Source organism: Pontibacter sp. E15-1, from assembly GCF_022601975.1.
GTDB lineage: Bacteria > Bacteroidota > Bacteroidia > Cytophagales > Hymenobacteraceae > Pontibacter.
In genome coordinates this window covers 1-42942 of record NZ_JAKVIR010000024.1, presented here as the reverse complement: position 1 = coordinate 42942, position 42942 = coordinate 1, and the positions used below count along the sequence as shown (strand labels likewise).

General features: G+C 51.6%; 43 protein-coding genes, 1 tRNA gene and 1 pseudogene. 30 read left to right on the top strand and 15 right to left on the bottom strand.

Annotation, left to right across the window (positions count from 1 at the left end):
- Both MKJ04_RS16730 and MKJ04_RS16725 read left to right on the top strand, forming a co-directional pair.
- Window positions 1-297: pseudogene (locus MKJ04_RS16730) on the top strand (hypothetical protein); the annotation flags it as partial.
- 446 nt (window positions 298-743) lie between these two features.
- On the top strand, window positions 744-2309 hold the full coding sequence (locus tag MKJ04_RS16725) for a PQQ-dependent sugar dehydrogenase (RefSeq protein ID WP_241642807.1): 1566 nt from the start codon (window positions 744-746) through the stop codon (window positions 2307-2309).
- A 123-nt stretch (window positions 2310-2432) separates the two neighbouring features.
- On the opposite strand, the gene atpC is transcribed toward MKJ04_RS16725, so the two are convergent.
- From atpC to MKJ04_RS16710, 3 genes are all read right to left on the bottom strand, one after another.
- Window positions 2433-2678 carry an ATP synthase F1 subunit epsilon gene (gene atpC, locus MKJ04_RS16720; protein ID WP_241642806.1) on the bottom strand — a complete coding sequence of 82 codons (246 nt, stop codon included), beginning with the start codon at window positions 2676-2678 and terminating at the stop codon, window positions 2433-2435.
- A gap of 96 nt (window positions 2679-2774) precedes the next feature.
- A complete protein-coding gene (gene atpD, locus MKJ04_RS16715; RefSeq protein WP_241642805.1) occupies window positions 2775-4286 on the bottom strand; it encodes a F0F1 ATP synthase subunit beta in 1512 nt (503 codons plus the stop codon).
- A gap of 451 nt (window positions 4287-4737) precedes the next feature.
- Window positions 4738-4962, bottom strand: a complete 225-nt coding sequence (locus tag MKJ04_RS16710; RefSeq protein ID WP_241642804.1) for a hypothetical protein — start codon at window positions 4960-4962, stop codon at window positions 4738-4740.
- A gap of 245 nt (window positions 4963-5207) precedes the next feature.
- Between MKJ04_RS16710 and purL the strand changes: the two genes are divergently transcribed.
- The 8 genes from purL (at window position 5208) to MKJ04_RS16670 (ending at window position 13193) form a co-directional block, all read left to right on the top strand.
- Window positions 5208-7424, top strand: coding sequence for a phosphoribosylformylglycinamidine synthase subunit PurL (purL, locus tag MKJ04_RS16705; protein ID WP_241642803.1), 2217 nt, complete (start codon window positions 5208-5210; stop codon window positions 7422-7424).
- A 108-nt stretch (window positions 7425-7532) separates the two neighbouring features.
- Window positions 7533-7605, top strand: a tRNA-Gln gene (locus MKJ04_RS16700).
- A gap of 157 nt (window positions 7606-7762) precedes the next feature.
- Entirely contained in the window at window positions 7763-8692 is a 930-nt protein-coding gene (locus MKJ04_RS16695) for a ribose-phosphate pyrophosphokinase (protein WP_241642802.1), read from the top strand.
- A 122-nt stretch (window positions 8693-8814) separates the two neighbouring features.
- The gene (locus tag MKJ04_RS16690) at window positions 8815-9402 is read left to right on the top strand and encodes a 50S ribosomal protein L25/general stress protein Ctc (protein WP_241642801.1); all 588 of its coding nucleotides are present in this window, start codon (window positions 8815-8817) and stop codon (window positions 9400-9402) included.
- A gap of 263 nt (window positions 9403-9665) precedes the next feature.
- On the top strand, window positions 9666-10229 hold the full coding sequence (gene pth / locus MKJ04_RS16685; RefSeq protein WP_241642854.1) for an aminoacyl-tRNA hydrolase: 564 nt from the start codon (window positions 9666-9668) through the stop codon (window positions 10227-10229).
- Between the two features lie 169 nt (window positions 10230-10398).
- Window positions 10399-10890, top strand: a complete 492-nt coding sequence (locus tag MKJ04_RS16680) for a transposase (RefSeq protein WP_241642800.1) — start codon at window positions 10399-10401, stop codon at window positions 10888-10890.
- A 106-nt stretch (window positions 10891-10996) separates the two neighbouring features.
- The gene (locus MKJ04_RS16675; RefSeq protein WP_241642799.1) at window positions 10997-12262 is read left to right on the top strand and encodes an MFS transporter; all 1266 of its coding nucleotides are present in this window, start codon (window positions 10997-10999) and stop codon (window positions 12260-12262) included.
- 268 nt (window positions 12263-12530) lie between these two features.
- The gene (locus tag MKJ04_RS16670; protein ID WP_241642798.1) at window positions 12531-13193 is read left to right on the top strand and encodes a GAF domain-containing protein; all 663 of its coding nucleotides are present in this window, start codon (window positions 12531-12533) and stop codon (window positions 13191-13193) included.
- An 86-nt stretch (window positions 13194-13279) separates the two neighbouring features.
- Here the strand turns inward: MKJ04_RS16670 and metG are convergent, their stop codons facing one another.
- Window positions 13280-15319, bottom strand: a complete 2040-nt coding sequence (gene metG, locus MKJ04_RS16665) for a methionine--tRNA ligase (RefSeq protein ID WP_241642797.1) — start codon at window positions 15317-15319, stop codon at window positions 13280-13282.
- 138 nt (window positions 15320-15457) lie between these two features.
- On the opposite strand from metG, the gene MKJ04_RS16660 reads away from it, so the two are divergent.
- Entirely contained in the window at window positions 15458-15685 is a 228-nt protein-coding gene (locus tag MKJ04_RS16660; RefSeq protein WP_241642796.1) for a hypothetical protein, read from the top strand.
- Window positions 15686-15753: 68 nt separating this feature from the next.
- Here the strand turns inward: MKJ04_RS16660 and MKJ04_RS16655 are convergent, their stop codons facing one another.
- The 4 genes from MKJ04_RS16655 to msrB form a co-directional block, all read right to left on the bottom strand.
- Window positions 15754-16095 carry a hypothetical protein gene (locus tag MKJ04_RS16655; RefSeq protein ID WP_241642795.1) on the bottom strand — a complete coding sequence of 114 codons (342 nt, stop codon included), beginning with the start codon at window positions 16093-16095 and terminating at the stop codon, window positions 15754-15756.
- Window positions 16096-16579: 484 nt separating this feature from the next.
- Window positions 16580-16840 (bottom strand): hypothetical protein, encoded by a 261-nt coding sequence (locus MKJ04_RS16650; protein WP_241642794.1) that lies wholly within the window; start codon window positions 16838-16840, stop codon window positions 16580-16582.
- Window positions 16841-17049: 209 nt separating this feature from the next.
- Window positions 17050-17829, bottom strand: a complete 780-nt coding sequence (locus MKJ04_RS16645) for a DUF3050 domain-containing protein (RefSeq protein WP_241642793.1) — start codon at window positions 17827-17829, stop codon at window positions 17050-17052.
- A gap of 149 nt (window positions 17830-17978) precedes the next feature.
- Window positions 17979-18527 carry a peptide-methionine (R)-S-oxide reductase MsrB gene (gene msrB / locus MKJ04_RS16640; protein ID WP_241642792.1) on the bottom strand — a complete coding sequence of 183 codons (549 nt, stop codon included), beginning with the start codon at window positions 18525-18527 and terminating at the stop codon, window positions 17979-17981.
- 213 nt (window positions 18528-18740) lie between these two features.
- On the opposite strand from msrB, the gene typA reads away from it, so the two are divergent.
- The 10 genes from typA (at window position 18741) to MKJ04_RS16590 (ending at window position 28733) form a co-directional block, all read left to right on the top strand.
- The gene (typA, locus tag MKJ04_RS16635) at window positions 18741-20543 is read left to right on the top strand and encodes a translational GTPase TypA (RefSeq protein ID WP_241642791.1); all 1803 of its coding nucleotides are present in this window, start codon (window positions 18741-18743) and stop codon (window positions 20541-20543) included.
- 243 nt (window positions 20544-20786) lie between these two features.
- A complete protein-coding gene (locus tag MKJ04_RS16630; RefSeq protein WP_241642790.1) occupies window positions 20787-21758 on the top strand; it encodes a hypothetical protein in 972 nt (323 codons plus the stop codon).
- A gap of 39 nt (window positions 21759-21797) precedes the next feature.
- Entirely contained in the window at window positions 21798-22484 is a 687-nt protein-coding gene (locus MKJ04_RS16625) for a hypothetical protein (RefSeq protein ID WP_241642789.1), read from the top strand.
- Window positions 22485-22635: 151 nt separating this feature from the next.
- The gene (locus tag MKJ04_RS16620; RefSeq protein ID WP_241642788.1) at window positions 22636-22938 is read left to right on the top strand and encodes a nucleotidyltransferase family protein; all 303 of its coding nucleotides are present in this window, start codon (window positions 22636-22638) and stop codon (window positions 22936-22938) included.
- The gene (locus MKJ04_RS16615; RefSeq protein ID WP_241642787.1) at window positions 22928-23260 is read left to right on the top strand and encodes a DUF86 domain-containing protein; all 333 of its coding nucleotides are present in this window, start codon (window positions 22928-22930) and stop codon (window positions 23258-23260) included. Before MKJ04_RS16620 ends, MKJ04_RS16615 begins: the two co-directional genes overlap by 11 nt.
- 135 nt (window positions 23261-23395) lie before the next feature.
- Window positions 23396-23641, top strand: coding sequence for an AbrB/MazE/SpoVT family DNA-binding domain-containing protein (locus tag MKJ04_RS16610; RefSeq protein WP_241642786.1), 246 nt, complete (start codon window positions 23396-23398; stop codon window positions 23639-23641).
- Window positions 23632-23955: a type II toxin-antitoxin system PemK/MazF family toxin gene (locus MKJ04_RS16605; RefSeq protein ID WP_241642785.1), complete on the top strand. Its 324-nt coding sequence runs from the start codon at window positions 23632-23634 to the stop codon at window positions 23953-23955. The genes MKJ04_RS16610 and MKJ04_RS16605 overlap by 10 nt, the downstream gene beginning before the upstream one ends.
- Window positions 23956-24155: 200 nt before the next feature.
- Window positions 24156-24998 (top strand): 1,4-dihydroxy-2-naphthoyl-CoA synthase, encoded by an 843-nt coding sequence (locus tag MKJ04_RS16600; RefSeq protein ID WP_241642784.1) that lies wholly within the window; start codon window positions 24156-24158, stop codon window positions 24996-24998.
- A 449-nt stretch (window positions 24999-25447) separates the two neighbouring features.
- Entirely contained in the window at window positions 25448-27010 is a 1563-nt protein-coding gene (locus MKJ04_RS16595) for a hypothetical protein (protein ID WP_241642783.1), read from the top strand.
- Between the two features lie 88 nt (window positions 27011-27098).
- The gene (locus tag MKJ04_RS16590; protein ID WP_241642782.1) at window positions 27099-28733 is read left to right on the top strand and encodes a hypothetical protein; all 1635 of its coding nucleotides are present in this window, start codon (window positions 27099-27101) and stop codon (window positions 28731-28733) included.
- Window positions 28734-29580: 847 nt separating this feature from the next.
- Here the strand turns inward: MKJ04_RS16590 and MKJ04_RS16585 are convergent.
- The 4 genes from MKJ04_RS16585 to MKJ04_RS16570 form a co-directional block, all read right to left on the bottom strand.
- The gene (locus tag MKJ04_RS16585; RefSeq protein WP_241642781.1) at window positions 29581-30333 is read right to left on the bottom strand and encodes an SDR family NAD(P)-dependent oxidoreductase; all 753 of its coding nucleotides are present in this window, start codon (window positions 30331-30333) and stop codon (window positions 29581-29583) included.
- Window positions 30334-30338: 5 nt separating this feature from the next.
- Window positions 30339-31121: a porin family protein gene (locus MKJ04_RS16580; RefSeq protein ID WP_241642780.1), complete on the bottom strand. Its 783-nt coding sequence runs from the start codon at window positions 31119-31121 to the stop codon at window positions 30339-30341.
- A complete protein-coding gene (gene ubiE, locus MKJ04_RS16575; RefSeq protein WP_241642779.1) occupies window positions 31070-31792 on the bottom strand; it encodes a bifunctional demethylmenaquinone methyltransferase/2-methoxy-6-polyprenyl-1,4-benzoquinol methylase UbiE in 723 nt (240 codons plus the stop codon). Before ubiE ends, MKJ04_RS16580 begins: the two co-directional genes overlap by 52 nt.
- A gap of 162 nt (window positions 31793-31954) precedes the next feature.
- Complete coding sequence (locus tag MKJ04_RS16570; RefSeq protein ID WP_241642778.1) at window positions 31955-33910, bottom strand: OmpA family protein; 1956 nt, start codon at window positions 33908-33910, stop codon at window positions 31955-31957.
- Between the two features lie 691 nt (window positions 33911-34601).
- Between MKJ04_RS16570 and yihA the strand changes: the two genes are divergently transcribed.
- The 9 genes from yihA (at window position 34602) to MKJ04_RS16525 (ending at window position 40748) form a co-directional block, all read left to right on the top strand.
- Entirely contained in the window at window positions 34602-35207 is a 606-nt protein-coding gene (gene yihA / locus MKJ04_RS16565) for a ribosome biogenesis GTP-binding protein YihA/YsxC (protein WP_241642777.1), read from the top strand.
- 79 nt (window positions 35208-35286) lie between these two features.
- Window positions 35287-35664 carry an energy transducer TonB gene (locus MKJ04_RS16560; RefSeq protein WP_241642776.1) on the top strand — a complete coding sequence of 126 codons (378 nt, stop codon included), beginning with the start codon at window positions 35287-35289 and terminating at the stop codon, window positions 35662-35664.
- 21 nt (window positions 35665-35685) lie between these two features.
- A complete protein-coding gene (locus MKJ04_RS16555) occupies window positions 35686-36132 on the top strand; it encodes a DUF5606 domain-containing protein (RefSeq protein ID WP_241642775.1) in 447 nt (148 codons plus the stop codon).
- 62 nt (window positions 36133-36194) lie between these two features.
- Entirely contained in the window at window positions 36195-36497 is a 303-nt protein-coding gene (locus MKJ04_RS16550) for a hypothetical protein (protein ID WP_241642774.1), read from the top strand.
- Between the two features lie 143 nt (window positions 36498-36640).
- Window positions 36641-37915 carry an aspartate kinase gene (locus MKJ04_RS16545; RefSeq protein WP_241642773.1) on the top strand — a complete coding sequence of 425 codons (1275 nt, stop codon included), beginning with the start codon at window positions 36641-36643 and terminating at the stop codon, window positions 37913-37915.
- 147 nt (window positions 37916-38062) lie between these two features.
- Entirely contained in the window at window positions 38063-38287 is a 225-nt protein-coding gene (locus MKJ04_RS16540) for a hypothetical protein (protein ID WP_241642772.1), read from the top strand.
- A 107-nt stretch (window positions 38288-38394) separates the two neighbouring features.
- Window positions 38395-39168, top strand: coding sequence for an enoyl-CoA hydratase-related protein (locus MKJ04_RS16535; protein ID WP_241642771.1), 774 nt, complete (start codon window positions 38395-38397; stop codon window positions 39166-39168).
- A gap of 477 nt (window positions 39169-39645) precedes the next feature.
- Window positions 39646-40086 (top strand): Fur family transcriptional regulator, encoded by a 441-nt coding sequence (locus MKJ04_RS16530; protein WP_241642770.1) that lies wholly within the window; start codon window positions 39646-39648, stop codon window positions 40084-40086.
- Between the two features lie 23 nt (window positions 40087-40109).
- Window positions 40110-40748, top strand: a complete 639-nt coding sequence (locus tag MKJ04_RS16525; protein WP_241642769.1) for a peroxiredoxin — start codon at window positions 40110-40112, stop codon at window positions 40746-40748.
- Between the two features lie 126 nt (window positions 40749-40874).
- On the opposite strand, the gene MKJ04_RS16520 is transcribed toward MKJ04_RS16525, so the two are convergent.
- From MKJ04_RS16520 to MKJ04_RS16510, 3 genes are all read right to left on the bottom strand, one after another.
- On the bottom strand, window positions 40875-41402 hold the full coding sequence (locus MKJ04_RS16520) for a GNAT family N-acetyltransferase (RefSeq protein ID WP_241642768.1): 528 nt from the start codon (window positions 41400-41402) through the stop codon (window positions 40875-40877).
- A 98-nt stretch (window positions 41403-41500) separates the two neighbouring features.
- Window positions 41501-42121, bottom strand: coding sequence for a hypothetical protein (locus MKJ04_RS16515; protein WP_241642767.1), 621 nt, complete (start codon window positions 42119-42121; stop codon window positions 41501-41503).
- 85 nt (window positions 42122-42206) lie between these two features.
- Window positions 42207-42857 (bottom strand): hypothetical protein, encoded by a 651-nt coding sequence (locus MKJ04_RS16510; RefSeq protein ID WP_241642766.1) that lies wholly within the window; start codon window positions 42855-42857, stop codon window positions 42207-42209.
- Window positions 42858-42942: the final 85 nt, after the last annotated feature.

The following is a 42942-nucleotide window of genomic DNA, read 5'->3' as shown; positions in this document are numbered from 1 at the left end:
GGTGATCACGTGCTGCTTCCTCCCGTTTACCTTCTTGTCGCCGTCCACGCCCGTCTCCTGGCTTATTTTGACCAACAAGTTGTTGGTCAAAAGACGCAACAACGGCAGGATGCAGACTGCTTTCGCTCTGTGTTTCGATTAGATGCGAAAGTCTTGTATAGGTTATACTTGATCAACAATGGTATTATTACCAACGGCAAGGGAACGCTGGCAAACAAAAACTGGCCTCATAAAATACCACAAAGAAAAGTTTTTCATGAGTTTAAGCCGGAGAATCTCCTGGCACCAAACGCCTAGTTTAAGCCGCACGAATTGCAATATTTGCATAGGCGCTAATTCGCCATGTGCCCTCTATTTACCGCGAGCAGAGCACCCCTAGCGCTTAGTATACAGCACATCCTAATTATCACACCGTCATAACAGGCTGCTTGCAAGCCCATGTGCTGCTTGCTTTGGAAAAAAACTTGTGAAACAGTGCCGCCCATCCCATTCATCAAACAACATAAATGTCTAATTAACACCGGTTCTTATAACCTGAAATGCCTCACGTCGTTAAAGCTAATCAGTACGGCTCTGCTTGGGCTTTTAACTGCTCCACTCAGCGCTTCGCAACTACCTATTCCATCGCCGTTCAGGCGCTTTCGCCCTTCTTTTATTTGCCCTCCCTGCCGGTTCTCTGCGGTGTCCTTAGTGCTCAGGGGGTGATTTTACAAATTTCTTTAATTCATAACTCATTAAAATGTATGAAAACTAACAGTACAAAACAGAATGATGCGAAAGTACTGCCACATGGCAGAAACCTATTTGGCAGGTGGATGTACCTTCCGCTACTTTTTATGCTCTATGCCGTGACCCTGTCGGGGTGCAGAGACAAAGATGACGGGGAAGTGGAGTTCTCGACCTTGCAAGTGCCCGATGGGTATAAAGTGGAGAAAGTAGCCAGAGGGCTGAACCTTCCGACCAGCGTTACCTGGGATGATGCGGGAAACATGTATGTGGTAGAGGCAGGAGGAGGGCTTGAGCCAGAGAAAAGAGCCTCGATGCGTATTTTGCAGGTAAAACACGGCAAGACGACAGAAGTAGTGGATTTGGCAGGCAAGGGCATCCAGAACTCAGTGGTGGGCCTTACCTGGTATGATGGCGCATTCTACATCACGCACCGGGCCGATGACCTGACGGGTGCCGTGTCGCGCGTGACCAAGGACGGGCAGGTGCAGACACTCTTCAAAGGCATCATCGACAGTCAGGCTGAACATCAGATCAACGACATTCGGATGGGCCCCGACGGGCGCATGTACGTGGCCGTTGGGCCTGCCGGAAACGCGGGTGTGATCGACATGTCCGTCGCCCCCTGGGTCATGAAAAGCCCGGACGTGCACGCCGTTCCCTGCCAGGACATTGTGCTGGTGGGCAGCAACTTCAAAACACCTGACTTCAGAACAGAAGATCCGGGCGACACAGTACTGACCGGTGCGTTCCTGCCCTTCGGCACCCCCTCCACTCCGGGTCAGGTGATCAAGGGGATGACACTTTGCGGAGGTTCCATACTCTCCTTTGATCCGCACAACCCAATGGGCACCTTAGAGACGCATGCCTGGGGCTTCCGGAACCTGATCGGCCTGGCCTGGGATAAGAAGACCGGGGCCATGTATGCCGCCGAGAATGGCTACGACGTGCGGGGCTCCCGCCCCGTGAACGACGATGTGGATGCCAGCCTGCGCATAGAGAAAGGGAAATGGTATGGCATTCCGGATTTCTCGGCTGGGCGCGAGCCGCTGACAAACGCTAAGTTTGAGGTGCCCGACAGCCTGCAAGCCATGGTAGTGGTAAACGGACAGCCGCAGGGGAAAAACCTGGGCTTCGTGATTGACCATCAAGCCAGTGGGCTCACCCCGCCAGACCCTTCCGTAGTACTCGGAAAACATGAAGTAAACTCATCGCCGAGTATGATGGATGTGGCCCCGGACTCGTGGGGCAGCATGGCCGGGCATGTGTTTGTGGCTGAGTGGGGAGACCTTGCGCCGCCCACCAACCCCCTCAGAGGCAAAGCCGCTGCCGGAAGTCAGGTGGTGATGATAGATCCTGCCACTGGCCAGTTGCATCCGTTTATCCGCAACATGCAGCCGGGCCCAGCCTCGATGCAGGGACCAGAGGGCTCAGGTATTGAGCGTCCGTTTGGCCTGCGTTTCGGTCCGGACGGTGCCATGTACATCGTGGATTATGGTGTAGTAAAGATCGACATGAGCAGACGGCCACCCTACGCCTACCAGCCTGGCACCGGGGTGATCTGGAAAGTAACCAGAAAGTAGCCGAATTCCCTCCGCGATGCCAGATACACGTTGACGAGGAAAGGTATATATTTGGTCTTTAAAAACAACAAGGCCTCCTGCTCACGAAAAGCAGGAGGCCTTGTTGTTTTATCGAATGGGCTGCTAAGCTATTACAGACTCCGCCAGCACAATAATCTTGTTGTTCAGTACTTCCACCACGCCACCGTCAACGGTGTAGAACTCCTGTCCTGCTGACGTTGTGATGCGAATCCGGCCGCTCTCCATGGTGCTGATGAGCGGGGCGTGCAGGTCCAGCACTTCGAAAGAACCGTTGGTTCCGGGGAACTGGGCCGATACAACCTCACCGGCAAAAACCTTTTTATCAGGCGTGATTATCTCTAAATACATCTTTATTAGTTATGAGTTTTGAGTTCCGAGTTCCGAGTTATAAGTGGCAAAAGCCAACTCGTAACTCAGAATTCGTAACTCGTAACTAATTCGAAATTATTTTGCTTCGGCCATCATGCGCTCGCCTTTGGCAACCGCATCTTCGATGGTACCCACCAGGTTAAAGGCAGACTCCGGAAGGTGGTCATACTTACCGTCCATGATCTCGTTGAAGCCTTTGATGGTGTCCTTGATGTCAACCAGTACCCCTTTCAGGCCTGTGAACTGCTCTGCCACGTGGAAAGGCTGCGACAGGAAACGCTGCACGCGGCGCGCTCTGTGCACGGCCAGCTTGTCCTCGTCAGAAAGCTCGTCCATACCCAGGATGGCAATGATATCCTGAAGTTCTTTGTAACGCTGAAGGATCTCTTTTACACGCTGCGCGGTGTTGTAGTGCTCCTCGCCTACCACGTCCGGAGAAAGGATACGGGACGTAGAGTCCAGCGGGTCTACGGCAGGGTAGATACCAAGCTCAGAGATTTTACGGGAAAGTACTGTAGTTGCGTCCAGGTGGGCAAACGTTGTTGCCGGGGCCGGGTCAGTCAAGTCATCCGCAGGCACGTATACCGCCTGCACCGATGTAATGGAACCACGCTTTGTAGACGTGATACGCTCCTGCATGGCACCCATCTCGGTGGCCAGCGTTGGCTGATAGCCTACCGCTGATGGCATACGACCCAAAAGGGCCGACACCTCAGAACCCGCCTGCGTGAAACGGAAAATGTTATCCACGAAGAAAAGGATGTCGCGGCCAGCGTCGCTTGAGCCTGGCTCACCATCGCGGTAGTACTCCGCCATCGTCAGTCCAGAGAGGGCCACACGGGCACGTGCCCCAGGAGGCTCGTTCATCTGTCCGAACACGAAGGTCGCCTTCGACTCTTTCAGTTCTTCCAGGTCTACTTTAGAAATATCCCAGCCGCCGTGCTCCAGCGACTCCAGGAACGCCTCGCCGTAGCGCACGATACCTGCCTCGATCATCTCACGAAGCAAGTCGTTACCCTCACGCGTACGCTCACCCACACCGGCAAACACAGAAAGACCGCCGTGCGCTTTCGCGATGTTGTTGATCAACTCCTGAATCAATACCGTTTTACCTACACCGGCACCACCGAACAGACCGATTTTACCGCCTTTTGCGTATGGCTCGATCAGGTCGATTACTTTGATACCCGTGAAAAGCACTTCGGAGGAAGTGGCAAGATCCTCGAAACGAGGGGCAGCTCTGTGGATGGGCAGACCACCTGTGCTCACAGGCTGCGGTATACCGTCAATGGCTTCGCCGATCACGTTGAAAAGACGACCTTTGATACCCTCGCCTGTCGGCATTTTGATAGGGCCACCCAGGTCAAGCACTTCAATACCGCGGGAAAGACCTTCTGTGGAGTCCATCGCGATGGTACGTACACGGTCTTCGCCGAGGTGATTCTGAACTTCCAGCACGATTACCTGGCCATTTTCTTTCGTCACTTGAAGGGCATCCAAAATATTTGGTAGCTTAATGTTGTCACCCACAAAGCTAACGTCCACCACCGGACCGATAACCTGGGTAATTCTGCCAATATTCGCCATTTGACTTTGTTAATTATTAACTATTGTTACGGAGTTATTTCAGGGTGCAAAACTAATGTATAAAACGCATATATCCATGCGAGGCTTTAAAAACTTTTGGCTCACGCGTTTATCCGTTTTGCCGTGGAGGGCACGCGCTATACCCCTAACCGGTAGAGGCCAGCTACTGGCGGGCACACGAACACACGCCAAACGCCACAGCAAAGGCTGTTTGGCTAGCGCATTCACGCTCAAAACTATACCGGGTTATACCCAACCGCACGATAGCGCACTTCGTCTGTAGCCTGATCTTGTCCTATTGGCATTAAGCCGGAACAGGGTATGCCGCGAACGCGCGCGCAAGCAACAGAGGCAACGGGAAAGCGGCGTTCCTGCATTGGGGCGGCACGCTGTCATACATACCCAGGTATGAATTCTGGAAAGAAAAGGCGTTGTGGCTTCTCCTTTTAAATTAAAGGTTTTTCAGCAGCTCGATCTGCTCGTCGTTCAGCAGGATGTAGCGGTTGTTGAAGGGATTGGCGTAGAATTTCTCGGCAATGATGTATTCGCCAGAGTGCAGTTTGTGGATGTTGTAGCTGAAAAGGCTGTTAGACCGCTCGATCACCAACTCCGTGTTACTTAAGTCTAAGGTGCGGCCGCAGGTAGTCGTAACGATGTCAGGGTTAATGGTCATCATAAGCAGAGAGGGAATAAAAGGGTTATAGCGAGTTTCTATACGGCGATACCTGCCACTAGTGTCACGCGGAACGAAGAAAACATAGTATTTTTTAAATAAATGCCCCAATTGCGCGCTTTCTTTGGCCATACATTGCTGTTCGCTGGGGCGGCAGGCACAGGCTTTCCGCAAAAAGCAGTAAGTTCTGCTGTACTCTTAATGCAGAACTTGCTACTTTTGTCAATCGTTATCAAAGCCATACACTCGTGGAAGAACAACTGACAACCCTAGAAACCGCTCAGAAGCTTGGCCTTCTGGAAGAGGAATTCGAAAAAATAAAGCAGATTTTGGGGCGCACGCCCAATTTCACAGAGCTGAGCATCTTCTCGGTGATGTGGTCGGAGCACTGCTCCTACAAGAACTCCATCGTGTGGCTCAAAACGCTGCCCAAAGACTCTCCGCGCATGCTGGCCAAGGCGGGCGAGGAGAACGCGGGCCTCGTGGACATCGGCGACGGCTATGCCTGCAGCTTCAAGATAGAATCGCACAACCACCCTTCCGCCATCGAGCCCTACCAGGGCGCCGCCACGGGTGTGGGGGGTATAAACCGCGACATCTTCACGATGGGCGCCCGCCCGATTGCGCAGCTCAACTCGCTCCGCTTCGGCAACCCAAAATCAGAGAAAACGCAGCGCCTGTTAAGAGGGGTAGTGAAAGGCATCGGCGATTATGGCAATGCCTTTGGTATACCCACCGTGGGCGGCGAGCTGTTTTTTGACGAGTGCTACAACATCAACCCGCTGGTAAACGCCTTCTCGGCGGGCATCGTGAAAGTGGGCGAAACAGCCTCCGCTACTTCTTATGGCGTGGGCAACCCGGTGTTCATCGTGGGTTCTGCCACGGGCAAGGATGGTATACATGGTGCCGCCTTCGCATCCAAGGACATCACTGAGGACTCGGCCAAAGACCTGCCATCGGTGCAGGTGGGCGACCCATTCCAGGAAAAATTATTATTGGAGGCTACGCTGGAGATCATCCAGACCGGCCACGTGATTGGGATGCAGGACATGGGCGCTGCCGGCATTACCTGCTCCACTTCTGAGATGAGCGCCAAAGGCGAGCACGGTATGGACATCTGGCTGGACAAAGTGCCGATGCGCCAGAAGAACATGGTGCCGTTTGAGATCCTGCTCTCCGAGAGCCAGGAGCGCATGCTGATCGTGATGAAGAAAGGCTTTGAGCAGAGCATCAAGGATGTTTGCGACAAGTGGGACCTCTACTGCGAGCAGATTGGCGTGGTAACCGAGGGTGGCCAGTTGCGCTACTACCAGGACGGCGAGTTGGTGGCCGAAGTGCCTGCCGATGACCTGGTGCTGGGCGGCGGCGCGCCGGTATACCACCGCGAGTACCGTGAGCCAGCGTACTTCGCAGAATCCAAGAAATTCAGCATCGACCAGGTGCAGGAGCCCGAGGATTACCAGGCCGTGGCCGAATTCCTGACCACGCACCCCAACATCGCCTCCAAGCGCTGGGTATACCGCCAGTACGACTCGATGGTAGGCACCGCCACCATAACGACCAACGCCCCATCAGATGCAGCCATCGTGAAGGTAAAAGGCACAGACAAGTCGATTGCCGTAACCGTGGACTGCAACAGCCGCTACGTATACTCCGACCCTGAGAAAGGCACCGCCATTGCGGTGGCTGAGGCAGCGCGCAATATCGTGTGCTCGGGCGCCGAGCCCGTGGCCATCACCAACTGCCTGAATTTCGGCAACCCTTACGTGCCGGAGGTATACTGGCACTTTGTGGGTGCCATCAAGGGTATGAGCAAGGCCTGTGAGGCCTTCGGCACCCCGGTAACCGGCGGAAACGTGAGCTTCTACAACCAGTCGTCCGACGAGGGCCCGGTGTTCCCGACCCCGACCATCGGCATGCTGGGCATCATGGAGAACAAGGACAACAAAATGACGCTGGCCTTCCAGAATGCCGGTGATACCATTTATATGATGGGCGACGCGAAGAATGACATCGCCTCTTCGGAGTATGTGTACTCCTACCACAAGGTAAAGCTCTCCCCTGCCCCTTACTTTAACCTGGAGGAGGAACTGAAACTGCATGCGGCCGTGAAGGAAGTGATCGAACAGAAGCTGATCAACTCGGCCCACGACGTGGCAGACGGTGGTTTATACATCGCTTTGCTCGAGTCTGCCATGCCGAAAGAGTTGGGCTTCGACATCGAGACAGATAAGAATTTCCGGAAAGACGCCTTTTTGTTCGGCGAGAGCCAGGGCCGCGTGGTGGTCTCTGTGGCTTCAGCCAAGCAGGCCGACTTCGAGAAATCGCTTCAAAATAAGGGCGTGAATTTCACAAAGTTAGGCACCGTAACCAGCCACGACTGCCACATCGACGGAGAGCTTTTCGGGGGGATTTCGGTAGCCAAAAAGCACTATGACACGGCGCTGGAGCAGATTTTAGACTAAAATAATTAAATTATTTTTCAGACAATTGTTTGCAGTTTAAAATCGTCTCTCTATCTTTGCATCACCAAACGAAAACAGAACGACGCTTCTGAATTCAAGTAGGGAGATTGTCCGATGGTGTAACTGGCAACACGTCTGATTTTGGTTCAGAAGAGTCCAGGTTCGAGCCCTGGTCGGACAACTTTAAAAAGAACAACACCCACACCGGGTGTTGTTCTTTTTGTTTACGGAGAAGCCGTAAGTAATTAAAAATCAGAAATATTTGGTGTGAGGCGTTCGGAATTTTGGTAGCTTTGCAGGCTTAATAGGTTATACTAAACTTTAGCTTTTGCCCCGTTATGCCACAGGTTAAAATCTTTTCAGGATCTGCATCCCAATATTTAGCCGAGAAAATAGCTGCCGCTTACGGCACGAAGCTTGGCGATCTGACTATCTCACGTTTCAGCGACGGGGAGATAGGTGTTCACTTCAACGAATCAGTGCGTGGGGCCGAGGTATTCATTGTACAGTCCACCTTCCCGCCTACTGACAACCTGATGGAACTGATGCTGCTGGTGGATGCCGCCAAGCGCGCCTCTGCCCACAAGGTGATCGTGGTGATGCCCTATTACGGCTATGCCCGCCAGGACAGGAAAGACAAGCCGCGCGTGTCTATCGGCTCTAAAGTGGTGGCCAACGCCATCCAGTCGGTGGGTGCAGACCGCCTGATGACCTGCGACCTGCACGCCGGGCAGATACAGGGATTTTTTGACATCCCGGTAGACCACCTGGACGGGTCGGCCATATTTGTGCCATACCTGCGCAGCCTGGAACTGGGCAGCGACCTGATCTTCGCATCGCCGGACGTGGGGGGTGTGGTGAGAACCAGATCCTTTGCCAAGAACTTCGGGGCAGAGATGGTTGTCTGCGACAAGCACCGCAAACGCGCCAACGAGATTGCCTCGATGCAGGTGATCGGCGACGTGGAGGGTATGGATGTGGTGTTAGTGGATGACATGGTGGATACAGCAGGTACCATCACAAAGGCAGCCGAGCTGCTCAGAGATAAAGGGGCGAAATCGGTACGCGCCATCGCCACCCACCCCATTCTTTCGGGGCCGGCCTACGAGCGTATCCAGAACTCTGTGCTGGAAGAGCTGGTGGTGTCTGACACGATCCCACTGAAACAACAGCTGGAAAAGATCAAAGTGCTTTCTTTCTCCGATCTCTTTGCCAGGGCCATCAACAACGTGGTTACCCACGAGTCGATCAGCTCGCTGTTTATTTAACTTCGTTTTTCGTTATCCGTTGCTCGTTTTTCGCTCACAGCGCACGAACAACGAAATACGATAAACGATCAACAAAATTCGGCTATACTTTTGTAGCATATATATTTAACAAATTCATTTTTATGAAAACTTTAGAGATTATAGGGTTTAAAAGAGCAAATCTCGGTAAGCAGCAGTCTAAAGAGCTGCGCAATGAGTCTTTTGTACCAGGCGTGCTGTACGGTAACGGTGAGCAAGTTCACTTCTACTCTCCAGCTATCCTGTTCAGAGACTTGATCTATTCTCCAGAAGTATACGAAGTAGACCTGAACGTTGAAGGCACGCATTACAGAGCCGTACTGCAGGATGCTCAGTTTCACCCAGTGAACGAGATGCTGTTGCACGTGGACTTCCTTCAGTTGCAGGACGACAAGCCAGTGAAGCTGGATATCCCTGTGAAGTTTGTTGGAACGTCTCCGGGTGTGATTGCAGGTGGTAAGCTGTCTGTGAAACTCCGCGCCCTGAAAGTGAAGGCGATTCCTGCTAACCTACCGGATTACGTAGAAGTTAACATTTCTGACCTTGAGCTTGGTAAGTCGATCAAAGTGTCAAAGGTTACGCCTGAGAACTACGAGATCCTGACAAACCCGAATTCTCCGATCGCTACGGTAACTGTTCCACGTGCCCTGAAGAGTGCGCAAATGGAAGAAGCCCGCGGCGGCAAGAAGTAACACGCGCACAGCGCTGTTTAGTATCAAATCCTGTCCTGCCTCCAAGCCGGGCAGGATTTTTTGTTTCTGCTTCAGTGCTGAGTTGATTAATAGTGAAATGGCTGCATGGTTAATTTGGTGGTTGCTGGGTTGGACATCGCTATACCTCCGCTTTTCTCTGAAACACCAATTCAGCAATTTAACCTTCAACACGTAAATTTTTGCTGCAAACGATAAAACAGTGGCTGGGCATACACCCGGCCGCCCCACACGAAGACACGAGTATGAAATACCTGATTGTGGGCCTTGGCAACATAGGCCCGGAATATGCTAACACGCGCCACAACATCGGCTTTATGGTGCTCGACTACCTGGCCAGGAAATTTGACGCCACCTTTGACGTAAGCCGCCACTCCTTTGTCACGGAGATCAAGTCCAAGGGCCGCACCTACGTGCTGGTGAAGCCTACCACCTACATGAACCTAAGCGGGAAGGCTGTAGGCCACTACCTTAATAGCCTGAAACTGCCTCCAGAGCAGATGCTGGTGATCACGGACGACCTGGCACTGCCTTTCGGCAAGATCCGGATACGCGCCAAGGGCAGCCCCGGCGGCCACAACGGCCTTAAGCACATCGAACAGACGCTCGGGCACAACAACTACCCGCGCCTCCGGTTCGGCGTAGGCGACACCTTCTCTAAGGGCAAACAGGTGGATTATGTGCTGAGCAAGTTCAGCGAGGATGAGCAGATCGAGCTGCAGACCCTGATAGAGAAAGCGGCAGAGGCGGCGCTAGCCTTCGGCACAATCGGCCTGGAACGCACCATGAACCAGTTCAACACGAAGTAGAGACGCAAAGTAATAAGTGACGCAAAATATTGCGTCTCTACAGGACCAATCTCCGTAGTGCCTCCATGGACAAATTCAAAAACAGATACCGGATTCCGTCTGCGAGGCTGGCCAATTGGGATTATGGTCACATGGCCTATACTTCGTGACCATATGCACGAAGGAGAAGATGCATTACTTTGGGAGCATACCTGAACAAGTAGAGACGCAAAATCTTGCGTCTCTACCATCAGCAGAATATTTCCATGGAGCAGATAAGACGCAAATTTTTGCGTTTCTACGGTACACGGCTTTTGGGGAAATAGCGAACCAGTATTGGCAGGAAATACCAAAACATTTTCCGTTTGTGGAGCTAGATGAATTCATTGTGATGCCGCACCACATACACGGTATAATTTTCATCAACAAAGCCGAACAAAATGTATGGCAGCCTAATAAATTTGGGCCACAGTCGCAGAACCTTGCTTCCATTATCAGGGGGTATAAAGCTGCTGTGAAAAAACACGCGACACTGCAGCAGCTTGACTTTGCCTGGCAGCCAAGATACTATGACAGGGTTATACGCTCAGAAAAGGAATTGCAGAACATCAGGCAGTACATCTTTAATAACCCTGCTAAATGGGAAACTGAAAAGCATAATCCAGAGAATCTGCTGATGTAGAGACGCAAAATATTGCGTCTAAAGGTATTTCATATTATAAACCGCTCCATTGAATAAGACGCTATATTTTGCGTCTCTACAAATCTGCCATATATCAAATCAAGCTATGAAACGCGTGCTGCTGCTCTACAAAAATGCCTTTGGCGGACTGTCCAAGCCTGCCTGGATGATGTCGGTAGTGATGCTGATCAACCGGAGCGGATCCATGGTGACGCCTTTCCTGAGCATCTACATCACCGACATGCTGGGGTATAGCCTGCGGGAGGCGGGCCTCATCCTGAGTATCTATGGCATGGGCTCGGTGTGCGGCGCTTATCTGGGTGGTTGGCTGACGGATAAGATCGGGCATTTCAGGGTGCAGTTTGTGAGTCTCACACTGGGCGGCAGCCTGTATTTCCTGCTCCTGAACCTGCATCAGTTTGCGTATCTGGCTGCCGGGGTATTTATACTCAGCCTGGTAAACGACTCGCTGCGCCCGGCCAATGCTGCCTCTATTGCGCACTACGCCAAGCCAGAGAACATGACGCGGGCTTTCTCCCTCAACCGCATGGCCATCAACCTGGGCTTCTCGGTGGGGCCTGCTGTGGGCGGTATGCTGGCGGCCCTCTCCTACCGCTGGCTTTTTATTGCGGATGGCGCAACCTGCATCGCGGCTGGCCTCTTTTTCTTCCTGTACTTCCGGAAACAGCAGGGCCACAGGCCAGCGCCAAAAGTAAGCTCGCCCACCATAGCACCACCCACCACACAGTCGCCGTACCGCGACAAGCTGTTTCTTTTATTCGTAGTGCTGTGCTGCAGCTTTGCCGTTATATTTTTCCAGCTTTTCACTACCCTGCCCCTCTACTACCGGCAGGTATACGCTCTGTCAGAGAGCCGTATCGGTTTGCTAATGGCCCTAAACGGGATGATTGTATTCCTGTTGGAGATGATCTTCGTGTACCTGGTTGGCGAACGCATCCGGAAGCAAGTGTTGATAGCCCTCGGGCTGCTCCTGTTGGGCCTCTCGTTTGTGCTGTTAAACCTGACGCAACATCACAGCGTGCTCTACGTTTCGATGTTCCTGCTGAGCATCTCCGAGATTCTGGCTATGCCGTTTATGGCCACGCTTACGGTGGAGCGCTCCAACAACGTGAACAGAGGCGCCTACATGGGGCTTTATACTATCTCTTACGCCGCTGCCCACGTGATCGCGCCATTTCTAGGCACCACCATTATCGCTGCGTATGGGTTTGCCACGCTGTGGTGGGTTACGGGCATTCTGGCCGCGCTCACGGCAGTTGGTTTGTACTGGGTGGTGCTTCGGATGGAAAAGCAATTGCAGCCAATGCAGGAAACCGCAGCGGGCCAACCCGCCTCGTTGCCTTCTTCGTAAAAAGCCATTCTGCCGCATCTTCCTGATGCCTATACCCTGCCTCCAGATCAGACGGTTACGCAGCAAGCGTCGTCAAGGCGGGGTATAGGACGGGAAATGGCGCGTGAAATAGATGTTTTGCTGCTGTACACTCTGTAAACTCACAAAACTATATCTTTGCCGCAGCAGTAAGCGTACTACCGTTCGGCTTAATTGTACAAGCGGAGCGCAATAGTGTAGTGTATAGCTTAAATCGTATAACCCATCCCTTTATAAAACTCTGAAATGTATGGCCGTAGATTACAAAGAAGAAGAGAGAATTAAAGTATTGAGGCGCTACGAAATCCTGGATACGCCAGAGGATGGCAGCTGGGACAGGCTTACCCGCCTGGCGGCGAAATTTTTCAATATGCCCATTGCAGTTGTGAGCCTGGTAGACACCGACCGGATCTGGTTTAAATCGCACTACGGCCTCGCTGTCCGGGAGATCGGCACCGACCCGGGGCTCTGTACCACTGCCATCATGTCGGACGACATCTACATTGTGGAGAATGCGCTCGAAGACCCGCGGACTTTGACCAACCCCCTGGTGGTGTCTGAGTTCGGTCTCCGTTTTTACGCCGCTGTGCCCCTTAAAACATCCGACGGGTATAACATTGGCACGTTCGCGATCATCGACAGCAAGCCGCGCTACCTCACAGAAACCCAGCAGGAAACGCTGAAGGAGCTGGCTGGTATTGCTATGGACGAGATTGAGCTTCGGCTGTCGGCGCGCCGGTCTGCCAGAGAGATGAACCAGCTGCTGGAGGCAACGCGGTCGCATCTGCAAGACACCACAATGGAAATCGCCCAGATCCCGATCACCGAACGAAGCGAGAAGTTTATGGATATCGCAGACGCGTCCCGCGAACTCATTGGCCATATAGAAGAACAGCTGAGAGAGCGAAAGTAAGCTCCGGCTGCCCCATCAACAGCGAAGGCTGCCTGAAGAGATTCAGGCAGCCTTCGCTGTTTTAAAGTTATCGGTGTTTGCCTCTGTCAGCTTACCCCGCCCCCATTCGTGATCTGCTTGCTCGGCTGCACAAAGGCCAGGGAGCCGTCCGCATTCTCGGCCATCAGAATCATACCCTGGCTCGTGATGCCTTTGATGTCGCGCGGGGCCAGGTTCACCAGAATGCTCACTTGTTGCCCCACAATCTCCTCCGGGTTGTAGAACTCCGCGATACCGCTCACCACGGTGCGCTGATCCAGGCCAGTGTCTATTTTCAGTTTCAGGAGCTTCTTGGTCTTCGCCACTTTCTCGGCTTCCAGTATAGTGCCGATGCGAATGTCCATCTTCGTGAAATCCTCGAAAGTGATGTCCTCTTTGGCAGGGTCCGCCACAGCGTTTGCAATCACGTTGGCCTGCTTGGTATCCAGCAGCTTCTGCACCTGCGCCTCCACGGCGGCATCCTCTATCTTCTCGAACAGCAGGGCGGGTGTGCCGATGGTATGGCCCACCGGCAATAGGTCGGCTGCCCCGGCGGCTGCCCATGTGCCCACCGGCAGGTTAAGCATGTCGCTCAGCGTTTGGGCCGTGGTCGGCAGGAATGGCTCCATCAGGATATTGAGGCTGGCAGAGATCTGCAGCGCGATATTCAGGATCGTCTTCACCCGCTCGGCATCCGTCTTGATCAGCTTCCAGGGCTCTGTGTCGGCCAGGTATTTGTTACCGAGGCGCGCCAGGTTCATCAGCTCGCTCAGCGCCTCCCGGAAGCGGTACCGCTCGATCAGGTCGGCGACAATGCCGGGATACTTACGAAGTTGCTCCAGCGTGTCGCGGTCTACCTCCTGCAACTCGTTGCGGGCGGGCACCTCGCCGTTGTAGTACTTCTGGGTAAGCACCACGGCGCGGTTGATGAAGTTGCCCAGTATGGCCAGCAACTCGTTGTTGTTGCGGGCCTGGAAGTCTTTCCACGTGAAATCGTTGTCCTTGGTCTCCGGGGCATTGGCGGCCAGCACGTAGCGCAACACGTCGCCTTTGCCTTCAAAATCCTGCAGGTACTCGTGCAGCCATACCGCCCAGTTGCGGGAAGTGGAAATCTTGTCGCCCTCCAGGTTCAGGAACTCGTTGGCAGGCACGTTGTCGGGCAGGATGTAGTCGCCGTGGGCCTTGAGCATGCTCGGGAAGATGATGCAATGGAATACGATATTGTCTTTGCCGATAAAGTGCACCAGCTTCGACTCCTCGTCTTTCCAGTATTTCTCCCAGTCATCCGTCAGCGCCTTGGTGGCCGATATATACCCGATCGGGGCATCAAACCATACATACAGCACTTTGCCCTCGGCTCCTTCCACCGGCACCGGCACGCCCCAATCCAGGTCGCGGGTAACGGCGCGCGGCTGTAGTCCCTGGTCTATCCAGGATTTGCACTGCCCATACACGTTGGGCTTCCAGTCGGCTTTGTGCCCTTCCACGATCCACTCTCGCAGCCAGGCCTCGTACTCGTTCAGGGGCAGGTACCAGTGCTTCGTCTCGCGCATCACCGGCTTCAGGCCGCTCAGGGTACTCTTAGGGTTGATCAGGTCGGTAGCGTTGAGGGAGGTGCCGCAGTTCTCGCACTGGTCGCCGTAGGCATTCTCGTTGCCGCACTTGGGGCAGGTGCCCACTATGTAGCGGTCGGCCAGGAACTGCTGGGCCTTCTCGTCATAGTACTGCTGCGAGGTCTGCTCGATAAACTTGCCGTCCTCATACAGCTTCCGGAAGAAGTCGGCCGCAGTCTCGGCGTGCACTTTGGAGGAGGTGCGGTGGTAGATGTCGAAAGAAACGTTGAAATCCGCAAAGGACTGCCTGATCAGCTCGTGGTACTTGTCTACGGCCTGCTGCGGCGTGATGCCCTCTTTCTTGGCCCGGATCGTGATCGGCACCCCATGCTCGTCAGAGCCGCACACAAATTTCACATCGCGCCCCTGCGCCCGCAGGTAGCGGACATAGATGTCGGCGGGGAGGTATACGCCTGCCAGGTGGCCAATGTGCACGGGGCCATTAGCGTAGGGCAAGGCGGCTGTAACGGTATATCGTTTTGGTGTAGTTGTCATGTCTGGTCTAAAACACAAATATACAAATAGCGCGCGTATTGCGCTGCTATACCCGCGCAAATGCCCAAATCCGGGCCAACGCCTGACCTAAGCGGCTTTTTCCCGTAAGACCAAACAGCAACCCATATATACATTCCGATGAAAAACGAAGATAATTTCAGAGTGCGAAAAGACGATGGCGACAGCCTGGGCGAACACCACGACAAGAAGAAAGTGACTGAGGAGTCTGCGCCCAAAAAAGTGGACAAGGAGTCTGAAAACACCCCGCCCGACCATGAAGTGTACGTGGACCTGGAGCCCGACGAGCTGCACCTGGCCGACGGAGACGTGGCTGAGGTAGCCGAGGCAGACAAAAAGAAGAAGTAACCTGCTTTACCAACAAGACGGCCTGCGATGATTGCAATCATCGCAGGCCGTCTTATATTCTGGCTCTCTCAGTTATCTGCCGGGGGCGGGGGAACCGTCGGGCGCACGGGCCGGGTAACATTGTGCTGCACCGTATCTACGGGAGCGTGGGGCAGTTGCTGCGGACGGAGCGCATTGGGCGTGGTGGCCGGGAGGTTTTGGTTAAACTCCTCGATATTGCGCTTTCGGTTGATCTCGCTGGACTGCTCGTCCATCTTTTCGCGCAGGCTCTCCGAGGGGTCTGCCCGAAGCGTCACACGCTCATTCCCGCTCCCGTTGCCGGGCAGGCTCTCCTGCCCCTCCGACAGCGACGTGCAGCCAACCAGGCCTGCCAGCGTTATACCGGCTATGTATACATCAATTCTCTTCATCTTTCCTCGTGCTAATTTATACCTCCCCGACGCATACCGGGGAACACTCCCTGTATACGCAGAATGTGCAGCAACCGGAGCGCGGGCATTGTGTTTTGTAAGTAGCAGCTGAGGCTGTCAAGCAGCGCTTGCCTGCATTCGTCCCGGATGAACACGTCGATCCAGTATACTGCGGGAAAGCTCACAAATAAATTTTGCCTTCGATCCTTGAATTTACACCCCCTGCTCGGGTGTAGTTCAGCCCTTGAATACATTACGCTTTGGTTTCAGGTTCTTCAAATCCAGAAACCATTAATATGGCTAAATATAGCGCAAGCGTCCGCTAGTGCTCTCCTTGTTAAGCAGTGTGCTAAGGGTAGGATATTGTGAGGCACAAGCGGACGCTTGCGCCATAGAGGGTTTATGAGCTGAGGCATAGAAAAAGGCAGACGTTAAAACGCCTGCCTTCTTTGCTTGATGTTGTTCGGAAACGGGGCACTCAGGCCTAGGCGCCATACAGGTGCTTGTGGCCCACCTGCGTCAGCATCAGGCCGTCCGGGGCCGGGTTTATGTAACCTTCCTTGGCCAGGTGCTGCTCTGCCTCTTTCTGCACGTCTTTATACCGGGGGTAGTTTTCCTGTAGGTATGGATACAAAGCATCATACTGTAAAACGCCTCCTTCCTGAATCTTCATCTCCTTAAAGGCTTCGATGATGCACTGTGCCGTATTCTCTATATTATCCGCGTCTGAATGTAACTCTACCATTGTTTTCGTCTTTGGTTTAGAAGTAACGTACGGCAGCCGCAGCAGGATTGTTGATTGTTAGTTGCTGATTGTTGATTGCCTCTGGTTCTATAGAAAGAAGATCAACTTGTGAAACACCCCTTTGCGTGGTGCAGGTAACCTTTATATACTGATCTGCCAAGCCGCCGCGCCGAAACATCAATCAACAATTAACAATCAGCAACCAACAATCACCCCGCCTCCGAGGGAAGCAGGTTGCGGATACCGTCCCAGAGCTCGATGCGCTGTTCAATGCAGGCCTGCGACACTTCCAAGGCCTCCTGCCACTTATCGTCGTCATCGCCGCAAAGCTCCGACACCATCTGCAGGGCAAGCGGGGTGTGCACCTCCTCATCAAGCTGCACGTGGCGGTCGAGGTAGTAGATAAAGGTGTCGAGCTTGCCGGGGAAACGCGCGTTTAAATCGTTGATCAGGTGTCGGAACATGTCCGGAATAAGGTCTTCGCGGCCAAAGGTAAAGGCGGCGGCCACCGCATGCGGTTTGCCGGAGTTGATGATGCTGAAGGTGTTCCGGACGAAGTACTTCACGCTGGCATCAATCCCAACGTTATCCAGGGCGCTGTTTACGCTCTTGCCCTCGCTAATGCGGTGCAAAAGCTGTTCGATGAGGGTTCTGTCGGCCCCGGCCTCGTCCATGGCCCGCAGGTACAGTTCAAAATGGCTCACCGGCTGGCCTTCCTGGTCCACGTCTGTTTCCTCCTCCAGCACAATCTCGTTTACAAGGCGGCGGGTGGTGGGGCTCCCCACCGGCATCCACGGCAAGGTCACGCAGGTCAGGTCGCGCTGCAGCGCCTTGAGCAGGCTCATAAAGTCCCAGACGGCAAACACATGGTGCTCCATAAACAGCCTGAGGTCTTCGAGCGTCTCCAGCGACTGGTACACATTATGCCGGAGCAGTTTCTCGCGGTGGGCCTTTAGCGCATACTGCAGCGCCTCTATGCGGTTATTCATATATGGGTTTTTGTTTAGCGTATGAGAGGTTACTTAGCCATACCCCTGTAAGTACAAACGGGGAGGTATGGGTATAGCGTTTGTGCCAGCGCGGGTATAAAATGCGCTGTGCGGCAAAGATACCGCTGATAAAATTAAATCGGGGTGGCTTACTTCTTTGTAAAGTTGAGCGCGGCAGAGTTGAGGCAATACCGCAGGCCGGTTGGCTTGGGCCCATCGTCGAACACGTGGCCGATGTGCGAGCCACAGCGCGCGCACTCTACCTCAGAACGGACCATACCCAGCGTCCTGTCTTCCACCACTTTAATGCTTTTGCGGGTAAGAGGGGTATAAAAGCTCGGCCAGCCGGTACCCGACTCAAACTTAGTGGACGAGCTGAACAGCGGGTTTCCGCAGGCGGCGCAGGCATAGATCCCCTTCTCGTGGTTGTCGTTGTATTTGTTCTTGAAGGGACGCTCAGTGCCCTCCTCGCGCAGCACATAGTATTGTTCCGGTGTCAGTAGCTTTCGCCACTCCGCGTCTGTTTTTACCACGGTGTCCTGGCGCGGCTGCATCTGCAGGGCTTCGATTTCCTGTTGGGTGAGGGCGTCTTCCCCGGCTGTTTCCATCGGGTACTCCAAATTTGTGGGGCGATTTTGTTCGGCGCAGGCGGTCAGACTAAGCAAACCTGCCAGCATGAGTGAATATAGTGCTTTCATAAAACTAGATACGAGGCAAACGCCTGCTTGGCTTTTGGTGGAAGATGGTTTACAAACGCTTAAGCAACAAACTCCAAGCCACTTATGTTTGCCCCCTGCAGCCCCATTTGTGGCCTAAGGGAATTAATTTGGCCACCTAACCTGTTTATTTCGAGCAGCATACTACAAGTGTTAACGCTTTTTAGTAATTTCGCGGCTCGAAAAACCAATTCAATGCAGAACATTCGGAATATTGCGATCATCGCACACGTAGACCACGGCAAGACAACGCTCGTGGACAAAATCATCCACGCTTCCAAGCTTTTCGCGGAGCACCAGCATTTCGACGACCTCATCCTGGACAACAATGACCTGGAGCGCGAGCGTGGTATCACGATCGTTTCCAAGAACGTGTCGGTTCGCTACAAAGACGTAAAGATCAACATCATAGACACCCCTGGTCACGCCGACTTCGGCGGGGAAGTGGAGCGCGTACTGAAGATGGCCGACGGCGTACTGCTGTTGGTGGATGCCTTTGAAGGCGCCATGCCCCAGACACGTTTCGTATTGGGCAAAGCGATCCAGCTTGGCCTGAAGCCGATTGTGGTGGTAAACAAAGTAGACAAAGAGAACTGCCGCCCAGACGAGGTGCACGAGCAGGTATTCGACCTGATGTTTAACCTGGACGCTTCGGAAGACCAACTGGACTTCGTGACGCTGTACGGTTCTTCCAAGCAGGGTTGGATGAGCACCGACTGGACAAAGCCAACGGATAACATCACGCCTTTGCTGGATGCCATCATCGAGGTGATCCCGCCTGCGCCATACCGTGAAGGAACGCCGCAGATGCAGATCACCTCCCTTGACTACTCTTCTTTCGTAGGACGTATCGCGATTGGCCGTGTGCACCGCGGAACTTTGAAGGAAGGTATGCCCATCAACTTGTGCAAAGCCGACGGCTCTATCAAGAAAGGCAAGATCAACGAGCTTCAGATTTTTGAAGGCCTTGGCCGCAAGAGCGTTGCCGAGGTATCTGCAGGCGAGATCTGCGCGGTAACTGGTATCGAAGGCTTCGACATTGGCGACACCATCGCGGATGCGGAGAACCCAGAGCCATTGGCGCGTATCTCTATCGACGAGCCGACCATGAACATGCTGTTCACGATCAACAACTCTCCTTTCTTCGGTAAAGAGGGCAAGTTCGTGACATCACGCCACCTGCGCGACCGTCTGTTCAAAGAAACGGAGAAAAACCTTGCCCTGCGTGTGCAGGAGACTGACCGTGAGGATACCTTCCTGGTATTCGGACGTGGTATCCTTCACTTGTCTGTACTTATCGAGACCATGCGCCGCGAGGGGTATGAGCTTCAGGTAGGCCAGCCACAGGTTATCTTCAAGGAAATTGACGGTGTACGCCAGGAGCCGATCGAGCACATGGTAGTAGACGTGCCTGAGGAGACTGCCGGTAAGGTAATTGAGTTGGTAACGCAGCGCAAAGGTGAACTGACGATCATGGAGCCGAAAGGCGACCTGCAGCACCTGGAGTTCAACATTCCGGCGCGTGGCCTGATCGGTCTGCGTAACAACGTGCTGACGGCTACAGCTGGTGAGGCGATCATGAACCACCGCTTCAGCCGCTACGAGCCGTTTAAAGGAACTATCCCAGGCCGTAACAACGGTTCTATCATCTCGATGGAAACTGGTGCCGGTACCGCTTACTCTATCGATAAGCTGCAGGACCGTGGTTTCTTCTTCGTTGATCCGGGCGTAGAGGTATACATGGGCCAGGTAATCGGCGAGCACAGCCGCCAGAACGATATCACGGTGAACATTCAGAAAGGTAAGAAGCTGACCAACATGCGTGCTTCCGGTTCTGATAACAACGTGAAGATCGCTCCTGCCAAGCAGTTCTCTCTGGAAGAAGCCATGGAATACATCCAGAAGGATGAATTGCTGGAAGTAACTCCTAAGAGCATCCGCATGCGTAAGATCTACCTCGACGAGAACGAGCGTAACCGCATGTCAAGAGCCGACTAAGCTTACTAGCGTTCGCTATATATAAAACGCCTGCCGCAGCAATGTGGCAGGCGTTTTTTTGTGTTTATTGTTTTTGTAAAACTTAAAGGTATCGGACTATAAAAACCAAACTCTATAAAAGGGAAATTACTATATTTAGTTAAAAGTTTAGGATATCAAAAAGACTTGTCTGTACTCCACACATAGTGCAGATAGTAGGAGTAGGTATTCCTACTATACAGTAGTTAGCGGTAAGAGAATATAATGAAGTATAGGTCAATCATAATAGGATTAGTATTAGGCACTCTCTACGGGTTGGCTGCTCGACTTCTTATTGAAACAGAAGCTGCTAAGCAGTTTCAGACAATGACACTTTCATTCCTATTTGGAGTTCCTGCCGTTATAGGTGCTATCACTGTCTATTTTGGAACTGAAAGTCAAAAAGCATCAAGATTGTTCAGGGTGTGCATGCCTTGGGTAACCGTGTTCGCTTTTCTATATACCACTATAATTACCTTACTGGAAGCTACTATTTGTGTGGTGATGCTTTTGCCAGCCTTTATGCTTTCAGCCAGTATTGGTGGTGTCATAATGGGTAAAATTATTGACCATTTAAAACGCAAGCAGCAAACATTGAATCTCTTTTTGGTAATACCTTTTCTGTTCGCTCCCATTGAATCACATTTTGATACTCCTTCTGCCACCAATAGCGTTGCTACAGAAATAGTTATCAATGCAGACAAAGAAACTGTTTGGAATAACATTAAGAGCGTTAGTGAAATAAAGGATGAAGAGCTTAAGTGGAGCTTTGCTCACTTTATTGGAATCCCTAAGCCTATCCAGTCAGAACTGACGGAAGAGAGAGTTGGTGGAGTTAGGCACATCAAGTGGGAGAAAGAAATCAGGTTCAGAGAAGTAATTACCGCCTGGCAACTGTATGATTTATTTTCATATGATATTCTGGTAGACCATATACCACCAGAAGCGATTGACAAGCATGTTAAAGTCGGTGGAAAGTATTTTGATGTACTCAATGGGGGCTATAAGATAACAGAGATTGATAAGAACACGACCAAGTTAACTTTAAGCTGTACTTACAGGGTTACAACTAATTTTAATTTTTACTCTAAGCTCTGGGCGGACTTTATCATGGATGACTTTCAGGTGGTCATTCTTAATGTTGTAAAAGAAAGAAGTGAAAACTCAAATCCGCTAACCACAGCTAAAGCACACTAAAGCGTACTTTAGCCCACCACGTTAGCCAAAATTATAAAGATGAAAGAATTTAAGCTGAAGGTACTTTCTCAATACAGAGCATTCTTTGGCTTACTTTTTTCATTCATGGCTGCTGTTGTGTGGTTGGGTCAGTCATTTGGACATTTTGAGCCGCTGACAAGAATATTGTTTGCATTGGCCATCTTTACCGCATCAGTTTTCTTCTTTATCTATTTATACTCGTTCGGACTTTTAACTATAAGAATTGACGGGAAAACAATAAAATTTAATTGGGAGAAAAAAATGTTGCTGGATTTTGAAAGCTATCCCGACCTAGACATAAAAGAAATATCTAAGATAAAAGTTGACATCACGCCCCAAGGCAGTTCCACACAACTAGCGATTTACTCAGAGAACAGAAAAATAAGATTAGGGAATTTTGAGAACTTCAAATTCCTGAAAGACGACTTAATTTCTTTTATTTATTTCCTTGAGACTGCACATGTAAGGCATTTAAGAAACCTACCGATTCCCACAACTGACAGTTGGACAGAATTTAGGAAAAAAAGTTATTCAAAAGTACTTGCTGTTATCTACTTGCTTGTAGTATTGGTTTTTATAGGCATTTTTATTATGGCTTCTGTACAAAACGGATTCAAAATAAAGTACCTGTTATGGTTCTTGATTGTGATTCCACAGTTCATAATGTGGTTTAACCTGTATAAATCTAAAGCAGCAGATAAATAAAAGCACAAAACATGCAGAAAAAAACAACTTTGGCTAACACTGTATAAAAATCATGCTACGGCCGACGGCCTTACACGTTTTTTATACTAACCGTTGGGCAAGACAAAAATCATAAACAACAGTATAATAAAATAAGCGTAAATTGTGCACCATGAAAGCTATCAGAGATCATATGCAGCAAATTAAGAATCTATGCGACGAGCATAGTGTTCGTTCTTTATTTGCGTTCGGCTCTGTAACAACAGACAAATTTAAGCCTGATAGCGATATTGATCTAGTCGTGGACATTTCTTCTGAAGATCCTATAGAGTATACAGACCATTACTTCACATTAAAATTTCAGTTAGAACAAATACTCCACAGAGAGATTGACCTTCTAGAACAGAAAGCAATCAGAAATCCATTTCTCAAACAAGAGATTGACCAGACGAAGGTACTTGTTTATGAAAAGTGAAATCCGCATTTGGCTTGCAGATATCAAAAAAGCGATTGCAGAAATATATCAGTTTTTACCCGCCGAGAGGAATTTTCTACTCTTTCAAAAAGACTTAAAGACAATAAGGGCAGTTGAGCGTAATCTGGAAATAATTGGCGAAGCGATTAACAGGATATTAAATATTGACCCTTCCATTCAGATTACACATGCCCGCAGAATTGTAGACACCAGAAATAGAATTATTCACGGCTATGACACCGTGTCCGAAGATATTATATGGGCAATAGTCATCCGAGAACTACCAAATCTTGAACTCGAAGTAGATGCATTGTTAAAATAAAATTGCCTAGCCCAAGCTAAATCACACCAAGACGTGCTTTAGCCAAATCCGTTACCTATCATATAAATTCACAGAACTTTGTCTTGAAGCCAGGCGTTTATGTAATAACTTTGTAATTACATAAGACATAAGTGCATGGAAGTATCAATCATTCAAATAGGAAACTCCAAGGGACTTCGACTGTCAAAGTCCATTCTCGATAGGTATAACATCAAGGATAAAGTTGAGCTAATACTGGAAAAAGGGCAGATTATTTTAAGACCAGTTGAGCATCCAAGAAAAGGCTGGGACCAAGCGTTCAAGAAAATGCATGAGAACGGCGATGACCAACTTTTACTGGATGATGTGTTTGGTGATGAAAGCTTTGACGAATGGAAGTAAGCCAGTATGAAATCGTCCTGGTGAATCTGGACCCCACTATAGGAAGTGAAATACAGAAGACAAGGCCATGTGTGATAATTTCCCCGGATGAGATTAATCATAATCTAAGAACAGTGGTTATCGCCCCGATTACGACCAAGAGCCGGAGTTATCCAACTCGTGTGAAAGTAAAGCACAATAATCAAGCGGGCTGGGTAGTGATTGACCAGATAAGGACAATTGACAAAGTCCGCATTGTTAAAGTGTTAGGTAACCTGAACCCTTCAGAAATAGCTGCCTGCAAAAGTGTGACAAGAGAAACCTTCGTTGACTAATAAAAAAATGATTGGTGATATTTGGTGAAGCCGTAACCCTTGCGTCGCTTCGTGCTTCGGCTTCATTAAACGTTACAAACACATCCCACCTAATCCAAAAATAGCTTTAAAATTCAGGCAAACATCAACCAAACCAACAGCTAAAATACCAGTTGAGCCACTGCGCAGAAAAGGCTACCTTTGGCTTTTAATTCTGTGTTATGAGCAAGATAAACTGGAAAACCGTAAAGGAATACGAGGATATAACCTATAAAAAAGCGGATGGCGTGGCCCGTATCGCTTTTAACCGCCCGAACGTGCGCAACGCGTTCCGCCCGAAAACGGTGGCAGAACTGTTCGAGGCGTTTTTGGATGCCCGCGAGGACACGTCTATTGGTGTGGTGCTGCTCTCTGCTGAGGGCCCTTCTACCAAAGACGGCATCTACTCCTTCTGCAGCGGCGGCGACCAGAACGCGCGTGGGCACCAGGGGTATGTGGACGAGGCCGGTATGCCGCGCCTGAACATACTGGAAGTGCAGCGCCTGATGCGCTTTATGCCGAAGGTGGTGATTGCCGTGGTGCCGGGCTGGTGCGTGGGCGGCGGCCATTCCCTGCACGTGGTCTGCGACCTGACGCTGGCCAGCAAAGAACACGCGATCTTCAAGCAAACCGATGCCGACGTAACCAGCTTCGATGGGGGGTATGGCTCTGCGTACCTGGCCAAAATGGTGGGCCAGAAACGCGCCCGCGAAATCTTCTTCCTGGGCCGCAACTACTCCGCGCAAGAGGCCTACGACATGGGTATGGTGAATGCCGTGGTGCCGCACGAGGAGCTGGAGGACACCGCTTACGCCTGGGCGCAGGAGATCCTGCAGAAATCACCGACATCCATCAAAATGCTGAAATTTGCCTTCAACGCCACAGACGATGGTATGGTAGGCCAGCAGGTGTTCGCCGGGGAAGCCACGCGCCTAGCTTACATGACGGACGAGGCCAAAGAAGGCCGAAACGCCTTTCTGGAGAAGCGCAAGCCAAACTTCAAAGACATCCCCTGGATTCCGTAACCCGGCCCGATATAAAACAAAGCGCGCCCGCCACAGTTGTAGCGGGCGCGCTTCTTTTCTGCCCAATGCCTGAAATCGGCCCTCGCTACAGCTTAACTTGCCCGTATACCTCCACGCCATACTTCCGCACATCCGGGGCAACGAGGCTAAGGTTGTCGTTTACGATTTCGTATTATACTCATGTCACCGTGTTTCATTGGCCACGAATTGTATGGCTCCTCGCGCTAATAAAGCAGAAGAGGGCAGAGGAACAAAATACCCTTATAGCCAAAGAATATATTCCAGCATCCATCCCCTTTCAAAAAGCTACCGTTGCCTTACACCAGACGCCTGTTCACTTAAAATTTCATCCTAAAAATGAGTGAAAACATTATAGCTGAATTACGTTATATAGAGTCACAAAATATGAAGACTCTTGTATGAGAATGCACCCTGTGCAAGGTTTACTTGTGCTCCTCCTAACCCTGTCTGCTGGCTGCGCCCGAAAGAATTTCTTTGCCAGCACCCCGCTCGTCGATGCCGCCGTGCGCACGCAACTGCAGCAGTCACCTGAGGCGGTAGACAGCGTTACCGTGAAAGCCGGTAAGCACTACAGCCGCGGCTTCCTTCACCGCATCTTGTGGGGGACGCACTACCGCCCCGTGTGGAACGCTCCGGTAACAGCGCCTGTGCTGGACCTGAACACGGCGCACGGTGGCCTGACTGTGAAAGAGATCGGCGGTGGCTTTCAGACAACCAGCATGACCCTGGCCGACTCCAGCGCGTTTACCTACGCGCTCCGCTCTCTCGACAAAGACCCCATCCGCGTACTGCCGAAGGTATGGCGCAAGACATTTGCGGCCAATGTGCTTCGCGACCAGATTTCTGCCATCAACCCCTATGCCGCGCTCACGGCGCCGCCCATGGCTGCCGCCGCTGGCATCATGCATTCTACCCCCCGGCTGGTGTATGTGCGCCCCAACGACAGCGCGTTCGGAGAGCACAAAGAACGCTTCGGGGATAAGGTATACCTGCTGGAGGAAAAATTTGACGGCGATAAAACTATTACCGCACAGATGGGCAAGGCCGTGGACATAGACGGATCGGGCACGGTGCTGAACAACCGCTATGGCGACAACGACGTGTTTATAGACCAGGTAGCCTTTGCCAAAGCACGCCTCTTCGACATCCTGATCCATGACTGGGACCGGCACGAGGGCCAGTGGGAATGGGCACAGTACAACGAGAACGGCATCCGCATCTACCGCCCCATCCCCAAAGACCGCGATAACATGTACTACCGTTTTCAGGATGGCATCATTCCCTGGATTTTCAGCCGTAACTGGGCTATCCGCAAGTTCGAGTCTTTTGATGATGAGTTTAACGATGTATACGCCCTGACCATGAACTCCAGGTTTATCGATGAGCGGGGGCTTTCCGCCCTGACCCGGCAGCAGTTCGACTCGTTGGCGCACGTGCTGCAGAAGCAGATTACCGACCAGGTGATCGCGGAAGCAGTGCAGCAGTTCCCCAGTTCCGTGTATGAACTGGTGGGCCCGGCCACGCAGCGCAAATTAATTAGCCGCAGAGATGCACTACCCAAAGCCGCCGAAGAGTTTTATAAGATACTTGCCAAAGAGGTGCTGGTAGTTGGCACTGACGTGGAAGACACGTTTGAAGTGAAGCGCCTGAACGACGAGGAAACAGAGGTAACCGTCCGCCGCAAGTCCGACGACATCATTACCTATCACCGTGTATTCTTCCGTTCCGAAACCGAGCTGATCACGCTGCACGGTCTGGCCGGAGATGATGACTTTAAGGTGACCGGCAAGGCTGGCAAAGGCATTAAGGTAAAGATTGTGGGAGGCCGCGGCGAGGATGAGATTACCGACACCTCCAAAGTAGGTGGCTGGGGCAAAAAGACCTGGGTATACGACACCGAGCGCGGCACCGAGCTGAAGGCAGGCCCGGAAACCAAAGACAAGCGCACTAGCGACGTGCGCGTTCACGCGTTCGACAGGGAGGGCTTTTGACCGGTCTTATACCCCCGGTATACCGGCAACCCGACAAGCGTTGCCGTAGATCACTCTCTGACCGAAATAAAAATTGTACGACATCTGCATGAATCTTTTGAAACCACCATACCTCCTTTCGCTACTCGTGTTCGCCCTGCTGGGTACGAGCGGCTGCAGCGACCGCTTCGAACACAGCGTGCAGCAAATCCCCTTCCCCGCCGACACAACCTCTCTGGCCCCAGTGAGCTACAAAGACAGTACCGTGACGGTGGCCGCGGGCACCCATTACAAGCGCAGCAAACTGCACACCTTCTTCTATGGCAAGCACTACCGGGATGTATGGACCACTCCGGTCACGGTACCTGTGCTGGACCTGGGCACCGCGCACGGTGGCCTCACCCCGGTTCGGCTGGGGGGCAGCAGGCAGTCCATAAGCCTTCACCTCCAGGATACCGCCGGAACGGAGTACGTGCTGCGCTCCGTAGACAAAGAGCCCGCCAGTAGCCTGCCCGAGAAATGGCAGCGCAGCTACCTGGCCAACATTGCCCGCGACGCCACCTCGGCCACGCACCCATACGCCGCCCTGGTGCTGCCGGCCATGGCAGATGCCCTGGGCATGTACTATGTAGTGCCGGAGCTGGTGTATGTGCCCCACGACGCGCGGTTGGGGAAGTTCAAGAAGACGATGGGCGGCACCCTTGCGCTGCTCGAGCGCAGGCCCAGCGGCGACCAGTCTGACTATGCCCCCATGGGCAGGGCCAGCCATGTCAAAAGCAGCCGGTCGGCCATTACGGAGCGCCTCTCCGACAACGACTCTTACTTCGATGCCCGCTTTTACCTCAAAGCCCGCCTCTTCGACATGCTGATCGGTGACTGGAGCCGCCATGAGGACAACTGGCGTTGGGCCGAGGAAGCGCATGCCCCAAAGGCATACACGTACAAAGCCATTCCCCGCGACCGCGACAATGTGTTTTACCGGCTCAACGACGCGCCCATTCCCTGGCTGTTTATGCAACTGAACCTCAAACCGCACTTTCAGACATTCCGGAGCAAGATTGAGAACGTGGAGAAGCTGAACCGCAGCGGCCGCAACCTGGACGAGCTCATCCTGGCAGAGCTGGACTGGAAAGACTGGGAGGAAATGGTGGACAGCGTGCAACACGCCTTGACTGACGAGGTGATCGAGCAAGGCTTCCGGGCCATGCCGGAGCCAGTGGCCGCTGTCTCGGCTCCCGCCATCAAAAAAATGCTCCGAAGTCGCCGCGACGGGCTGCTGGATGCGGCCTACAGCTACTATTCTACGCTGGCTTCCACTGTGCAGGTGGTGGGCACAGACAAGCACGAGCGCTTTGAGGTGGCGGTACTCTCTCCGGAACAGGTGCGGGTGCGGATGTATAAGACAAACAAAAAGGGCGACGAAAGGGAGCTGCGCTACGAAAGGACTTTCGAAGCCGATGACACCGAGGAGATCCGGCTATACGGGTTAAACGGCGACGATCACTTCAGCATCAGTGGCAACGTCCGGCCGAACCTGAAAATATCCGTCTGGGGCGGAGCCGGGGAAGACAGCTATCAGGTGGAAGGCCAGGGCAGCAAGCTGGGCAAACAGGTGCTGCTCATCGACACCAAGTACCGGAACACCTACGAGGTGGACAAGCATACCACCGTGGAGATAGACGACGACCTAAAAGCCAAAGACTTTGACGCCGAAGGCTGGCTGCTCCATTATTACCTCAACTAATAATACCGTTATCAAAAAGATTCAGCGCAGTCAAATAGAAGGCCGCACAGTCTGTAAAAGTCCCCCTTGGGGGTAGGGGCCCTCGACGAAGAAGGGGGCAGGGGGATGAGAGGCGGCCGGAAGCACCTTTCCTGCTCTTGCCTGATGAGAAACAGCTTCTAATATATCGCACAGTAGATTGTCCGTAGGGAGTGTCATCCCCCAACCCCCTTCAAAGGGTAGGGCCGTTAAGTTCTAACGAAAATTGTCCCCTTGAGGGGACCGCAGGGGTGTAAAGCCGGCAAAAATAACCTTTCGCAAAGAGCAAACACCCCTCTAACTCCCCTCAAGGGGAGAATCGTTTTTCTGCTATATTAAATCTTTACGTGAAGACATGGTGCAAATTCTTAGAACTTAACGGCCCTACCTTCAAAGGGGGACAAAAGAGGGCAGTTTGTAACAGTAGGCAATAAACACTGCACGAAAATACTTTACTGCGCTTAATCCATTCGATAATGGGCTTATTTTACCATTATCAAATAGATTCAGCGCATTTGGGCTTGCTCATCAGGAAGAAGCAAAAAATAACCCGCCCCTACCCCCACGAGGGGAATTGCATTACTTGAAAGGCAAGGCAATATGCGACCATCCATTGGTATGGGTATACACTGGCCAAACTACTTCTAAAAAAGTCAAGCCCCACCCCACCTATACCCTATACCCATAGCAAAAGGGGCGACACCATCTAGTGTCGCCCCTTCTTCTTTTTAGCTTGGCTACTAAGCAAATTTTATCTTGTGTCTTGATACTTGTGTCCTGATACTTGTGTCTTATGTCTTGATACTTGTGTCTTATGTCCCTGTTATACTTACTGCTTCTTGTGCAGTATAGTGGCTGCGGCCTGTGCCGTGGGCAGCACCAGCACCTCTGCCAGGTTCACGTGCGCGGGGCGCGTTACTATAAACGCGATCAGCTCGGCAATATCCTGAGCCTGCAAGGCATCCAACCCTTTGTAGACTGATGCCGCGCGCTCTTTGTCGCCTTTGAAGCGCACCTCCGAAAACTCGGTTTCCACCAGCCCCGGATTTACCTCAGACACCCGGATCCCTTCCTGCACCAGGTCGATACGCATGCCCCGGGTAAGGGCATCGACGGCAAATTTAGAGGCGCTGTACACGTTCCCGTTAGGGTATACCTCCTTGCCCGCGATGGAGCCAATGTTGACGATATGGCCTTTCTGGTGCGCCAGCATGAGCGGCAGCACTGCCTTGGTCACATACAAAAGCCCTTTCACGTTGATGTCGATCATGGCGTCCCAGTCCTCCACAGAACCTTCCTGGATTGGGGCCAGGCCGTGGGCGTTTCCTGCGTTGTTCACCAACACCTCCACCTGCCGCCAGGCTTCAGGAAGCGATGCGATGGCCTGCTGCACGGCGGCGTTGTCGCGCACATCAAAGGTGAGGGTATACACCGGAACATCGGCCAATTGCTGCTTCAACTCTTCCAGACGCTCGGCGCGGCGCCCGGTGGCGATGATGCGGTATCCTTTTTTGGCCAGTTCCAGCGCGGTAGCATGGCCTATGCCGGAGGTGGCCCCGGTTATCAATGCAATTTTAGACATGATCCTTACTCAAAGAAAAGTATCAGTGAAATATTATGGTTGGTCGTCTTCTGGATAAAGTTGCTATAATCGCTGTTTGCAACAGGTATGTGCTGGTTAAGCAACCCGTGCGAAAAGCGCAGCTCCGGGGCAAACTTAAAGTAGGGGTAAAAGATGTCCAGCCCAATACCATACTCCAGCGCAAGGTCGAAACTCTCCACCTGCAGTTGCCTGGCTTCGTCGTCCACGGTATTTTTCCCCTTCCCCAGGTCAATGCCCGGTTTTATACCTGCCACCAGGTAGGGGCGGTAGTTCGAGCGGCGCTTGGCTTTATACTTCAGCAGCACCGGAAGCTCAATCATGGTAGAGTTGATGGACTGCGTGTCGTCGATGGGCTCGCCGCCATCTTCCGGGCGCACGTTAGCAAACTCGATACTGCGGTTATAGAACCCAACGCCCGGCACAAAGCGCGCATCAAGGTAATCGGCAATGCGCACGTTCAGTACCAGCCCGGTATAAAAGCCAAGGCTTTTTTTTGTGTTCACGCTCACAGCGTTTGTGCCGTTCGGGTCGGTTATAAACTGGTCGGCGTATGCCTGGGAGTGCTGCAGGTTATACCCCGTATAGGGCAGAGCCAGGTAAAAGCCATAATGCACCGGCCGCTCGTCGTAGCCCGGCTTGTTCAGGTCTCTGATCTTGCGTTGGGCCGATGCGGTGGTGCCGCCCAGCAGCGCCAAGGCCAGCAAGCCGGCTACCGTTATTTTTTGCCTATGTAAATAGAGCTGATGCCAAATGTGAGTGAATGCCATTTTGTGCTTTTGAATCCGACTTTTTGGTAAATACTGAGAAATTGCTGCCCATCCGGGAATGCCTGCACCGATGCCGGCAGGTAGGTATAGGCCGCGTTGTCCTTAGAAACGATCTTGCCTACAACCGGTAGTATATTCTTGAAATAAAATTGGTAAAGTTGTTTCATCGGAAAGCTGCGCGGCTTCGAGAATTCCAGCACCACCGCCGTTCCGCCGGGCTTCAGCACCCGGTACATGTCTGCGAGGCCTTTCTCCAGGTTCTCAAAATTCCGCACCCCAAACGCCACCGTTATCGCGTCGAAGGTATTGTCGGCGAAGGGCAGGTTCTCCGAGTCTCCGTACTGCAGCTCGATTTTGCCCGTCAGCCCCTTTTTTGCCAGTTTCTCCCGTCCTACGGCCAACATCCCCTCCGAGATGTCTACCCCGATGATTTTGTCCGGGTTCAGGCGCAGCGTCTCAATGGCGAAGTCTGCCGTGCCAGTGGCAATGTCGAGCACCAGCTTTGGCTTTTCGGGAGCCAGCAGGCGCACGGCCTTCTTTCTCCAGACAATGTCGATGCCCGCGCTCAGGAAGTGGTTGAGGAAGTCGTACCTGGCGGCGATGTTGTTAAACATTGTGGCCACTTGCGACTTTTTGTCGTCATTTTGGTCTTTGTAAGGTAGTACCGCCATGCGTTTTTTGTAAGGTAAAGTTCCGGCAAAATTACGCTACCAAAACTATATTCCACGGTTTATGTTCCAAAATATAAAAAAAGCAGGCCGGAGAACGCTCCGACCTGCTTTTTTTATACCCTATGGCGTCTGCCTCAGGCACTTAATCTGTTAAAGCGACTATTACTTCATAACGGCGTCATCCTGGCGCGGCAGCACCTTAAACTCCGTTCTTCTGTTCAGCTGCATGTTTTCCTCCGATGTGTTCGGCACGGCAGGGCGGCGCTCGCCATACGTCACGGTTACCAGGCGCTTCGGCGAAATGCCTTTGCCCACCAGGTAGTCGTAAGCGGCGTCCGCGCGGTTCTGGCCCAGCGTCATGTTGTAGCCGTCAGTGGCACGCGCGTCGGTATGGCCCTCGATGCTGATGTTGATCGTCGGGTTGGCCTTCATGATGCGCAGGATGTTCTCCAGTTCTGTGATAGACTCCGCACGCAGGTCATACTCATCCAGGTCAAAGTAAACCGGCTTCATGGCGTACGTTCCAGGCGCAAGCACGCCCGTGGTGTCGATAAAGTCGATGTAGAAGTTCTGGGTAATGGCTTCGGCCTCAGTGATTACGGCCGGCACCTCAATTTCCTGCGTCTCGATCACGCGGCCGTCTCTGGACAACTGCACCTGGTATTTTCTGCCCGAAAGCACCTGCACGTTAAAAGAGGCAGAGTCAGGCTTCGTTACATCGCGGTATGAGATCGGGCGCTTGTCGGCCTGCAGACCGTTGAAGATCAGCTCCACACCCGGCACCAGTATACTGTCGGCCTTCGTAAACACCTGCCCTTTCAGGCCTGTGTTCTTGATGTAGCTGATCGTGTAGATGTCTTTTTCGCCGTAGCCGCCGATGCGGTAAGACGACAGGTAGGCATAGCTGCCATCCGGGGAAAGGCGGTAATACGTGTCGTCATCCGGCGTGTTGATCGGGGAGCCGAGGTTAACCGGTCGTGCCCAACGTCTGGCAACAGAGTCATACTTGGCAGAGAAGATATCGTAGCCACCCATTGAGTTGTGCCCGCGGGAGGAGAAATAGAGCGTGCCGTCGCTGGCCAGGTATGGGCTATCGTCGTCAAACTCGGTGTTGATGGTGTTGCCCAGGCTCTTGGGGGTGCCCCAGGTGCCGTTCACGATGCGCTGAATCATGTAGATGTTCAGGTCACCGTTTTCGGAGTAATGGTTTGTAGAGTAAAACAGCGTGGTGCCATCCGGGGTGATGTATGCGTCGGACTCAAAGTCGCGTGAGTTTACCTTGTCGCTGATGCTCTTGGGGGCTCCCCACGTACCGTCTGACTGGCGCTCAGAAACCATGATGTCGCCGTTGTTCTCTGATTGGTAAAGCAGCAGCTTCGTGTCGTTGTCAAAAAGCTGGATAGAGGCATCGTGGCCGCGGCTGTTCAGGGCACCCGGCACGCTGCGCGGCTTTTCCCACTCATCGGTGCTCACGCGGTTTGTCTCAAAAATATCCTCATAGTACTCGCCGTCCTGGGCTTCCTGGCCACCAGTGGAGGCCGAGCTGCGCGACGTGAAGAGCAGGTAGTTGTAGTCAGAAGAAATCACGGGGCTATGCTCGGAGTAGGCCGTGTTCACGTGGTCGCCCAGGTTGTTCACAAAAACGTCCTTCGGGTTAGCTGTCTCGCGCTTGGCGTTCTTGGCATACTGAATCAGCTGCGCCACCTCTGCGCGGCGCTCATCGTTGCGCTTCGGGATGTCTTTCTGATAGGTCTGAAAGTGCTCGATGGCGCTGTCGAAGCGGTAGTTGATGTGGTCTACGCGGCCAAGCCAGTACTCCAGGTCGCGGTCAACTTTTGGCTTCAGCTTCTGGGCACGGTAAAGGTAGTCGGCCGCCTTCTCTTTGTCGAAGGTCATGTAGCTGACACCCGCTCGGAAGAGCGCCTCCGCGTTGTCCTGGTCCGAAGCAAGCACCTGCTCATACAGCGGCAAGGCCTCCCGGTAGTTCTCTTTGTCAAAGAATTTATTTGCAGCCCGCAATTGCTTTCTGGTGCTTTGGCCCATGGCAGAGGCTGCCAGTAGACAGATAAAGACCAGCAGCATTGAGAACCGCGAAAATGATTTGGCTAATTGATTCATGTGTAAAGGGGTTTGTTATACTTTCCTTGAATTTTAGTTGATGATAGTATGAAAGAGCGGAAGTGCAAGGTACGTCTTACCTGAGTGCTGATCTCGCTTCTATACGTTTGATATTAAAAATGGTATATTCAATTTCTACCTTATTTCGAATATTCCCCTGCCCTGTCCCGACGCCGGCGCCCCACGATCACCCGATTTATGCCAACGCTTTTGCAAACATACATTACTAAATTAGAATATTATCTATATTTTTTTGAACCTGCAAATATACTAATTAATAAATATTAAAAAACGCTTTCTGCCCATGCCCCCTATAGCTTCCCACCGTCTGGTTTTCCTCGTGACCCACTCCGGCAGGGCTTTCCTCTTCTGTTGGTTTTATGCCTCTGTTTCAGGGGTTGCTGAAATACCGAGCAGGGCAAGGGGCAAAATTGCATCATTTTTGATTCACGGCACCTATAAATTGGGTAAATGAAGCCTACGGCAGGTATTAATGCCTGTAAACCATGAGGGAGTGTTTGCGGGGTATGGCCCGCTGCAAGGGGGCGGCGGATGGGCCGTGGTTTATATGGGCAAATAAATTCGTAAATTGCCGCCTCCCCCAAAAGCCGACTGCCTTTTTCCGGATGGCTTTCCGGGGTCTGCGGGCATACAGCCGGCATCTTAGCGCATATATTACCACTCCAGCAACATGATAATAAAAGAAGCAAAATTCCTGATGAGTAACACCCGGGTAGAAGAGTGCCCGGCACCCGACAAGCCGGAGTATGCCTTCATCGGCAGGTCTAACGTGGGCAAGTCGTCCCTCATCAACATGCTGACGCAGCAGAAAGGACTGGCCAAAACCTCCTCGGCCCCTGGCAAGACGCAGCTCATCAACCATTTCCTGATCAACAACAGCTGGTATCTGGTGGATTTGCCGGGGTATGGCTATGCCAAGGTAAGCAAGAGTTCCCGCGAGGACTGGCGCAAGATGATCAACTACTACTTTCAGAAACGCGAGAACCTCACCTGCGTGTTTGCCCTGATCGACTCGCGGCACGAGCCCCTGCCGCAGGACCTTGATTTTATCAACCACCTCGGAACCATCGGGGTGCCTTTTGTACTTGTATTTACAAAGCTCGACAAGCAGTCCGCCAGCAAAACCGAGTCAACCATAGCGGCTTATCAGCGTAAAATGCGTGAAACCTGGGACGAGCTTCCGCAGATGTTCCGCACCTCTGCCGAGAAAAAGACTGGACGCGACGAGATTCTGGACTTTATTGAAGACGTGAACGCGCAGGTTCAGAACCCGTAACGCAGCCCCTTTCGGCAGGTATGCATTTGGCGTTGTGCGGGGAGTGCCCGGTAAAGTTGACATCTAAATGTTTACCCTTATGAAAACCAAAATCTCACTTTTGTTTCTTTTCTTTGCCTTTGTAACCTTCACAGCCACGGCGCAGGAGGAGAAAAAGGTATGGGTGCCTAGTCAGGTTATACCCGTGGCAGAGTTCCACGAGGGTGGCCTGGAAGGCATGTATGCGGCCATTGACGCCGAGCTTGAGTACCCCGCGCTCGCAAAGCGCAACCGTGTGCAGGGAGACTGCCTTGTCAGCTTCACGCTGAACGAGGATGGGTCTACCTCTAACTTCAGGGTGCTGCGCAACGCGGGTGCAGGCACCGGCGAGGAGGCGATGCGCGTGGCCAAGCTCCTCAAGTTCAAGGCTCCCGGCTACGGCCTGAATACCAGCATCCCGATAATGTTTAAACTTTAACCAATACTAGTTTTCGCTTTTATGCCTATTGACTTAAGACAAATTGCTGCCATTGCTGGCATGAGTGGCCTTTTTAAGGTTGTAAAACCCACCCGCACCGGTGTTATCGTAGAAAGCCTGGAGGAAAACCCGAAAAACATGGTAGCCCAGGCGCGCCACCGCATGTCGCTGCTGGACGAGATCTCGATCTATACCACTGACGAAGAGGGCACCATACCCTTGGCCGACGTGTTTGAGAGAATGCACCAGAAGTATGGCGACACGCTGCCGTTGGGCGAGAAGCCGAGCAACGAGGAGTATAAAAGCTTTATGGCTGACCTGCTTCCGGAGTATGATGAGGAGCGCGTATACGTGTCGGACATGAAAAAACTGGCCATATGGTACTTCATCGTGAAAGACTTTGTGGGCTTTACCGAGGAGGCACCTGCCGCCGAGCAAGAGAAAAGCAAAGAAGAAGAGCAAGCCTAAGCACCAAAAGCCCTCCGCAACCGGGGGGCTTTTTCGTTGTGACGGCCATTCCCTGAAAGCACATGCCGTATACCCCCGCCATCCTGACCAGCGCGACCAACCACCTGCAGAAAGTGTTTGATGTGGACCACCTGCCCGCGCGCGACCTGGAGGCGCTCCACTACAAGATCGCCCACCTGGTTCAGCACCTGCTCCGAAACGATTTCAACCGCCTGCTGCACATCCTTTACCGCATCGATGTGGATGAGCGCAAAGTGAAGGAGGCGATGATGGCCGAGGAGCCGGAAATCATCGCGGAGCGCATCTCCCGCCTGATCCTCCGGCGCGAGCTGCAGAAAGCCGAGATCCGTTTTCGCTACAGCTAGCAAGGCTCCCTTTTCCCCCTTTTCTCGTATACCCCTGCGGCATACCGTGGCATACTTCCTCGGCCGTGGCTGGTGTTATGCACAGGCAGCCTTCCGGGCCATACCTGTAGGCAAAGTTGGGAACAACCGCTATTTTTGAACGCATGAGCACAAACAGACCCACAGTATATAAATTCGGAGGCGCCTCGGTTAGAGATGCCGAAGCCTTCCGTAACCTGGCGCAGATTGTAAAGCTGTATGGGGGCGAACGGCAGCTGCTGATCGTGGTGTCGGCGATGGGGAAAACCACCAATGCCCTGGAGCTGGCAATAGACCTGGCATACCGGCAGCAGGACTTCGCGCCAGCGTACCAACAGACCAAATCATACCATCAGGAAGTGCTGCAGGGCCTGTTCCCTGAGTCCGAACATCCGGTATACCAGCGCATGTCGCATCTGTTCGCCGAAATGCACGACATGCTCCGGGCCATACAGCCCACCTACGCCTACGATAAGGCCTACGACCAGTTGGTGAGTTACGGGGAGCTGCTCTCCTCTACACTGCTGCACCATTTCCTGCAAGAGCAGGGTCTTGCCTGCACCTGGGTAGACAGCCGGAAGTATATCCAGACTGACAGCACCTGGCGGGAAGCCAAAGTAGACTGGCCCTGGACCGAGCGCCTGATCGGCCGTGACCTCCCCGCGCTGCTGGAGCAGCAGATTGTGGTGACGCAGGGCTTTTTGGGAGGCACCAACGACGGCCATACCACCACCCTGGGGCGCGAGGGCTCTGATTTCAGCGCCGCCATATTCGCCTATGCCCTCAACGCCGCCGCCATGTATATCTGGAAAGACGTGGAAGGCTTGCTGAACGCCGACCCCAAGCACTTTGCCGATACCGTGCGCTACCCCACCATCTCCTACCAGGAAACATTGGAGATGGCCTATTACGGCGCTTCGGTCATCCACCCGAAAACCATAAAGCCCCTGGCCAACAAGCAAATTCCGCTCTATGTAAAGTCTTTCCTGAACCCGGCGGGCGAGGGCACCAAGATTTGCGAATGCCGCTTCGAGAACATTGCGCCAGCCTATATCATTAAAGAAAACCAGTGCCTGGTGTCGTTCAGCGTGAAGGATTTCACGTTCATCTCAGAGAAAAACCTGGGCACGATCTTCAATGCCCTCTCCGAGCTTCGCCTCAAAATCAACCTGATGCAGAACTCGGCCATCTCCTTTTCCATTTGCACTGATTACCATCCGGAGCGCCTCCAGGGGCTCATCCAAACCCTGCAGGATCAGTTTGTGATCCACTATAATACAGCACTTACGCTATATACCGTAAAAAACTATGACACAGCCAGTTTAGGAAGTATTTTATATCAAAAAGAAGTATTGCTGGAGCAGCGCACGCGCACCACTTTTCAGTTTGTAAGCCGATGAGGCCGGGGCAGGGCAAATTGCACTTAATATGAAAATGTCTTCGATATAGCTTCTTTATATCAATTCTTTGTAGTTACTTTGCGCGGGCAGAAGGGTACCTGATGATAGGCAAATTCTTGTAAAACAAACTGACGCTTTAAAATAAACATGCAACCAGCAGAAAAAGTCACCCCTGGATTTATGTTCAGGCTTTCCCTCCTCTTCGTGCTCCTGATCGCAGGGGTAATTTTCAAAACCACCGACTTAAACAAAAAAGGAAACAGCAAGCCAATGCCGCTCTCGCCGTTTTCTAACGCCGCCGAACCCGGCAGCCCGGACATGCAGCAGCTGTATAACCGACTAGTGAGCAGCGAGTCTGTTTCCGCTATCTAAGCGCACCGTTCCACTGCCATTGCTGCCCGCCCTTCCGGTGGGCTTTTTTTATGGGTTTTCGGGAAAAGCCGTAACTTGAGGCACATCACCAGAGAAACAGAAACAGCATGGAATTTATACTTGTAGACCCACAGGCGCGGCCGCATGTCGCCCTGATCCAACTCAACAGACCTAAAGAACTGAACGCCCTGAACCTGCAGCTGATGGGCGAGCTGCGCGACACGCTGAAGCAGCTGGATGACGATGAGCAGGTGCGCGCCATCATCATCGCCGGAAACGAGCGCGCCTTCGCCGCCGGGGCCGACATCAAACAAATGGCCGGCAAAACTGCCATCGACATGCTGAACGTGGACCAGTTCTCTACCTGGGACCAGATCCGGAAAACAAAAAAGCCGATCATCGCGGCAGTGTCGGGCTTTGCGCTGGGCGGCGGCTGCGAGCTGGCCATGACCTGCGACATGATTGTGGCCTCGGAAACCGCCACGTTTGGGCAGCCCGAGATAAAGATCGGCGTGATGCCGGGAGCAGGCGGCACACAGCGCCTGACACGGGCCATCGGGAAAGCTAAGGCCATGGAGATGGTGCTGACGGGCAAGTTTATGAGCGCCGCCGAGGCGGAGAAGCACGGGCTGATCAACCGGGTTGTACCCGTGGAGCTATACCTCGAAGAGGCCTTCAGACTGGCTGCAGACGTTGCCCAGATGTCGCCGGTGGCGGCCAGGCTGGCAAAGGAAGCTGTGAACCGCTCTTTTGAAACCCAACTGGACGAGGGCCTCCATTTCGAGCGCAAGAACTTCTACCTCTGCTTTGCCTCCGACGACCAGAAAGAGGGTATGGCCGCCTTCGTGGAAAAGCGCAAGCCTGATTTTAAAGGGCGGTAAAACGTGAAGCCGGGAGCGAAGTGCTCTCTGCGCCTTACTGGTTTGCCAAATTAAAAATTAGAAATTAGAAATTAGAAATTAAGAATTAAGAATTAGAAATGAGGCCTAAAAAATCGTTTCTATGCATCAGGGCTTTCGCAATGCTGCCCTTGTTGCGTCTTTTGACCAACAAGTTGTTGGTGAGAACACACAACAACGGCAGGCTGCAGACTGCTTTTGCTCCTTGTTTCGATTAGATGTGAAAGTCCTGTTCATCTAAAAACGAGCGCTACTACTGGTAATTAAATTGGTCGAGCCCTGCCCTTCCTGGCCGTTCCATACCCTGCCGCGAGACAGGCAGTTGATGTTTAACATTTAATTTAAGCGCATCGGTTGCAGCCCTGGCTTCTTCGCCTTACCTTTGCAGGAATTCTTCCTAACTGAGAATAATTCCTGGCTAGAAACAGCAGCATGCAACATCCCCTGAACCGACATACATTGCGAGAGCGCCTACTGGAGAGCGGCCTGAAGGCCACTCACCAGCGCATTGTGGTATATGAGGCGCTGATGGAGCTGCACGGCAGGCACCCGATGGCGGAGGAGGTATACCAGTTGCTGAAGCCCGCTAACCCCACCATCTCGCTGGGCACGGTGTATAAAACCCTCGACACGTTTGCAGAGGTGCGCCTGATACACAAGGTACTGTCGGAGGAGGGTGGCAAGCGCTTTGACGCCAACACCACGGCACACAGCCACATTTACTGCAGCAACACCAAAGAGATTATCGATTTCGAGGACGGGGAGTTGGACGCGTTGTTACAGGCATTTCTGCACAGCCGCAACATCCGCAACTTCGAGCTGACCGGTTATACCCTGCAGCTGAACGGCAAGAAGGTAGACCCGGAAAACCATGTTAGCATTTCAAAATCAACAAAATAGATCACTAAATTTAAATTTTATATATGGCAGTATTAGTAGGCAAGAAAGCACCGTCTTTCAAAACTACAGCCGTTATCAACGGCGATGAATTCGAGGAAAATTTTTCATTAGACCAGTACATCGGCAAGAAGCACGTGTTGTTCTTCTTCTGGCCAATGGACTTCACCTTTGTATGCCCTACCGAGATCCTTGCTTTCCAGGACAGGTTGGCTGATTTCGAGCGCAAGGGCGTAGCCGTAGTAGGCTGCTCCACCGACACGCACATGTCGCATTACGCCTGGTTGAACACACCACAGGACAAAGGCGGGATTGAAGGCGTGACTTACCCGCTGGTAGCTGACGCAGCAAAGACAATCTCCCAGAACTTCGACGTGCTGGCTGGCTATTACGACTATAACGAAGAAGGCGAGTCTATCTTCGTAGGTGAGCCGGTAGCTTACCGCGGGCTGTTCCTGATCGACATGGAGGGCGTTGTACGCCACCAGGTTGTGAACGACATGCCCCTTGGCCGCAGCATCGACGAGGCGCTGCGTATGGTGGATGCCCTACAGTACTTCGAAACAAATGGCGAAGTTTGCCCCGCCAACTGGGAAGAAGGCGAAACCGCGATGCAAGCCACCAAAGAAGGCGTATCGACATACCTTGCCAATCGACTGAACTAGGCTACACCAGCTTATACCTATACCAGAAAAGCCACTGCATTTGCGGTGGCTTTTCTGGTATAGGATTGTTGTTTATACCTGACAGGTGATGCAAATGTATGGCTGTGTCTAGTAACTATACTAGCGTTAGGTTTTCTTTATTGGCTCCTCAGGTCTTTCTATTTTATACCAATTATTTAGGACACCATCGCACTCAAAAGTCTCAATAAATTTCATCCCTATTTTCTGGAGTATTTTATTTGAAGCTATATTCTCGACATGGGCTGCTGCATAAATCTCAGGCAAGTGCAGCTTCTGGAAACCATAAGCTAATGCTGCTACTGCGGTTTCCGTTGCAACACCTTTCCCCCAATACTGCTTCTTTAACCGATACCCTACATCATAATAAGGGAAGTTTTTACGTAGGACTTTTTCATATTTTAATCCCGACCAACCCAGAAATTCGTGCGTTTTCTTATCAATTACTGCCCATCGCCCGATTCCATTCTCTTTGTACTGCTCCCGAATATAATTGACGATGCCCTGCGCCTCTTCTATACTCTTGATCGGTTTGTTGCCCAAATAGGTGTGCACTTCTGGGTCTGAGTCGAGCTCAAAGATATCCTGCGCATCACTCTCAAGTATTTCTCTCAGTATAAATCGCTCAGTTTCCACAGGTGCTTTAATTTGCGTTTTAGGTTTTTGGGACTGCTAATGGTTTAGCTAAATGGCCGTTTTAATGCCATTTTGGTTATACTTAGCCAGTTTTTAAGCTATTCACTCTTAAAACTTTTCCAAATTTCATAGAGTTCTTTAACTTCATCTTCACCGAAATAATTATTAAACAGTCTACAATTACCAAAGTAAGCCATGCACTCTCCAAACTTTAAATACTGAGTTTGTGGAATCGATTTTCTGTGTAGGCACTTTTCTAAAATCTTTAATCGTCCTTTTTCGTCCTGCTCAATTATTTCTCCGAGTCTTTGAATTTCGGAGTTTGTGTATCTATTGATTATTGATTTTATTCCCTTCATGGAATCCCAATATTTTCTAGCAGCCATTCCTTGATCAACTCTTCGAAATCTTCCTTTAGACAAAGCAAAATTGAGTTCATCTCTCCTTTCAAAAGCAATATTCTGGCTTTTCAATTCAGTCCAGAAATATTCTACGTCAATCCCAATACTTTCTTTCCAAAAAGTCAAAACCTCACTCGTCAGAGATTTCAATTGAGTTAGAGTCGATTTGTTATTTGCGAGTTCCTTAATCTGCATAGAGTGATTTACAAAAGCATCTTTAGTTGTCTTATCGAAATTTTGTGAGGTTGTCATTATTCGGTTTTGTATTTCGATTATCAACAACAACTGCTCTGTATATTTCTGTTTTTCACTCATCATTTGTTCAAATGTCCACTAATGGCTCGTGCATGAGGCGATCTAGGCCGTCGATCGTAACATGGCTTATACACAATGTTATGGATTGTTATTTTTCATCTGTCCCATAAATTTTTCTAAATTCTAGCTCTATCTCTTTGTTTATCTCTTCCATAACTTCAAGTGTATCTTCAAGTTTACCACTAGGCCATATTCCAGCAACCATTAGTTCGCCTTCACTTTGTTCAGTATTCTGTCCAGAATCAATCCACGGGAGAACACCATCTATATAATCTTGTATAAATTTATCTAGCTCTGGAAAAAGAGATTTAATTTTATCATTCAGGGCTACAGGAAAAAGTATCTTATTTCTATTATAACTTCTTTTGAATTCAAGTCTAATAGAAGAAAGGTGGTTGATTTCATCATTCGTGTCCATTGGTGCTGTAAATTTTTCTCCAAAAACCAAGAACTTCACGAATGACTGTAGTTCTTGAAACCTTTGATAGCAATCATGTACAGCATCAACTTGTTTTTGATGTTTAGTACTAAACTTCACTAATTCTTTATCTATACCAGATTGAAAGGTTTTTAAATTTTTTTCTGTAATCCCTTCAGCAACCTTTTCAATTCGTTTTTTGAAAAAGCTCCAAAGGGCAAATCCGCTTATTGCTAATACTATAACAAATACTACTGCTCCTATCCCGTATAACTGTTGTATATCTTCTAGTTCAGAGACAATTTTTTCTAATTCTTCCAATTTATTATTTTAACTCAAGTTGTGTGGTAGGCTCTAAAGGTAAAAAGAAAAATGGTTGGCTAACAAGAAGCCAAGCACCTTTAGC

What these genes read in the sequence shown, in the direction of transcription:
- typA (WP_241642791.1), top strand. Translation starts at nt 18,741, where the DNA reads ATGCAGAACATTCGGAATATTGCGATCATCGCACACGTAGACCACGGC.
- MKJ04_RS16725 (WP_241642807.1), top strand. Translation starts at nt 744, where the DNA reads ATGAAAACTAACAGTACAAAACAGAATGATGCGAAAGTACTGCCACAT.
- MKJ04_RS16560 (WP_241642776.1), top strand. Translation starts at nt 35,287, where the DNA reads ATGAAAACCAAAATCTCACTTTTGTTTCTTTTCTTTGCCTTTGTAACC.
- MKJ04_RS16525 (WP_241642769.1), top strand. Translation starts at nt 40,110, where the DNA reads ATGGCAGTATTAGTAGGCAAGAAAGCACCGTCTTTCAAAACTACAGCC.
- MKJ04_RS16655 (WP_241642795.1), bottom strand. Translation starts at nt 16,095, where the DNA reads ATGAAGAGAATTGATGTATACATAGCCGGTATAACGCTGGCAGGCCTG.
- msrB (WP_241642792.1), bottom strand. Translation starts at nt 18,527, where the DNA reads ATGAAAGCACTATATTCACTCATGCTGGCAGGTTTGCTTAGTCTGACC.
- MKJ04_RS16710 (WP_241642804.1), bottom strand. Translation starts at nt 4,962, where the DNA reads ATGATGACCATTAACCCTGACATCGTTACGACTACCTGCGGCCGCACC.
- MKJ04_RS16555 (WP_241642775.1), top strand. Translation starts at nt 35,686, where the DNA reads ATGCCTATTGACTTAAGACAAATTGCTGCCATTGCTGGCATGAGTGGC.
- MKJ04_RS16585 (WP_241642781.1), bottom strand. Translation starts at nt 30,333, where the DNA reads ATGTCTAAAATTGCATTGATAACCGGGGCCACCTCCGGCATAGGCCAT.
- MKJ04_RS16695 (WP_241642802.1), top strand. Translation starts at nt 7,763, where the DNA reads ATGCCACAGGTTAAAATCTTTTCAGGATCTGCATCCCAATATTTAGCC.
- MKJ04_RS16610 (WP_241642786.1), top strand. Translation starts at nt 23,396, where the DNA reads ATGGAAGTATCAATCATTCAAATAGGAAACTCCAAGGGACTTCGACTG.
- MKJ04_RS16645 (WP_241642793.1), bottom strand. Translation starts at nt 17,829, where the DNA reads ATGAATAACCGCATAGAGGCGCTGCAGTATGCGCTAAAGGCCCACCGC.
- MKJ04_RS16580 (WP_241642780.1), bottom strand. Translation starts at nt 31,121, where the DNA reads ATGGCATTCACTCACATTTGGCATCAGCTCTATTTACATAGGCAAAAA.
- MKJ04_RS16570 (WP_241642778.1), bottom strand. Translation starts at nt 33,910, where the DNA reads ATGAATCAATTAGCCAAATCATTTTCGCGGTTCTCAATGCTGCTGGTC.
- MKJ04_RS16615 (WP_241642787.1), top strand. Translation starts at nt 22,928, where the DNA reads ATGAAAAGTGAAATCCGCATTTGGCTTGCAGATATCAAAAAAGCGATT.
- MKJ04_RS16605 (WP_241642785.1), top strand. Translation starts at nt 23,632, where the DNA reads ATGGAAGTAAGCCAGTATGAAATCGTCCTGGTGAATCTGGACCCCACT.
- MKJ04_RS16670 (WP_241642798.1), top strand. Translation starts at nt 12,531, where the DNA reads ATGGCCGTAGATTACAAAGAAGAAGAGAGAATTAAAGTATTGAGGCGC.
- MKJ04_RS16660 (WP_241642796.1), top strand. Translation starts at nt 15,458, where the DNA reads ATGAAAAACGAAGATAATTTCAGAGTGCGAAAAGACGATGGCGACAGC.
- MKJ04_RS16680 (WP_241642800.1), top strand. Translation starts at nt 10,399, where the DNA reads ATGCATTACTTTGGGAGCATACCTGAACAAGTAGAGACGCAAAATCTT.
- pth (WP_241642854.1), top strand. Translation starts at nt 9,666, where the DNA reads ATGAAATACCTGATTGTGGGCCTTGGCAACATAGGCCCGGAATATGCT.
- MKJ04_RS16600 (WP_241642784.1), top strand. Translation starts at nt 24,156, where the DNA reads ATGAGCAAGATAAACTGGAAAACCGTAAAGGAATACGAGGATATAACC.
- MKJ04_RS16545 (WP_241642773.1), top strand. Translation starts at nt 36,641, where the DNA reads ATGAGCACAAACAGACCCACAGTATATAAATTCGGAGGCGCCTCGGTT.
- atpD (WP_241642805.1), bottom strand. Translation starts at nt 4,286, where the DNA reads ATGGCGAATATTGGCAGAATTACCCAGGTTATCGGTCCGGTGGTGGAC.
- metG (WP_241642797.1), bottom strand. Translation starts at nt 15,319, where the DNA reads ATGACAACTACACCAAAACGATATACCGTTACAGCCGCCTTGCCCTAC.
- MKJ04_RS16675 (WP_241642799.1), top strand. Translation starts at nt 10,997, where the DNA reads ATGAAACGCGTGCTGCTGCTCTACAAAAATGCCTTTGGCGGACTGTCC.
- MKJ04_RS16620 (WP_241642788.1), top strand. Translation starts at nt 22,636, where the DNA reads ATGAAAGCTATCAGAGATCATATGCAGCAAATTAAGAATCTATGCGAC.
- MKJ04_RS16540 (WP_241642772.1), top strand. Translation starts at nt 38,063, where the DNA reads ATGCAACCAGCAGAAAAAGTCACCCCTGGATTTATGTTCAGGCTTTCC.
- MKJ04_RS16625 (WP_241642789.1), top strand. Translation starts at nt 21,798, where the DNA reads ATGAAAGAATTTAAGCTGAAGGTACTTTCTCAATACAGAGCATTCTTT.
- ubiE (WP_241642779.1), bottom strand. Translation starts at nt 31,792, where the DNA reads ATGGCGGTACTACCTTACAAAGACCAAAATGACGACAAAAAGTCGCAA.
- MKJ04_RS16630 (WP_241642790.1), top strand. Translation starts at nt 20,787, where the DNA reads ATGAAGTATAGGTCAATCATAATAGGATTAGTATTAGGCACTCTCTAC.
- MKJ04_RS16515 (WP_241642767.1), bottom strand. Translation starts at nt 42,121, where the DNA reads ATGATGAGTGAAAAACAGAAATATACAGAGCAGTTGTTGTTGATAATC.
- MKJ04_RS16535 (WP_241642771.1), top strand. Translation starts at nt 38,395, where the DNA reads ATGGAATTTATACTTGTAGACCCACAGGCGCGGCCGCATGTCGCCCTG.
- atpC (WP_241642806.1), bottom strand. Translation starts at nt 2,678, where the DNA reads ATGTATTTAGAGATAATCACGCCTGATAAAAAGGTTTTTGCCGGTGAG.
- MKJ04_RS16650 (WP_241642794.1), bottom strand. Translation starts at nt 16,840, where the DNA reads ATGGTAGAGTTACATTCAGACGCGGATAATATAGAGAATACGGCACAG.
- MKJ04_RS16550 (WP_241642774.1), top strand. Translation starts at nt 36,195, where the DNA reads ATGCCGTATACCCCCGCCATCCTGACCAGCGCGACCAACCACCTGCAG.
- yihA (WP_241642777.1), top strand. Translation starts at nt 34,602, where the DNA reads ATGATAATAAAAGAAGCAAAATTCCTGATGAGTAACACCCGGGTAGAA.
- MKJ04_RS16690 (WP_241642801.1), top strand. Translation starts at nt 8,815, where the DNA reads ATGAAAACTTTAGAGATTATAGGGTTTAAAAGAGCAAATCTCGGTAAG.
- MKJ04_RS16590 (WP_241642782.1), top strand. Translation starts at nt 27,099, where the DNA reads ATGAATCTTTTGAAACCACCATACCTCCTTTCGCTACTCGTGTTCGCC.